This window comes from Tabrizicola sp. YIM 78059 (assembly GCF_004959785.1).
Classification (GTDB): domain Bacteria; phylum Pseudomonadota; class Alphaproteobacteria; order Rhodobacterales; family Rhodobacteraceae; genus Tabrizicola; species Tabrizicola caldifontis.
Map to the genome: position 1 here is coordinate 451502 of NZ_SJZH01000001.1, position 57671 is coordinate 509172.

Below are 57671 nucleotides of genomic sequence, written 5' to 3' on the forward strand. Positions count from 1 at the left end.
CAGATCCTTCCATTGGGTCAGTGCCCGGTTAACCGCCGGGCGCGCCTCACGCGCGACGAACCTGCCGTGGCCTTCCTGCGTGCGCACCTCGCCGTCGTGGATGGCGACATGGCCGCGGGTCAGGGTAAAGCGCGGCAAGCCCTTCACCTTGTGGCCCTCGAACACGTTATAGTCGATCTTCGACTGCTGTGTGGCGGCCGAGATGGTCTTTTCCTTCTCGGGATCCCACACGACCAGGTCGGCATCCGCGCCAACAAGAACCGCGCCCTTCTTCGGATAGCAGTTCAGGATCTTCGCGATATTGGTTGAGGTTACGGCGACAAATTCGTTCGGCGTCAGCCGCCCCGTGTTCACCCCGTGGGTCCAGAGCATCGGCATCCGGTCCTCCAGGCCCCCCGTCCCGTTCGGGATCTTCGAGAAATCGCCCCGGCCGAACCGCTTCTGTTCGGTGGTAAAGCTGCAATGGTCCGTGGCCACGACCGAGAGCGAGCCGCTCATCAGCCCGGCCCAGAGGCTGTCCTGATGCTGCTTGTTGCGGAAGGGCGGGCTCATCACGCGGCGGGCGGCGTGGTCCCAGTCGGGGTGGAAGTATTCGGACTCGTCCAGCGTCAGGTGCTGGATCAGGGGCTCGCCCCAGACCCGCTTGCCCGCCGCCCGCGCCCGACGGATCGCCTCATGCGCGTCCTCGCAGGAGACGTGGACGACGTAGAGCGGCACGCCGGCCATGTCAGCGATCATGATCGCGCGGTTCGTGGCCTCGCCCTCCACCTGCGGCGGGCGGGAATAGGCGTGGCCCTCGGGACCGGTGTTGCCCTCTTTGAGAAGCTTCGCCGTCAGTTCCGCCACCACATCGCCGTTCTCGGCATGGACCATGGCAAGGCCGCCAAGGTCGCCCACGCGGCGGAAGCTGTTGAACAGCTCATCGTCATTGACCATGAGCGCGCCCTTGTAGGCCATGAAATGCTTGAAACTGGTGATCCCGGCCTTGACCGAGTCCTCGATCCCCTGCCAGACCTTCTCGCCCCACCAGGTGACGGCCATGTGGTAGGAATAGTCGCAGGTCGCGCGGGTGGACTTGTTCGACCAGACCTTTGCCGCATCCATCAGGTCCTGACCCTGCCCCGGCAGGATGAAATCGACGACCATCGTGGTCCCTCCACTCAGTGCCGCCCGGGTGCCGCTTTCGAAGTCATCCGCCGAGTAGGTGCCCATGAAGGGCATCTCCAGATGCGTATGCGGGTCGATGCCGCCGGGCATGACGTAGCAGCCGCTGGCATCCAGAACCTTGTCACCCTTCAGGCCCTGCCCGATCTCGACGATCACGCCGCCCTCGATCTTCACGTCGGCCACATAGGTCAGGTCCGCCGTGACGACCGTCCCGCCCTTGATCACCGTCGAAGCCATCGAACCTCTCCCTGCTTTCATCTTTACGATCGTTTGCTCAGCCCCGCGCCCTGATTGCGCAGTCAGGCGACGACCTCCGCCACCTCAAGGCAGGCATGCAGCAGCACGTCCGTCCCCGCCGCGGCCCATTCCGGGCTGATCTCCTCTGCCTCGTTGTGGGAAAGCCCGTCCACGCAGGGGCACATGATCATCACCGTGGGCGCGACGCGGTTGATCCAACATGCGTCGTGGCCGGCGCCGCTGACAATGTCCATGTGGGAATATCCCAGCTTTTCAGCAGCTTGCCTGACGACCTTCACCAAGCCGGGGTCGAAGGTGACGGGGTCGAAATGGCCCACCGGCTCGATCTCGCAGCCAAGGCCCAGCTCGCGTGCCACCGCGTGGGCCGCGCGTTCCACCTCGGCGCGCATCGCGTCGAGCTTGGCCTGCTCTGGGCTGCGGATGTCCACCGTGAACACCGCCTTGCCGGGAATCACGTTGCGCGAGTTCGGCCAGACGTTGCACTGGCCCACGGCCCCCACGGCGTTCGGCTGGTGGCTCATTGCGATCTGGTGGACCCGTTCCGTGATCCGCGCCATGCCGAGGCCGGCATTCACCCGCATGTGCATCGGCGTCGATCCTGTATGCGCCTCTTTTCCCGTCAAGGTGATCTGTAGCCACCACAGACCCTGACCATGGGTCACGACGCCGATGTCCTTGCCCTCGGCCTCGAGAATCGGGCCCTGCTCGATGTGAAGTTCCAGCATCGCATGCATCTTGCGCGCACCGACCTTCTCGTCGCCCTCCCAGCCGATGCGGGCCAGCTCGTCGCCGAACCGCTTGCCTTCCGCATCGCGGCGGTCCTTGGCCCAGGCCTCGTCATGCATGCCGGCAAAGACGCCCGAGGCCAGCATCGCCGGGGCAAAGCGCGTACCTTCCTCGTTCGTCCAGTTCGTTACCACGATCGGGCGGCGGGTCTTCACCCCCATGTCGTTCAGCGTGCGCACGACTTCCAGAGCACCCAGGACTCCGAGCACCCCGTCGTACTTGCCGCCCGTGGGCTGGGTGTCGAGGTGGCTTCCCATGTAGACCGGCAGCGCCTCGGGGTCGGTGCCCGAACGGGTGGCGAACATGTTGCCCATGGTATCGACGCCCATGGTCAGGCCGGCCGCCTTGCACCAGGAGGCAAAGAGGTGCCGCCCCTCGCCATCGGCATCGGTCAGGGTCTGGCGGTTGTTGCCGCCCGCCACGCCCGGGCCGATCTTCGCCATCTCCATCAGGCTGTCCCACAGCCGCACGGAATTGATCCGCAGGTTGTCCCCGGTTGCTGGCATCTTACTCTCCCTGTTCGCGCCGGGACCATCCTGCCCCTTGCCGCGACTCGTTTCCTGACCGTATGGTCAAGATGAAACGCATCACAACCTGACCAGACGGTCAACAAAAATCCGGGGAGCGATGAGCGGCGACGCCCAGATTTCACGCATCAGGCCCGGCCGCCGCACTGATATCCGGCGCGAGAACGAACGCGCGATCCTGGATGCAGCCGAGAAGGTCTTTGCCGAGGCCGGTTTCGGTGGTGCTACCATGCAGCTGATCGCCGACATGGCCGGGTTGCCCAAGGCGAACCTGCACTACTATTTCGCCACCAAGGAGGATCTGTATCGCCGAGTGGTGCAACAGATCTTCGAAATCTGGCTGGATGCGGCGTCAAGCTTCGATGATGCGCCGGGGCCGGTCGAGGGGATCGGTGCCTACATCGATGCCAAGATGGATATCTCGCGTCGCCATCCGCACGGGTCCAAGGTCTGGGCGTCAGAGGTCATGCACGGCGCTCCGGTGATCCAGGACTATCTGGAAACCACGCTGCGTGACTGGACCGAAGGACGGATCGCGGTGATCCAGCGCTGGATCGACGAAGGCAAGATGCGGCCGGTCAACCCGCGGCATCTGCTGTACATGCTTTGGGCTACGACCCAGCACTACGCCGACTTCAGCCACCAGATCCAGACGCTGAATGGCGGCAAGCCACTTACCGACAGGCAATGGGCCGAGGCGAAGGCCAGCGTGAAGGACATGGTCCTGCGCGGGATCGGCGCGATATAGGAGAGCGCGATGGACAGTGACGACCTTGAAGCCGAATACGCCGGGCTGGAACTTGCCCGGTTCGACGAAACCTCGGCGCTGCGGCTGGGCGAAATCCTGATCGACCTTGCCCTGGCCGAGGATCTGGGCGTGGTGATCGACATCCGCACCGCAGACCGGACGCTGTTCCACGCCGCGCTGCCGGGCTCTGCCCCGCTGAACGATCTTTGGGCGCGGCGCAAGTCGAACACGGCGCTGGTCTTCCAGCTGCCCACGCTTCTGGTCGCACAGCGCAACAGGGCCAGGGGCCAGACGCTCGACCGGCACGGGCTGGCACCGGCCGATTTCGCAGACAGCGGCGGGGCGGTGCCCATCCGGGTCAGGGGGGCAGGCGTCGTCGCCGTGGCCACCGTCTCTGGCCTTACTCAGGAAGAGGATCACAGGCTGGTCGTACGCGGCCTTCGGGCCCTTATGGCAGTATAGGGCGAACCGGAAACCATCGTGCCGTGACGGTTGCCAGACATCCGGTCGCGAATGGCCGGGCGATCTGTCCTGAACCTGCGACGGCTGACCGCATCCCCCTTGCAACCAAGAAGCGCGCGCCTATGTCGCCAAGAAACATCAAGGGAGATCAACATGTTCACTGGCCTCAAGCGTTCGCTCCTGGTCATTGTCGCCATGGTAACCATCATTCCCTGGGGGATGATTCAGCTGGTGCAGTAGGCCATCGGTCAGGCCGGGTCAGAAGGGACGGAGCGGGCGAATGGTTTGACCCGGCACGCGCCTGCACGCTATCCAGTGAGGCACAGTGATCAGTTCCGTGACCGCATGTCAGCCACCACCCGCCCCCGTACCCGCATCCAGCAGAAGAATCGCGAAGCCATCCTCGATGCCGCGCTGGAGGTGTTTTCCCAGCACGGGTACCGGGGTGCAACTCTGGACCAGATCGCCGAGGTGGCGGGCCTGTCCAAACCGAACCTGCTTTATTACTTCCCGTCGAAAGAGGCGGTGCACAAGGCGCTGCTGACCGGTCTTCTGGATACCTGGCTTGATCCGCTGCGGGCGATGGATCCGGCCGGAGATCCGTTAGCCGAAGTCATGTCCTATGTCCGCCGCAAGCTAGACCTGGCCCGCGACTACCCGCGGGAAAGCCGCCTTTTTGCCGGGGAAATCCTGCAAGGTGCCCCCAGAATGCGTGAGGTGATCGAGGGCGATCTGCGCGAACTGGTCGCCGAAAAGGCGCGTATCCTTGCCCACTGGATGGACGAAGGCCGCATTGCCCGCGTTGATCCGGTGCATCTGATCTTCTCGATCTGGGCGCTTACGCAGCATTACGCCGATTTCGATGTTCAGATCCGGGCCGTGCTTGGCCCCGGCCACGATCCCTTTGCCGAGGCCGGCACCTTCCTGGAAACCCTGTTCCAGCGGCTGCTGACCCCGGCCGTGCCCCGGACTCCCGGTAATTGAAGCATCTGCAGCGAAGGCATGGGCGGTGATGCTGCGGCAGGGTGTCGGCACGGCCAAGGCAGCCCGGATCAACAAGGACCACCGAGCCGGGATAGCCTTGCCCGCCCGTCTTCCCGGCGTTTCGGGGTGCGCAGCGCCCTCGTCTGGCACAGGGCGGCGCTGCGGCACGGCCCCGCCCGTCGCAGGGCCCCTACAGGTCAGTTGCCCTGACGGGTAAAGCTGGTGCGATTGTCCGGGCCGATCGACAGCCAGCCTGCGACCGTTCTGGCGACGTGGTTGGTGATCATCGACTTTTGCGTTACGCCCTTTCTTCTGGCCTCGCGCATCTGATTGCCAGCCAGGGCGGGCAGCTCCGCCCGAATCTCGGTCGCCGGCAGCAGCTCTTCCCCCGTCCGGGCATCGACAACCCGGGCCGTGAACTTGATGTTGTGAACGCCCCAGTTGGTTCCCCGCTGTTCGGCCTCGAACGTCAGGGCGTGGAACCGCAGAACTGTCACCTCGATCACGACCGGGCGCGAACCCCGCAAACCTTGCGCCCCAAGGGTAACGGCGGCGTCCATGATCGCGGCCACCTGTGCATGGCGGTCGCCAAGCGGATCCTCGCGCCAGACAATGTCGGCGTTCGGCAGAAGGGTCTTTGCCTCGCTGACCGTCAGGGTCTTTGGCACCGAAACCCGCACATCCGCCAGCCGCCAGCCGGCGGAAACACTGGGCGGAACGGGAACATAGTCGGTCTTGAACGTGCCGCCGCCCACACAGGCAGTCAGCAGCAACCCGGACAGGCCAAACAGGACAACGCGGCGCGCAATGGACATCGATACCTCATGAAATCAGATCAGACCCTGCCTTGTTCCCCCACTCCTAGTGGTCGAGCGTGGCCAGAGCAAGTTGAGACCTTGGCAGAAAAGGGATGGCAGCTTGCCGTTTCGCGCCAATCGTGCCCATTTGCGCCCAACAGCGGGAGACAGAGATGGATCACGAAGACCTGCGATCATGGGCGAAGCGGGCGGCGGACTGGGCCGCGGACTATCACGGGACCCTGCGCGACCGGCCGGTGCGCGCGCCCCTTGTGCCGGGGGCCGTGGCGGCACAGTTGCCGTCGTCGCCGCCCGAAGGCGCCGAGCCGATGGAGACGATCTGGGACGACTTCCAGCGGATCGTGCCGGGCGGCATGACCCACTGGCAGCACCCGCGCTTCTTCGCCTATTTTCCGGCGAATGCCGCTCCGGCCAGCATGCTGGCCGAGCAGCTGGTCAATGCCATGGCATGCAATGCGCTGATCTGGCAGACCTCTCCGGCCGCGACCGAGATGGAACAGGTCATGGTCCAGTGGCTGCGTCAGGCTGTAGGCCTGCCCGAGGGCTATTTCGGAACGATCCATGATTCCGCGACCAACGCCACGTTATCGGCCGTGCTGACAATGCGCGAAAGGGCGCTGGACTGGCACGGACTGGACGAGGGCATGGCAGGGGCGCCGATCCTGCGCTTCTACGCCAGCGCCGAGACCCATTCCAGCGTGGACAAGGCGATCCGCATCGCCGGGATCGGGCAACGGAACCTGGTCAAGGTACCGGTGGACGAAACCCGCGCGATGACCGGCGCGGCCTTGCGCGCGGCCATCGTGGCCGATCGGACGGCGGGAATGGTGCCTGCGGGCGTCATCCTGTGTGCCGGGGGCACCAGTGTCGGCGCATTCGACCGGATTGCCGACTGCGTTGCCGTTGCAAGGTCCGAAGGCGTGCCGGTCCACGTCGATGCCGCCTGGGCAGGAAGCGCGATGATCTGCCCCGAATTCCGCAGCCTCTGGGCGGGGGTTGAGGGGGCTGACTCCATCGTTCTGAACCCGCACAAGTGGCTCGGGGCGCAGTTCGACTGTTCGGTTCAGTTCCTGAAGGATCCGGGCGCACAGGTGCGCACGCTGGGCCTGCGGCCTACCTACCTGGAAACCGCGGGACGGGAAGAGATCGTCAACTTCAACGAATGGACCGTGCCACTGGGCCGCCGGTTCCGGGCGCTGAAACTCTGGTTCGTGCTGCGCGCCTACGGCCTCGAGGGGCTGCGGACACGCATCCGCAACCATGTTGCCTGGGCACGCGAACTGCGCGACCGGATTGCCGCCCTGCCGGGGGTCGAAATCGTGACCGAACCACGCCTTTCACTGTTTACCTTCGCGCTGAAGGACGATGCGGCAACCGAGGCGCTTCTGCAGAGGATCAACGACGACGGCCGGATCTACCTGACCCAGACCCGAGTCGACGGGCGATTCGCGATCCGGGTCCAGGTCGGATCGTTTGACTGTAGGCGCGAAGATGTCATGCTGGTGCAAACGACCGTCGAGGATCTGCTTGCCCCATGTTCCAGCGTGCCATCGGCCTGATTCTCGGCCTGTCTTTCCTGTCCCTCGGTCCTTTCGCCCTGGCCGAGCCGCTGCCGCAACCACTGTCCGACACGGTGTCGGACTATGCCGGGGTGCTGGATGACGCCGAAGAAGGGCGCATCGTGCGGCTTCTCCGGCAACTGCGCGACGAGACCGGGGTTCAGATGGTTGTGGCAACGATGGGCGACATTGCCGACCACGGCGGCGCGGGGATGCGGCTTGATGCCTATGCCAAGGCGCTGTTCAACGCCTGGGGCGTCGGAGAGGCAGACCGAAACGACGGTATTCTGCTTCTGGTCGTGACCGGATCGCGCGAGGCCCGGATAGCGCTGGGCACAGGCTATGATGCCGTCTACGACGGGCGCGCCGCACGCGTGTTGTCGACTGCTGTCCTGCCCGAGTTTCGCGAAGGACGCATTGCCGGCGGGATCGAAGGCGGAATCCTTTCCGTGCGGGACCGCCTGATTGCGCCCTTTCTCGAGGGGCAGCCAGTCACGCTGACCGATGGTTTCGGCGAGACTGCGGCCGACCGCGACCTGTCGTGGCTTCTGGGGGTTGGGGGCGTCGGGGGCATTGCAGCCTTCGGGCTCTGGCGTATGCGAAATCGGCGCCGCTGTCCGAAATGCGGCAACGCCACGCTTCAACGCATCAACGAGGTCATCGAACCTGCCGGGAAAGCTTCCTACGGGACAGGAATCGTGCACTTGACCTGTTCGTCCTGCGGTTTCAACGAACGACAGACCTACACGATCCGCCCCGGTCGCAGGGCGTCATCGTCGCGCAGCCTGACAGGGGGCAGCAGCGCATCAGGAAGCAGCCGCGGTGGATTTGGCGGGGGGCGGTCGTCCGGCGGTGGTGCAAGCGGCCGATGGTAGACAGATTGTCGGATAGGCCTGACACCGCAGCGCCACCTGACTTCAGGTTGCGCCATTCGAAACACGCGACGGCATGGCCGGCCTCGCCCCCCGGATGGAAAGCAAGGCCGGCCGGATCACGCCGGCATCAGAAGCGCAGCGAAACCTTGGCCTTCAGGGTGGTGGCATCGAAATCGACGCCCTGACCGTCAAAGTCGCTGAAGCGGTGCTGCAGAAGCTCGCCGCCCACCGTCCACCGGTCGTTGATGGCAGTGTCGAACCCCGCGCCAATGAACCAGCCATTGTCCGACAGATCGTTTCCGCCGACAGTTGCCGTCGCGCGGGCAGCACCTGCGGTGGCATAGATCAGGCTGTTGCCCACCTCGGTCCCGCCCATGAACTTCAGCCGGGCGATGCTGTCGATCTCGTCACCGGGCACCGAGCCAAGGTCGATGCTCGCGGTGTCATAGTCCAGTTCCGCCCCGGCGACATACTGGCCGAAATCCCAGCGATAGCCGGCGTGGATACCGCCAAGCCAGTCGTTGCCGTCAAGCCCCGCCCCGTTCGAACCGATGTCGGCGTAACCCAACTGGGCACCGGCATAGAACCCGCCCCAGTCGGCCGAAGGCGCGACCACGGGCGCGGGAGCCGCAGTCACAACCGGTTCCGGCTGAACCACGGTCGGCCCACCGGCCAGCGCGGGGCTGGCAAGGGCGGCAGTGGCAAGAAGTGCTGCGATAGATCTCATGATTTGTCTCCTTGTTCCGGCAGCCCGGTCCATGAACCGGGTCGCTCGCACTCAAGGCTGGGCTGCGGACGGGGGAAGCACAAGGCGTCCTCACGCCCCCTTGAACCGATGTGACTGGCCCGGGCAGCCGGTCGCCGATGCGTGGGGCAGAACCGGCCAATTCCTGCCGGAAAACCCCGCCTCAGGCCCGATCGGCAAGTTCCAGCCACTCCGTTTCCGCTGCCGAAAGCGCCGCCTGCCGTTCGGTCATCGCCTCGGTCGCCTTGCGGAATTTCACCGGGTCGCGGGTAAACAGATCGGGGTCCGCCAAAAGCGTGGAAAGCCTGGCGATCTCTGCCTCCAGCTTCTCGATCAGCGCAGGCAGATCCTCCAGCCGCTTCCGTTCCGTGAAGGACAGGCCGCTGGTGCGCGGGGTCTCTGCCCTGGTTGCAGGCGCGGCCCGGGCAGCGGCGCGTTCCGGGGCCGGGGCTTCCGCAGCCGGACGTTGCGCCGCATAGTCGGACCAGCCGCCGGGATAGACCGTCGCCCTGCCCTGCCCCTCCAGCGCCACGGTCGTGGTAGCCACGCGGTCGATGAAATCGCGGTCGTGGCTGACCAGAAGCACCGTGCCGTCGTATTCGCCCAGGATGTCCTGCAACAGGTCCAGCGTCTCGACGTCAAGATCATTTGTCGGTTCGTCAAGGATCAGCAGGTTCGACGGCTGCGCCATCAGCTTGGCCAGAAGTAGCCGCGCCTTTTCGCCACCTGACAGGCTGCGCACCGGGGCACGGGCCTGGATGTCGTCGAAAAGGAAGTCCTTCAGATAGCCCACCACATGCCGGGGCTGGCCCCGAACCATCACCTGATCCGCCGCGCCCGAGACGCGCATCAGCGGATCGCCGGTCAGGTTCTCCCACAGGCTCGCTTCGGGGTCTAGCCGGGCGCGAGTCTGGTCGAAGACGGCGATCTGCAGGTTCGTCCCCAAGGTAACCGTGCCGCTGTCCGGTTGAATTTCGCCCGTCAACAGCTTGAGAAGCGTGGTCTTTCCCACCCCGTTCGGCCCGACGAAGGCCACCCGGTCGCCGCGCAGGACGCGCAGGCTGAAGTTGCGGATAATCACCTTGTCGCCATAGGCCTTCGAGATGTTCTCGGCCTCGATGACCCGTCTGCCCGAGGTCGGGCCGGACTCGAAGGCTAGCGCCGCCGTGCCCTGACGCCGGATCTGGGCCGCGCGATCTGCGCGCAACTGTTGCAGCGCCCGCACCCGGCCCATATTGCGCTTGCGCCTGGCCGAGATGCCCTCCACCGCCCACCGCGCCTCGGCCTTGATCTTGCGGTCGAGCTTGTGGCGCGCCTCGTCCTCTTCGGCCCAGACGGTTTCGCGCCAGTCCTCGAACCCCTCGAACCCCGCCTCGCGCCGGCGCAGCACGCCCCGGTCCAGCCAGAGCGTCGCCCGCGTCAGTGCCCGCAGGAAGGCGCGGTCGTGGCTGATCAGCACGAAGGCCGCGCGGGTGTCGCGCAGCTCGGCCTCCAGCCATTCGATGGCCTGGATGTCCAGATGGTTCGTGGGTTCGTCCAGCAGCATCAGCTCTGGCGCTTCGGCCAGAAGCTTGGCCAGCGCCGCCCTTCGGCGTTCGCCGCCGCTGGCGGTTGCAACCGGGGCGGCGGGGTTGAACTTCAGCCCCTCGGCCACGACCGACAGGCGGTAGTCCTGCCCCTCAGGCAGGGCCGAGGCCGCAAAATCACCCAGGGTGGCAAAGCGCGAAAGGTCGGGATCCTGCTCCATGTAGCCCACGGTCACGCCGGGGGGCACGGTGCGGGTGCCGCTGTCGGGTTCGATGAGCCCTGCCATGAGCTTCATCAGTGTCGACTTGCCCGATCCGTTCCGCCCGACCAGCGCCAGCCGGTCGCCGGGCTGGACGGTCAGCGAAACCTGATCCAGCAGGGGATTGCCGCCGAAGGTCAGCGAAACGGAATTCAGTTGCAGAAGTGGTGCGCGTGCCATGGGGGCGAGGTAGAGAGGGATTTGACCCGCGTCAACGTCTGGACGTCGCGCGCCTGTCATGTGCAACTGGCACAAGCAGACAAGGAGACCCCCAATGGCGCCCCTGGACGGCATCACCATCCTAGACCTGACCCATGTGCTGGCCGGACCGTTCTGCACGCAAAGCCTGCAAGACCTGGGTGCAAGGATCATCAAGGTGGAACGCCCCGGCACCGGCGACGACACCCGCGCCTTTCCGCCGTTTGTCCAGGGCGAAAGCGCCTATTTCGCCACGCTGAACGCGGGCAAGCAGTCGATCGCGCTGGATCTGAAGACCGAAGCGGACAGGGCGATCTTCGAACGCCTTCTGGCCCGGGCCGATGTGCTGGTGGAAAATTTCCGCCCCGGCACGATGGACCGGCTGGGCTATGGCTGGGAGGCGCTGAGCGCCTTGCATCCCCGGCTGATCTATGCCGCCGTCTCGGGCTTTGGCCGCACGGGGCCGGATGCGATGAAGCCGGCCTACGACATGGTGGTGCAGGCCCGCGGCGGGGTGATGTCGATCACGGGGGAAACGAACGGCCCGCCGGTTCGGGTCGGGGCCTCGATCGGCGACATCGTGGCGGGGATGTTTCTGGCGCAGGGCATCCTTGCTGCACTTTATGACCGCGAAAGGACGGGGCGGGGCGCCCTGATCGACGTGGCGATGCTGGATTCGCAGCTGGCGATCCAGGAACATTCGGTGGCGATCACCACGGCAACCGGGGTGCCTCCGGGCCGGACCGGCTCGCGCCATCCGACGATAACGCCTTTTGCGACCTTCCGCGCATCGGACGGCTTCTTTGTGATCGCCGCAGGAAACGATGCGATGTTCGCCCGCCTGTGCGACGTGCTGGGGCTGAAACTGGCCGACGATCCCCGCTTTGCCACCAATGCCGCGCGCTGCGAAAACCACGCGCTGCTGAAACGCCTGATCGAGGCGGTGACCCTGGGCCAGACGGTGGCCCACTGGCTTTCGGTGCTGGACGGTGCCGGCCTGCCGACCGCGCGGGTGCAGGACATGGCCGAGGTGCTGCGCGACCCGCAGATCCTTGCGCGCAACATGGTGGTGCCTGTGACCCCGCATCCGGGCGGGCCCAGGTTCATTGCCACCGGCAACCCGATCAAGATGTCGACGCTGGACGATCCGTCTGCCCTGCCCCCCGCACCGCGACTGGACGGGGACAGGGAAGCCATCCTGCGCTGGCTGGATGGTGGCAAGGCCGGCTGACACAGGCAGCATAAGGGTGCGGGGCGCATCATATCTTGCGCGGAATTCCCGCCATGGGCTGCAAGGATCGGGGGCCTGTCGCAGGAAAAGCCGGGCCAGCTGCCGGATTGAGGGCGAAAACCGCCGCATTCCGGCATTGCTGGTCTGCTTGCCCGGTCTAGAACTGCTGGCGAACCGGAGAAACCGCCTTGACGACGCCTGCCCGCGTGGACGCAAGCACCCTGCCCGATGAACGCTGGGACGACCCGGCGCGGGGCACGATCCGATTCCGCACGTTGATTTCGGCGCCCGCCACCGACACACGCGATCTGGTCTGCGGCATCGCGCTGATGGCACCGGGCGAAACCTTCGCGCTGCATTCGCATCCTCAGGCCGAGGTCTACTTCGGGCTGGAAGGCGAAGGCGAGGTGCTGATCGACGGCAGACCCCACCGCCTGGCCCCCGGAGTGGCGCTTTACATCCCAGGGGGCGCGGTGCATGGCGTGCCACTGGCAACGACTTCGCTGAAATGGTTCTACACCTTCGCCGCCGACAGTTTCGGCGACATCGCCTACAGTTTCCTGCACGAGAGCCAGCATGACTGACGACGCACTTGTGATCTTCACCCCATCGGGCAAGCGGGGCCGGTTCCCCCTGGGAACGCCGGTGCTGACTGCCGCGCGGCAGCTGGGGGTGGACCTGGACAGCGTCTGCGGCGGGCGCGGCATCTGCTCCAAATGCCAGATCACGCCAGGCTATGGCGAGTTTCCCAAGCACGGGGTCACCGTGGCCGAGGACGCCCTGTCCGAATGGAACGCGGTCGAAGACCGCTACAAGCGCATCCGTGGCCTGAAGGAAGGGCGTCGTCTGGGCTGCCAAGCCAAGATACTGGGCGATGTCGTCATCGACGTGCCCCCCGAAAGTCAGGTGCACAAGCAGGTCATCCGCAAGTCCGCGACCGAACGTGCCATGGTCATGGACCCCGCTACCCGCGCCGTCTATGTCGAGGTGGCCGAACCCGACATGCACGAACCCACCGGCGATTTCGAACGCCTCGCGCGCGCGCTGAAGGAGCAGTGGCAGGTTGACCGGATCGAGGCTGACCTTTCGGTTCTGCGGCAGCTGCAACCCGTGCTGCGCAAGGGCGAATGGAAGGCGACGGTCGTTCTGCACAAGGGCAACCACGATGCCGCGACGCGGATCCTCGACATCTTCCCCGGCTTCCACGAGGGGCCGCTTCTGGGCCTTGCGGTGGACCTTGGTTCCACCACGATCGCCGCACATCTGTGCGACCTTTCGGACGGTCGGGTTCTGGCCTCCTCCGGTCTGATGAACCCTCAGATCCGCTTCGGCGAAGACCTGATGTCCAGGGTCAGCTACGCGATGATGAACCCCGGCGGCGATGTCGAGATGACCAAGGCCGTGCGCGAGGCGATCAACACGCTTGCCGATGCAATCGCCGGCGAGGCGGGGGTCGATCCGGCGGCGATCTACGAAATGGTCATCGTCTGCAACCCTGTGATGCACCATCTTTTCCTGGGGATTGATCCGGTGGAACTGGGACAGGCGCCCTTTGCGCTGGCCACTAGCGGCAGCCTGTCGCTTGATGCCCGCGACCTGGATCTCACGACCCTCAACCGCAGCGCCCGGGTCTATGTCCTGCCCTGTATCGCGGGACATGTCGGCGCGGATGCCGCGGCGGTGGCTTTGTCCGAAGAACCGGATCAATCGCAGGACATGGTCCTGATTGTTGACGTGGGCACCAATGCGGAAATCCTGCTGGGCAATCGGTCCCGCGTGCTGGCCTGTTCCTCGCCTACCGGGCCGGCGTTCGAGGGCGCGCAGATTTCCAGCGGGCAGCGCGCAGCGCCAGGCGCGATCGAACGGGTGGAAATCGACCCCGTTACCAAGGAACCGCGGTTCAAGGTCATCGGCTGCGATCTCTGGTCCGACGAGCCGGGCTTTGCCGAGGCGACCAGGGCGACCGGAATCACCGGCATCTGTGGCTCGGGCATCATCGAGGCGGTGGCCGAGATGCGCATGGCCGGCCTGCTGGATGCTGGCGGGCTGATCGGCGGACCTGAACAGACCGGCACGCCACGTTGCGAAGCCACCGGGCGCACGCACAGTTACCTGATCCATGACGGCAGCGCCGAGGGCGGACCACGCATCAGCGTGACCCAGGGTGACATTCGGGCCATCCAGCTGGCGAAATCCGCGCTTTATGCCGGTGCGCGCCTGCTGATGGACGAGATGGGCGTCGATACGGTTGACCGCGTGACGCTGGCCGGTGCCTTCGGCGCCCACATCAGCCCCAAACATGCGATGGTGCTGGGCATGATCCCTGACGTTCCCCTTCAGAACGTCACCAGTGCAGGCAACGCCGCCGGGACAGGGGCGCGCATCGCCCTGTGCAACGTGGCCGCACGTGACCGGATCGAGACGACCGTTCGGCACATCCACAAGGTAGAGACCGCCATCGAACCGCGGTTCCAGGAGCATTTCGTGAATGCCAACGCGATCCCGCACGCGGTCGATCCCTTCCCGAACCTCTCTGCCATCGTTCATCTGCCCGACGTAAGCTTCAACACCTCAAGTCACGGGTCCGAGGGCGGGCGACGCCGGCGGCGGGGCTGACAGGACTTCTTTCCGGGGCCAGCCAGCCCGATCCTGCTTGCGCCAGAGGCAGACCTGTCAGCGACGAACGTCTTGCGTCGGCACGGGTTTCCCGTCACGTTCTGTGCATGTCCGACGATCGAGCCGCCGATCTCATCAAGCGTTGCGCCGCACAGGACCGCGCGGCATTCCGCGCCCTGTATCGGGGCAGCGTGGCGAAACTGATGGGAGTCATACTGCGAATCCTGAAGGATCGCGCTGCGGCCGAAGACGCCTTGCAGGAAGCCTACATCCGGATCTGGCAGCGCGCAGGCAGCTACGACCCCGCCAAGGGGCCCGGCATGGCATGGCTGGTGGCGATTGCCCGGAACCTTGCCATCGACCGCCTGCGCGCCCGTGCAGAAACGCTGAATGACCCGGGGCCTGTGGCAACGGGTGATGAGGCCGCCCGGACGCAGGCCCCGATTCCTGCCCCGCAGGAGGTGTGTCGCATCGGCGACTGCCTTGCCACTCTGGAACCCGACGGCGCAGCCGCGGTGCGTCACGCCTATCTGGATGGCTTGTCCTACCTTGACCTTGCGGCACAGCATGGTGTGCCGTTGAACATCATGCGCAACAGGCTGCGGCACGACCTGCTGAAGCTGCGGGAATGTCTGGATCAATGACCGGTAGCCTGCTTTCCCCGCGCGAACATGACGAAGTGCTGGCCGCAGAACATGTGCTTGGCGTGGCCGACCAGTCTGAAAGAAGTGCGACCGAGGCGCGCATGCGGGCCGATCCCGCATTTGCCGCACTGGTCGTCGCCTGGGAACGGCGGCTGGCCGGGCTGAACGACGGTTTCCGGCACGGCCCGTCCACCGATCTCCTGCCCCGGATCGAAGCGCGGCTATTTCCGCTGCCTGCGGTGGCCGCTGCGAAGGCTGGGCGTGGACAGGGTCTCTTGCGCTGGCTGGCCGGGATGGCCGTGGCGCTGGCCCTTTTCCTTCTTGGCATCGCCACGCTCGTCCCGCCGCGCCCGGTGCTGGTGGCCACGCTGGCAACGCCCGACCACCGCCTTGCCTACGAAGTGCGGAGTTTTGGCCCGACGCTTCGCGTGACGCGGACCGCAGGCGTTCCGGCGATGGAGGGGCAGGTGCACGAACTCTGGGTCATCGCCCCGGATGCAGCGCCGGTTTCGCTGGGCCTGCTTGATGCAAGGCCCCTTGAGGTGGACTACCCCGTGCCGCCACCCGGCTGGATCCTTGCGGTTTCGATCGAACCCGAGGGCGGGTCTGCCACGGGCCTGCCGACAGGTCCGCTCATCCTGACCGCAAGGCTTGGCGACAGCACCTGACTGCGGTCGCGCAAAGGTCAACCGCCCCGGAGACATGCAATGGCATGTGGCGTGATCGGATAAGGTTGCGCTCTATCGCCCGTGGCCCTTCCGCCGCGTTGGCCTTGGCCGCCAACCCCATGGTTTGCGCAGGGTCGATATTCAAGGCCAGGACCGCTGACGAAAGCGCGATCAAGCGGGCCAGCGCACCGTTGGTCAGGCAGCACGGCCGCGACACTGCAGAAACGGTCATTGGTCGGCCAGCCAGCCCGACTTGCGGAAACCGGCCTCGCGCTGGCAGGAGCCGATGATCGTGATGCCCAGGCGGGCTTCAGGGGCCGCTTGACCTTGGCACCGGCTTGGCATACCTGAAAGGCGACGCGGGTGTAGCTCAATGGTAGAGCAGAAGCTTCCCAAGCTTACGACGAGGGTTCGATTCCCTTCACCCGCTCCAGTTCTTCGGACCGCCGCCCCGACCGGGCGGCGGCTTGCTTTTGCGGGGCCGGGCTTCCATGTTTGCGGGCAGTCACCCACGGCCACCCACGGGCGATCCCTTGCCCTTGCCATTGCACCCTATCGGAAGGGAAAGTCTGATGCGCGTCGCCCTGACCCTGCTTCTGGCCACACCCTGGCTTGCGGCCTGCGTGTCCCAGACCCATTCGGCTGACCCTTCCCCCTTTGCCGGCAGTTGGGACTGCGGCGTGGCCGTCTTCCGCTTCACCGACACGACCTATGACAACGCTTCGCAGAGCTACCCGATACGCGCGGTCGCCCAAGACGGTCGCAACTTCACGCTTTGGCTTGGTGACGGTTCGACAATCGGCCTGGTCGCCGTGACAGAGACCGGGTTGACCTGGGTTTCGGGTCGCACGGGCCAACAGTTGAACTGCCGCCGCGTGAAGTAGCTTCCGTTCGCCGCGCGAACCGGGTAACCCACGGGTGGATCAATACGGGAGACTTCAATGAACACCGACATCACCCGCTACGGCACCGGCCCGCGCATGTCAGAAGCGGTTGCCTACAACGGCATCCTCTGGGTTGCCGGTCAGGTCGGCCAGCCCGGCGCATCGGTGGCCGACCAGACCCGGCAGTGCCTTGCCGAGGTGGACCGCATCCTCGCCGCCGCCGGCACGGACAAGACGCGCATCCTGTCGGCGCAGATCTGGCTGGCCGACATCAGCACCTTTGCCGAGATGAACGCCGTCTGGGACGCCTGGGTTCCGCAGGGCCACACTCCCGCCCGCGCCACCGGCGAGGCAAAGCTGGCCACGCCTGACTACAAGGTGGAAGTCATCGTTACCGCCGCGCTGAAATAGCGGTCTGCATGGGGAATTCCGGCCCGATACCCTGACTGGGGTATGCGCCGCCTGCCATGCCGGTCTAGCAGGGAAATCCAAAGGGCCAGCGCTATCTGGACCCATATCGGAATTCGAGGTTCCCCATGTCGATTTCGCCGAAACTGCTGACCCGCTCGTTCGCGGTAGGAATACTTGTAGTATCGAACAGCCAGGGCGCTACCGCGCTGACCGTGACACGCTGCAACGCGCTGAGTGATGGGGTCTATCGGCCTGTCCTCGTCGTCGAACATGACGGGGTACGCACGATCCACGCCATGGGCGAGGACGGGCTGACCCGAAGCATCATCTTCAATCCCGAGGCGGCGCTTTCATGGGCGAAGGCACGCTACGGCGCCGATGCGACATTACCTGCCGTGTATGCCGATGGCTGCGGATCGGGCGGTGGTGGCGGGGCTCCGGCTGCCATCGGCGACGACGATGATGATTATGAAGACGACGATGATGACGATGATGATGACGGCGGCACCGGGTTCTGACCTTGCCCGCAGATGCGTGGCCTGCGCGTTCTGCTAGCCAATGAATCCGGCGGGGGGCGCGGTCATGTAACCACGCTTCGCGCGGCGGCCATGGCCCTTGGCGCAGAGGCCACAGTCATTGCTGCGCTGGGGCGCGACGTCTATGCCTCGGAACTGGCGCTATTCTGCACGCGAATGGTGAAGGCACCCCTGCTCAGACGCCCCCTGCATCTTCGTGCGCCGCTAGGCCCTGTGGGAAGCGCGACATGGGGCGATGTCCTCGGGGGGCTGGGGCTGGGCGATCCGCGCAAGCTGCGCCGCGGAATGGCCTTCTGGCGAAAGCTGATCGTGGAAGAAGACATTTCCCTGCTCATCGCAGATCTCGCGCCTCTGGCTCTCTGTGCCGCGCGAGGCCTGCGCGAGGAAGGCTGGGCGATCCGAACCGTCAACCTGGGGGTCGGTTATACCGTGCCCCCGCCCCATCTGCCCGCCTACCCGCCCTATCTGGCCGACTTTACCCGCACCTTCTTCCCCGAGGAAGAGACCCGGGATGCCATCAACCGAACCGGCGCCGCGTTCAGCATGCCCACGTTGCCCGCGCTGCCGGCGCTGCAGGATGCAGACCTGTCGCTGGCATGCAGCTTTCCGTTTCTTGATCCGTTCTGCGACAGCCGCACGCCTTCCGACCGGATCGCTCCCCTTGTTCCGGCGGCAAGGGAAAGCCCGGGTTCCGGCGACGAGGTCTTCGTCTACTTCTCTACCGCGGAACTTTGTGATCCGGCGCTTGTTGACGCACTGGAACGCCTGCCCCTTCCCCGCCGCGGCTTCGTTCCCAGCGCCCCGACCGAGGTGAAGGCGCGATTGCAGGCTTCGGGGATGGTTCTGCTGGACCGTCCCGCCAGCGCCGACGAGATCGCCGCGCGATCACGTCTGATCATCCATGCCGCCCCCCATGGGACCGTCAGCCTTGCCGCGCTGGCGGGGCTGCCGCAATTCGCCGTGCCGCAACATCTGGAACAGATCTACAATGCGCGCCAAACGGCTGCGCAGGGTATTCTGGCCCACGCACAGCCAGGTAGTCCCGATCTGCTGGAACAGATCCTTGCCGCCAGTGAAAACCGGATCATGGCCGAACGCGCCGCGGACCTGTCGGCGACGCTGCGCGGGCAACATCCGCCAGACCCGATTGCCGTTCTAGGCAATCGCCTGCACGATCTGGCTTCCGCAGTGCTTGCCGAACTCTGAGCCTCAGCCGCGCAGGAAGGCGACCAGCGCCGCTGTTGACCCGTCCTTGCCCGCAGTATCCGCCTTGCCCTCCAGCACCGGCTGGAGCGCCAGCGCCAGTTCCTTGCCCAGCTCCACCCCCCACTGGTCGAAGGAATTGATCCCCAGGATCACACCCTCGACGAACACGCGGTGTTCGTACAGCGCGATGATCTGGCCCAGGGTGAAGGGCGTCAGACGGTCATAGGCCAGCACGGTGGAGGGGCGATTGCCCGGAAACACCCGGTGCCGCGCCTGCCGTTCCAGTTCCGCCCCGGTCAGCCCCTTCCGCGCCATGATCGCGCGCGCCTCTTCAAGGCCGCGGCCGCGCAGCAGCGCCTCGGCCTGCGCCAGGCAGTTCGACACCAGAAGCAGGTGCTGATGCGCCAGGTCCGGCTCATGCCCGCGCCGCGCCACCAGGAACTCGCAGGGCACCACGCGGGTTCCCTGATGGATCAGCTGGTAGAAGGCATGCTGCCCGTTCGTGCCTGGCTCGCCCCAGACCACGGGGCCGGAGTGCGTCTCCAGATCCGACCCGTCAATCGCGACGCGCTTGCCGTTGCTCTCCATCTCCAGCTGCTGAAGATAGGCGGGAAGCCGCGCAAGCCTTTGATCGTAAGGCAGAACCGCCCGCGTGGCATGGCCGCAGATCTGGTTGTGCCAGATGCCGACCAAGGCCAGCATCACCGGCATGTTGGCCGCGAAGGGCGCGGTCAGGAAGTGCTGGTCCATCGCCCGGCCGCCGGCGAGGAACTCGTCGAACCGTTCCGGCCCAATGGCGATCATCAGGGCCAAGCCGATCGGCCCCCACATGGAATAGCGGCCGCCCACCCAATCCTCGAATCCGAAAACCCGCGCCGGATCAATGCCGTAGGCAGAGGTCTTGTCGCGCGCGGTCGAAACGGCGGCGAACTGGGCCGCCGGATCGGCCACCTTCGCCGTCATCCAGCGTTTGGCCGTGTCGGCATTGGTCATCGTCTCGATCGTGGTAAAGGTCTTCGAGGCCACGATCACCAGAGTCGTCGTCGGATCAAGGCCTTGCAGAACGTCGTGAATGTGCGCGCCGTCCACGTTCGAGACAAAATGGCAGCGCGGCCCGTCATGGTAGGGCGCCAGCGCCAGCGTCGCCATCGCGGGGCCGAGATCGGACCCGCCGATCCCGATGTTCACCACGTCTGTGATCGGCCCGCCCTGTCCCTTGAAGGCGCCCGAGCGCACGTCGCGCGCGAAGGCCGCGCAGGCGGCACGGATCCGGCGCACCTCGGGCAGCACGTCCTGGCCATCGACGCGGATCACCGCCTTCTCGCCCGCCCGCAGCGCGACATGCAGCACCGCGCGGCCTTCGGTATCGTTGATCTTCTCGCCGGAGAACATCGCCGCGCGCTTTTCCGCCACGCTCGAGCCCTCGGCCAGTCTGACGAGGGCGGCGCGGGTGGCGGCATCGATGTTGGTCTTGGAATAGTCGAACAGCATCCCGTCGGCGGTCACCGAGAAATCGGCTGCACGGCTTTCGTCAAACAATTCCAGAATATGGCGGCCCTTGTTCACCTCATGAAGCCGCTGCAATTCAGCCCATTTCGTCATGGCTACTCCGCCCAGTGCACGGTTGCGTTGTCCAGCACGGCGCGCACCGGCGCCTCTTCGGGGGTCAGGGTCAGCGCGCGCTCCAGCGCGGCGCGCTTTTCCTCTCCCGTGATCAGGATGTGGATGTTGAAGGCCTCGCGCAGGACCGGCGCGGTCAGGGTGACGCGCGGCTCACCCGCAGCCGGGGCACGCATCGGCAGCAGGATCGGCGCGTCCGGCGCCAGCGCCTCGGCCAGCCGGTCGGCGCCGGGGAACAGACTTGCGGTATGCATGTCCGCCCCCATGCCCAGCAGCAGGACCGAGATCGGCAGATGCGGCCGGATGCCGTCGGCCAGCGCATCCAGCACATCCTCGGGTGTCTCGGCCGGTGCATACATCGGCACCAGCCGTGCCCGTGCTGCCCGGCCGCGGATCAGCCGCTGCCGCACAAGGCGGGTGTTCGACCGATCGGAAGATTCCGGCACCCAGCGTTCGTCGTTCAGCAGCACCGCAACATTGGCCCAATCCAGATCCACGCCCGACAACGTGTCGAAGATCGGACCAGGTGTCGTTCCCCCAGGAACACAGAATGTGGCCCGCCCCTCGCGACGCAGGAAGTCGCCCAGCTGGCCAGCGATCAGATCGGCCAACCGCAGCATCATCAGATCGCGATCGGGGTAGGTTTCCAGTTGCATTACCTGATCTCCCGCCAGCGGCGGCCGTCGCGGTGCATCAGCATCAATGCATCCTCCGGGCCCGAGGATCCGGGATCATAGATCTGCGGCCGGTCGCCGCGTGCTTCCCAGCCCTCGATGATCGGGTCGGTCCAGGCCCAGGCGGCCTCGACCTCGTCGCCGCGCATGAACAGCGTCTGGTTGCCGCGGATCACATCCATGATCAGCCGTTCGTAGGCATCTGGCACATCTGCGGCCTCGGCGCCCAGAGCCTCGGCAAAGGACATGTCCAGCGGCACCTGCATCAGGCGCATGCCGCCGGGGCCGGGCTCCTTGATCATCACCATCAGGTTAATGCCCTCGTTCGGTTGCAGCCGGATGACAAGCACGTTCTCGTGCCAGCCGCTTGCATCGTCGAAGATCGCGTGCGGCGGCGGCTTGAAGGTGATCGCAATCTCGCTGGCACGCGCCCGCAGACGCTTGCCGGTGCGCAGGTAGAAGGGCACGCCCTGCCAGCGCCAGTTCGAGATCTGAACCTTCAGCGCGATGTAGCTTTCGGTGCGGCTGTTGGGGTTCTCGGCATGGGCCAGATAGCCTGCCTCGCCATTTCCCGGCCCGTATTGCCCGCGCACGATGTCCTCGGGCGGGACTGGCTTCAGTGCGCGGATCACCTTCAGCTTCTCGTCGCGCACGGCGTCGGGGTCGAAGTGATAGGGCGGTTCCATCGCGATCAGGCACAGCAGCTGCATCAGATGGTTCTGCACCATGTCCCGCATCGCGCCCGACTTGTCGTAATAGGCACCGCGGCCTTCCACGCCCACCGTTTCCGCGACCGTGATCTGCACATGGTCGATGTATTCCGCCTTCCACAGCGGTTCGAACAGGATGTTGGCAAAGCGGACCGCCATCAGGTTCTGGACGGTTTCCTTGCCCAGATAATGGTCGATCCGGTAGATCTGCGTCTCGTTGAAGTGCCTGGCCAGGCAGGCGTTCAGCGCCCTTGCCGAAGCCAGATCGCGACCGAAGGGCTTTTCGACAACGACCCGGCTCCAGGCATCGGCAATGCCGTGGTCGGACAGGCGCTGCGCGATGTCGCCGAACAGGCTGGGCGCGACCGAGAAATAGAAGGCGCGCACCACGTTCTCGCGCATCAGCGCCTTGAGCTGCGCCCATCCGTTCGCGCCCGTCGCGTCGATGGCAACATAGTGCAGCCGCGCAAGGAATCCCTCGATGGCAGCAGGATCCTGCCGGTCGGCCGGCACGAATTCGGCAATGGCCGCGCGCACCTGATCACGATATTCCTGATCAGTCAGCTCTGCCCGCGCTGCGCCGATGATGCGGCTTTCGGCCGGCATCTGTGCAGCAAGGAACCGACGGTAAAGGCCCGGAAGGATCTTGCGGCGTGCCAGATCGCCGGTGCCGCCGAAGATCACCAGGTCGAAGACATCCACCGGAATGACGCGCGAGACCATGGGCTTCTCCTCGAACGGCTGTTAGCGCTAACGGGCGCCTTCTACAGCCTGTCCGGGCCCATGTCTAGCACCCCAAGACGCGCGGTCCAACAGCTGGCGAGATCATGCCTCCAGTTCGGCATCCCAATAGAGGTAGTCGATCCAGCTGTCATGCAGGTGGTTCGGCGGGAAGCGCCGGCCGTGGGCCTGCATTTCCTCGGCCGTAGGGGCGCGGGGTGGACGGCGAAGGGTAAGGCCGGACTGCTTAAGCGTCCTTGATCCTTTGCGCAGGTTGCAGGGCGAACAGGCGGCCACCACGTTCTCCCAACTGGTGATCCCCCCGCGCGACCTTGGCACCACATGGTCGAAGGTCAGATCGCCCTTCGCCCCGCAATACTGGCAACAGAATTCATCCCGCAGAAAAAGATTGAAGCGCGTGAAGGCCACGCGCTTCTGGGGTTTGACGTAATCCTTCAGCACGACGACCGAAGGTATCCTGAATTCCTGCCGCTGGCTTCGCACCACCTGGTCGTATTCGGCGACGATCTGCACCCGGTCCAGCACGGCAGCCTTGATCGCCTCTTGCCAGGGCCAAAGGCTGAGCGGGTAATAACTGAGCGGCCGGTAGTCGGCGTTCAGCACCAGCGCCGGAAAGTGCTTCAGCGCGGCGGGGTCGCGCACGAACTGGGTTCTGAAATCGCCGTCCATTCCGTCAAAGACTCCACGTCCTGCCCGTTGACAACCGGCCTGCAGGGCGGGGGAGCCCACCCCGTGACCTTGAACTATATATGGCGCTTTCGCCGTGGCAACCCCCTAGCGCCAGAGTGTCGCAGAGGTTTTCCACAGGCTTCCTGCCGGATTCGGGTGACAGAAGAATGACAGCTGCGGCACAGGACGCTCATCTCTCCCTTGCGGGGCATCTTCGCTGGGTGACCGCGCGAAGACGTCCCGCAAGGGTCGGATGACCGGCGGTCAGGCGGCCGCCACCGCGCGACCGGTCAGCACCTTGACAAGGTTCGCCCGGTAGGCCGGCGTGCCGTGCAGGTCGCCAATCATGTCCTCCGCGTCCACGCTCAGCCCGGAAATCGCTTGCGGCGAAAAATCCGCCGACAGCGCCGCTTCCGCATCTGCCCAGCGGAAGACCCCGTTCTGCGAGGCCCCTGTGACCGCCACCCGAACGCCATCCCTGAACTTGGCGACGAAGACCCCGGTCAGGGCAAAGCGGCTGGCGGGCTGGTTGAACTTCACATAGGCCGCCCTTTCCGGGATCGGGAAGACGACGCTGGTGATGATCTCGCCATCATGCAGGGCGGTGGTGAAAAGACCCTCGAAGAAATCGTCCGCCGCGATCTTCCGGGTGTTCGTTACCACCGTCGCGCCCGAGGCCAGCACCGCCGAGGGGTAGCAGGCGGCCGGGTCGTTGTTGGCCAGACTGCCGCCGATCGTGCCCCGGTTGCGCACCGCGGGATCGCCGATGCCGCCCGCCAGTGCCGCCAGTGCCGGATAATGCGGGCGCGCCTCGCGTGCCACCACGGCATGCGGCGTGGCCGCACCGATGTGCAAGCCCCCCTCTCCCATGCAGACGCCCTGCATCTCGGCGATGCCGGTCAGGCTGACCAGTACTCCGGGCGCTGCCAAGCGCTGCTTCATCGTCGGGATCAATGTCTGACCGCCGGACAGCGCCTGCGCGCCCTCCTGCCCCAGGGCCGCCACGGCCTCTGCGATGGTCGAGGGTTTGACGAAGTCGAAGTTGTGCATGGTATTCTCCCCTCAGCCGTGGATGGCCTGCCAGACCCGAGCGGGCGAGACCGGCATGTCGATATGGGTCACATGGGTGAATCCCCCGCGGTGCAGGGCGTCTATCACCGCGTTCACCACAGCAGGCGGCGAGCCGATGGCCCCTGCCTCGCCACAGCCCTTGACCCCCAGCGGGTTGTGGGTGCAGGGCGTCGCGCAGGAATGATCGACCCTGTAGAAGGGCAGGTCGTCCGCACGCGGCATGGCATAGTCCATGAACGAACCCGACAGAAGCTGGCCGTTCTCGTCATAGACGCAGTTTTCCAGCATCGCCTGCCCGATCCCCTGGGCAAGCCCGCCATGGACCTGGCCTTCGACGATCATCGGGTTGACCACGTTGCCGAAGTCGTCGGCCGCGGTGAAGGCGACGATCTCGACCTTGCCGGTCTCGGGGTCCACCTCGACCTCGCAGCCATAGGCACCGGCCGGATAGGTGAAGTTCGATGGGTCGTAGAAGGCCGTCTCTTCCAGCCCCGGCTCCATGTCCTCGAGCGGGTAGTTGTGCGGGACATACGCCGCAAGCGTGATGTCCACCCAGGATTTCTCCTTGTCGGTGCCGGCGACGGTGAACTTGCCGTCCTTCAGTTCGATGTCGGCCTCGCGGGCCTCCATCAGGTGGGCCGCGATCTTCTTGGCCTTGTTGATGATCTTGTTCGTCGCCTTGACCATGGCCGAGCCGCCCACCGCAAGACTGCGCGAGCCGTAGGTGCCCATGCCCATCGGCGTGTTGGAGGTGTCGCCGTGGACGATTTCCACCTGGCTTGCATCGATCCCGATCATCTCGGAGATTACCTGGGCAAAGGTAGTCTCATGGCCCTGGCCATGCGAATGCGACCCGGTGAAGACGGTGATCGATCCCGTGGCATTGACCCGCACGGTCGCGGATTCATAAAGCCCGGCCCGCGCCCCCAGCTGACCCACCAGGTTCGATGGCGCAATGCCGCAGGCCTCGATGTAATGCGCAAGACCGAAGCCGCGCAGTTTGCCGCGCTTCTTCGATTCCGCCGCGCGCGCCTCGAACCCCTTATAGTCCGAAAGCTCCAGCAGCTTGTCCAGAGTCGCGTGGTAGTTGCCCGTGTCGTAGACCACCGCGACCGGGGTCTGGTAGGGGAATTGGTCGGGCTTGATGAAATTCTTCCGCCGCAGCTCCACCGGGCTGACGCCCAGTTCGCGCGCGGCCTTGTCGATCACGCGTTCCAGCTGGAACGTCGCCTCGGGCCGCCCGGCGCCCCGATATGCATCGACCGGGACGGTGTTGGTGAAGACGGCCTTCACATTCGTATAGATCAGCGGCGTGCGGTAGTTGCCCGCAAGCAGCGTGCCGTGCAGCCACGTCGGGATGCAGGGGGCGAACGTCGAAAGATAGGCCCCCATGTTGGCATAGGTCTCGCAGCGCAGCGCGGTGAAGTTGTGGTCGGCGTCCAGCGCCAGTTCGATCCTGGTGATGTGGTCACGGCCCTGCGCGTCCGAGATGAAGGCCTCGGACCGGCTGGCTGTCCATTTGACCGGGCGCTTCAGCACTTGCGCGGCTTTGGTGACAAAGGCCTCTTCGGCATAATGGTAGATCTTCGACCCGAAGCCCCCGCCCACGTCCGGCGCCACGACGCGCAGCTTGTGTTCGGGGATCGACAGGACGAATGCCCCCATCAGAAGCCGGATCACATGCGGGTTCTGGCTGGTCGTATACAGCGTGTGCATCCCCGAATGGTCCTCATAGTCGCCCACGGCGACGCGGGGTTCCATCGGGTTGGCGATCAGCCGGTTGTTCACCAGTTCCAGCGTGGTGACATGGGCAGCCCTGGCAAAGGCCTCGTCCACGGCGGCCTTGTTCTCTTCGACGAAACCCCAGTCGTAGCACAGGTTCGATCCGATCTCGTCATGCACCAGAGGCCCGCCCTGAACTGCGGCCTTCATGTCGATGACGGCAGGCAGTTCCTCGATGTCGATCACGACGGCCTCGGCCGCATCGCGCGCCTGATCCAGCGTTTCGGCCACCACGACGGCGATGGGGTCGCCGACATGGCGCACCTTGCCTTCCGCCAGAACCGGATGCTTCGGTTCAAGCATCGGCTTGCCGTCGCGGCTGGTCACCTGCCAACCGCAGGGCAGACCGCCCGCGCCCGCGAAATCGGCGCTGGTGAAGACCTTGACCACGCCGGGCATCGCCTCGGCATCCCGCGTGTCGATCTTGCGGATCCTGCCGTGCGCCACCTGGCTGCGGATAAAATGGGCGTGAAGCTGGCCCCGGATGTTGATGTCGTCGGTGTAGCGGCCCTTTCCGGTCAGGAACCGCACATCCTCGCGCCGCTTGGTGCTGGCGCCGATGCCTCCGTCTTTCGGCATGTCGTCCTCCCTGTTGCTGTGGCGGTTCCCGCCCTATTCGGCTGCGATCTTCGTCACGTCCTGGCCGCTGGCCGCCAGCACCGCCTTGATGATGTTGTGATAGCCCGTGCACCGGCAGAGGTTGCCTTCGAGATAATGCCGCACCTCGGCCTCGGTCGGCCTGGGATTCTCGGCCAGCAGGGCCGCCGCCGACATCACCATGCCCGGCGTGCAGAAGCCGCATTGCAGCCCGTGGTGGTCCTGGAAGGCCTGCTGGATCACCGATAGCGACCCATCGGGATTTGCCATCCCCTCGATGGTGCGGATCTCGGCTCCTGCCACGTCCTGGGCAAAGACGGTGCAGCTTTTCATGGCCTTGCCGTTGACATGCACCACGCATGCGCCGCACTGGCTGGTATCGCAGCCCACATGGGTGCCGGTCAACCCCAGCCCCTCGCGCAGGAAGGACGACAGCAGAGTGCGCCCCTCCACCTCGCCGGAAACGGCCTTGCCGTTCACGGTCATGCTGACTTTTGTCATGCCTCTCCTCCCTTGGATTTCCCTGGCAAAGATGCCGGACGTCGGCACCCGGATCTGCCCACACCCGGACCTTCAGCCTCCGACAAGACGCTTGAACCATCCCTTCTTCGGCGCGTCTTCTGCGGCGGATGCGGCCGCCTCTTCTTCGTCCGGGCCCTCGACCGCCTCCTGGAAGCGGGTGAAGAACTCGTCCGCCATCTTCTTCGCGAACCCGTCGATGATCCGGCTGCCCAGCTGGGCAAGCTTGCCCCCGACGCTCGCTTCGACATCGTAGGACAGACGGGTTCCACCCTCGTCCGGCTCGAGCCGGACATCCGCGCTGCCCTTGGCAAAGCCCGCGACGCCGCCCTTGCCTTCGCCGACGATGCGCAGGGATCGGCCCTCGACGATGTCGGACAGCTGCACAAGCCCAGTAAACGTTGCGCTGACCGGGCCGACCTTCTGCTTGACCACCGCCTCATAACCCTCGGCGACCGATCCGGTCATGCTCTGGCATCCGGGAATGCACGCCTTCAGCACTTCCGGGTTCAGGATCGCCGTCCAGACAATGGCGGGCTCAGCCCGGATCTCCCGGCTGTCACTCAGCTTCATGGGTCGATTCCCTTTCTCCTTTGGGGCAGAGACTAAGCCAAACTCGCCAAAGGCTAAGCAGAATCTGGCCCCCAGGGTTGAATTTTCCGCGATGCTTCGCCGCTTTCCGCCGAACCGGGCAGCCGGGGCTTGCCGTGCCCGATGTCGGACCGCTAGAACCGCGAAAAACGTCGGAGAATGCCATGCCCCTTTCCCGTCGAAGCCTGCTGGTTCTTTCCGCCGCCGCCCTGGTAACTGCCTGCGGTCGCGGAACGCCCACTGTTTCGACCGTGGGCCGCAGCGATCTTGCGGTCGGCGCCACGCCCGAAATGATGGCTTTGGTTCGGAAATACGCGGCGGTCCACGATATTCCCGAAAGCCTGCTGCACAGGGTGATCCAGCGCGAAAGCGGCTATAATCCGGCGGCACGGAACGGTCCCTATTACGGGCTTTTGCAGATCCATCCGCAGACCGCGCGGACCATGGGCTACAACGGTCCCCCTGAAGGTCTGCTGAACGCCGAAACGAACCTGATGTATGCAGGAAAGTATCTGCGCGGGGCCTGGCTGGTGTCCGGTGGCAGCCAGGACCGGGCGGTGATGTGGTATTCGAAGGGCTACTATTACGAGGCCAAGCGGCTGGGCCTGCTGGAGGAAACCGGCCTGCGGGCCTGAGGGTCCGCCTTAACCGGCGGGGCTTTCGGCCTTCTTCTCCCAGCGACCGGAGTCCTCGGACCAGTATTGCGCGGCATGGCCTGCCGCCGTCACGGCCTTCCATTGCCGCCGCGCGGCTTGCAGACGATCAGCATCGCCGCCATCGAACAACACCCAGACCCGTTCCGAGGCCGCGATCTCTGCATCGGTTGCCTGGGCCCCGTCCACCAGGGCCATGACGCGCGCCCCGTTCACCGGCGCCCCCTGCCCCAGAAGCACGGGCTGGTCGGCATCATGCGGCCCCCCCTCCAGCCCGTGGGGCAGGAAGTTGTCCTCGCCGCCCGCAAGCCATAGCGCGGCATCCAGACGCTCCAGCGCCTGCGGATCGGTACCGCGGATCATCACCCGCCAGCCCTGCGCCAACGCCCTCGGCAGAAGCAGGGCCAGCGTGTCCTGCGGGGTCGATCGGGTCAGATGATAGAACAGGACCAAACCCATCAGCGGCGTTCCTGACGGCAGGGACTGCGGATCGCGTCCTTGCGGCCTATCATCGCGGCGCGTGCTGCGTAGATGACCATCCGATGGGAAGGAACAAGCGGCACCCCGGCGCTAGCTCCGTTCGAACCGTTCGCGGATCAGCCGGTCAAGTGCCATGACCCCCCAGCCTGTCGCGCCCTTGGGCGCTAGCGTGGTGTCGGCCTTGGCGAGGGTGGTACCGGCGATGTCCAGATGGCACCATGGCACCTCTGGCTTGACGAAGCGCGCCAGGAACTGCGCCGCCGTGATCGCCCCGCCCTCGCGGCCACCGACGTTCATCATGTCGGCGATGCGCGATTTCAGCCTCTGGTCGTAGGCTTCGCCCATTGGCATGCGCCAGGCCCCCTCGCCCTCTGCCTTCGCTGCGTCCAGGAAGGCGTTGCACAGATCGTCGTTGTTCGAGAACACCCCAGCATTCTCATACCCGAGCGCGATGATGATGGCGCCGGTCAGCGTGGCCAGGTTGATCATGCCGCTGGGCTTGAATCGCTCCTGCGCGTACCAAAGCACATCGGCCAGCACGAGCCGCCCTTCGGCGTCGGTGTTGATGACCTCGATCGTGTCGCCCTTCATCGACTTCACCACGTCACCCGGACGCTGCGCGCGGCCGTCGGGCATGTTCTCGACCAGCCCTACCAGCCCAACCACATTCGCCTTCGCCTTGCGCAGGGCCAGCGTCCGCATCACCCCCGCGACGACGCCCGCACCGCCCATGTCCATGGTCATCTCTTCCATGCCGGCCGCAGGCTTGATCGAAATGCCGCCGGTGTCGAAGACGACACCCTTGCCGATCAGCGCGAAGGGGGCTTCGTCCTTCCCGCCGCCGCGCCATTCCATGACCACCACCTTCGAGGGGCTTTCCGACCCCTGACCCACACCGAGAAGCGCCCTCATTCCCAGCTTGCGCAGCTGGTCCTCTTCCAGGATTTCGACGTGCAGGCCAAGCTCCTGCATCGCAGCCAGACGTGCGGCGAAATCGTTGGTGGTCAGCACGTTCGCCGGTTCGTTCACCAGATCACGGGTAAAGAACACGCCCTCGGCCACAGCGGCCATGGGTGCTGCCGCCCGGGCCACGGCCTCGGGGTTAGTCACGGCCAGGATCGCCGGCCCCGGCGCCTTCTTCTCGCCGGTCTTGTGGCTGTCGAAGTCATAGGCGCGCAGGGCCAGACCGAAGGCGATGTCGGCGGCCCGCGGATGCCCCTCGGCCAGGATCAGGGTGCCCCCTGCCCCATGCGCCTTGCCCGCGGCGGCCCCGGCCTTGCGGGCCTGGGCGACATCGGCCTTCTTCGGCAGACGGATCAGCTGCACCGCCTCGGCCTGAAGGCCGGCGGGCCAGGCCAGGTCAAGCGCTTCGCCAGGTTTCAGCTTGCCGAAGGCTTCGGAGCCCGCGGCCCTGGACAGCGCGCCCCTGGTCAGACGGTCCAGCCTGCGGAAGCCGGGGCTGAACGGCTGGCCCGGCTCTGCCAGAACGGCGATGCGGCCGGTCACCGCTGAAAGGGCGTCAAGATCGGGGGCGAGGAACTGGATCGGAAGCGGCTGGGCCATCGAAAACCTTCATGCGCATTGCGGGGATGTCCGCGCCTTGGCGGACCTCTGCCGGGAGGCTACAATCCGGCACCGGGAATGGCCAGATAGCAGTTTTCGCCGCGCCGGATTTCCGTTAGGGTCGCTTCAAGATGTTGTAGGGGCCTGGTCGGGCGTGTCTAGATTCGACAGATATATCCTGTCGCAACTGCTTCAGCTATTTGGCTTTTTTGCCCTCGTGCTGGTGGCGGTCTACTGGGTGAACCGGGCGGTGGGACTGTTCGATCAGCTGATCGGCGACGGCCAGTCTGCCCTGGTGTTCCTCGAGTTCTCGCTTCTGACCCTTCCGAACGCGATCCGGCTGGTTCTGCCTGTCGCGGCCTTTGCGGCCGTGCTTTACGCTGTGAACCGCCTGACGCAGGAAAGCGAACTTGTGGTGATGCAGGCCACAGGTTTCTCGGCCTTCCGTCTGGCGCGGCCGGTGCTGTATTTCGGGCTTTGCGTCATGATCATGCAGCTTGTCCTGACCAACCTGCTGGTGCCTGCCAGTCAGCGCACGCTCAGCGCGCGCAGTGCCGAGATTTCCCAGAACATCACCGGGCGCTTCCTGAATGCAGGGCAGTTCATGCATCCCGCGAAGGGAATCACGCTTTACATCCGCGAAATCACCCAGACCGGAGAGCTGATCGACCTGTTCCTTGCGGATGAACGCCGCGCCGACGAACGTGTGATCCACACAGCGCGCAAGGCCTTTCTGGTCCGTGGCGAGGTCGCGCCGAAGCTGGTCATGCTGGACGGGGCGACACAGACGCTCGCCCGGGCCGATGATCGGATGGCGATCACGCGGTTTTCCGACTTCACGCTGGATCTTGCCGGCGTGGTCAATGTGGCGGGCGGCGGGGCGCTTTCCCTGAACGCGCTGCCGACGGGTGATCTGCTGTTCCCGAGCGACGAGGTGATGGCCGCGGCCGGCGCCGCCCGGGCGGAGATGCTGGAAGAGGGCCATTCGCGCCTGGCCTCGCCGCTGCTGGCGGTGGCGGCCGCGCTTCTGGGGTTTTCCGCGCTGATGCAGGGCGGCTTCTCGCGGTTCGGCCTGTGGCGTCAGATGGGGCTGGCGGTCGGCCTGCTGATTGCTGTCCAGCTGATCTGGACATGGGCAGGCAGCGTTGCGATCCAGTCGGCCAATGCCTGGCCGATGGTCTATCTGGCACCGCTGACCGGGATCGTTCTGGCGCTGGGACTTCTGGCCTTTTCCCAGCGGCCCCGCCGCCTGAGGGGGGCGGCGGCATGACGCTCAGCCTGTACATCGCACGGCGCTTTCTTGGCACGGTAGGCCGGGTGTTCCTGATCTTCTTCGGCATCCTGATGCTGCTTGACATGATCGAACAGCTGCGCCGCTTTTCCGATGCGGGACTGGGGCTTGCGGGCGCTGCGCAGCTTTCGCTGCTGAACGTGCCCGAAACGCTGTATCGCATCCTGCCGCTGATCATGATCATGGGGGCGATCGCCATGTTCCTGGGCCTTGCCCGGTCATCGGAACTGGTTGTCGTGCGCGCGGCGGGGCGGTCGGGGCTTCGGTTCCTGCTGACACCGGTGCTGGTGTCGGTCGCGCTGGGTGCGCTGACGGTTGCGCTGTTCAACCCGCTGGTCGCGGCAACCTCGAAGGCCTATGACGCCAAGCGCGCGCAACTGTCGCGCGGCGACGGCTCGGTTCTGTCGGTCGCCGATACGGGACTGTGGCTGCGTCAGGGGGCAGAGGACGGGCAGACGGTGATCCAGGCGGCGCGCGCAAATCCCGACGGGACAGAGCTGTTCGGTGTCACCTTCCTTGGCTTCGATGCCCGTGGCCTGCCCACGACGCGGATCGAGGCAGACTCGGCCAGGCTGACACCGGGGGCCTGGGAACTCAGCGGCGTCAAGCGGTGGGATCTGACGGCGGCGAACCCCGAATTGAACGCCATCAGCGAGCCGGGGCCGCTGCGCCTGCCCTCTGACCTTACTGCGGAACGGATACGAGACAGCTTCGGAACACCCAGCGCCATCGGCTTCTGGGATCTGCCCCGCTATATCGACGATCTGGAACGCGCCGGCTTTTCGGCGCGGGCCTACCGGCTGTGGTTCCAGATGGAACTGGCCCAGCCGCTGCTTATGGTGGCGATGGTGCTGGTGGCGGCTGGCTTCACCATGCGGCACGTCCGCTTCGGCGGCACTGGCCGCATGGTGCTGTATGCCCTGCTGTCGGGTTTCGCCATCTATTTCCTGCGAAATTTCGCGCAGGCCCTTGGCGACACCGGCCAGATCCCGATCGCCCTTGCTGCCTGGACCCCGCCTGCCGCCGCCGTCATGCTGGCGCTGAGCCTGCTGCTGCACCTGGAGGATGGCTGATGGCGGTCCGTCTTCTTGCCCTGTTCGCTCTTTGCTTCACCCTCGCGCTGCCGGCGCGCGCGCAGGACCAGGCGACCCTGGTTTCGGACAGTCTGGCCATCACCGGCGACACCCGGCTGATCGCCGAGGGCAACGTCGAGGTGTTCTTCAAGGGCCGCCGCCTGAAGGCACAGCGTATCGTCTATGACCAGGCCACGGACCGGCTGGAGATCACCGGCCCGATCGTCCTGACCGAGGCGACCGGCGATGTGGTGATCCTCGCCTCGCAGGCCGAGTTGCAGGCCGACCTGACCGAAGGCATCCTGACCAGCGCGCGCCTCGTGCTGAACAGGCAGTTGCAGCTTGCCGCGAACCGGATGATGCGTGTCGCCGGCCGTTACAACGCGATGGAAACCGTCGCGGCGTCGTCCTGCAAGGTATGCGAGGGCGACCCGACCCCGCTGTGGGAAATCCGCGCACGCCGCGTGGTGCATGACGAGGTGGAACGCCAGATCTATTTCGACCACGCGCAATTCCGGCTGGCCGGCGTTCCGGTTTTCTACATTCCGCGCCTGCGGATGCCCGACCCCACGCTCGACCGGGCGACGGGCTTCCTGATGCCCACGGTCCGCACCACGTCGGATCTCGGCACAGGGGTGAAGATTCCCTACTTCATCGCCCTCGGCCCCTCGGCCGACCTGACGGTGGCACCCTACCTTACCTTCCGCAACAGCACGACGCTGAACCTGCGCTATCGTCAGGCCTTTGCCACCGGCCGGATCGAGCTGAACGGGGCGGTCACTCAGGACAGACTGATCCCCGGTGATCCGCGGGGATATCTTTTCGTCGATGGCGCCTTCAGCCTGCCGGCGAACTTCGGCCTGTCGATCAAGGGCCAGACCGTGTCCGACCCCGCCTATCTGCTGGACTACGGGATCGCCAACCTGGACCGGCTCGACAGCCGCCTCGAAATCAGCCGCACCCGGCGCAACGAACACATCTCGGCCCGGATCATCAGTTTCCAGACACTGCGCGACGACGAGGACAACACTACCATCCCCTCGATCGTGTCTGACCTGACCTTCCACCGCCGCTTCTCGCTGGGGGCGGTCGGCGGCGAAGGCGGCCTTCGACTGCAGACGCACAACCACTATCGCAGCTCGACCAGCCCCATCGACGGACCCGACAGCGACAACATCGCTGACGGCCGTGACCTTGGCCGGATCTCGGCGCGGATCGATTGGCGCAAGAGCTTCCTGCTGCCCATGGGAATCGAGACGACGATCCTGGGCGAGGCGACGGCCGACGCCTACAGCATCGCCCAGGATGCCAGCTACGAAGGCCGGACGACACGCACCCATGGCAATGCCGGGGTCGAATTGCGCTGGCCCTGGGTTAAGGTCGGCGATGGCGGGGCGACGCATGTGATCGAGCCGGTGGCGCAGTTCATCTGGGCTTCGTCCGATGCCGAAACCCTGCCGAACGAAGACTCGGTTCTGGTGGAATTCGACGAAGCCAGCCTGTTCGCGCTGGATCGCTTTCCGGGATCGGATGCCGTGGAACGCGGTCCGCGGGCCAACCTGGGCGTCAGCTGGACGCGACACGACCCCGATGGCTGGTCGATGGGGGTCATGGTGGGGCGTGTCTACCGCGAGGCGGACCTGAGCCAGTTCGGTCCGGCTTCGGGCCTCGCCGGGCAGCGATCGGACTGGCTAGCAGGGGTGAACTTCACCCTGTCGAATTCCGTGGCCCTGACCGCGCGTGCCGTTCTGTCTGATGACCTGGACCTGACCAAAGGCGAGGCGCGCGTAACCTACAGCGGCGCGCGCACTTCGCTTGCCGGTTCACTGATCTACGCGGTCGAGGATCCTATCGAAAACCGGCTGGAACCCACGCGCGAAGTCACCTTTGACGCACGGCAGAAGCTGGACCCGAACTGGACGGCCAAGCTGTCAGGTCGCTACGACTTTGTTGCCGATCAAGGCACGGTCGCCGGCCTGGGAGTGGAGTTCCTGAACGAGTGCCTGCGCTTCGACGTTTCCCTCTCGCGTCGCTTCACATCCTCGACTAGTGTGAACCCGACGACGGACTTCAGCCTGTCGCTGGATCTGGTGGGCTTCGGCGGCAGCGCCAAGGGCGGGCCGGCGCGAACCTGTCGCAGGTGACGGCACAGAAATGAGCGGGCAGAGACCTGCAGACATTAGACGGATGGCGGGAAGAGCGGCAAAGGCAATGGCATTTTCCTTTCTGAAACGGCGGGTGGCGGCGATTCTGTGCGGGGCGCTTCTCGCGGGGCCCGTGCTGGCGCAGGATCTGTTTGCCCCGCGGCTGTATGTCAACGACCGCGTCATCACCGAATACGAGGTGCAGCAACGGGCCATGTTCCTGCAGGTGCTGCGTGCGCCCGGAAACCCCGAGGAAGAGGCGCTGAAAGCCCTGGTGGATGACCGCCTGCAACAAACCGAAGCCAAACGCCTTGGCCTTACCCTGACCGAGGACGAGGTGCGCCGGGGCATGGAGGAATTCGCCTCGCGGGCCAACCTGACGGCCGAAGGCCTGATTGCCGAATTCGAAAAGGTCGGGATCTCGGCCGAAACCTTCCGCGACTTCGTTTCGGCGGGCCTTCTATGGCGCAAGGCGGTGCGCGCCCGGTTCCTTGGCCAGGTGCCGATCAGCGAAAATGATGTGGATCGCGCGCTGGAAGCCTCGGCCCGGCCGCGCGCCCTGCGGATCCTGGCGTCGGAGCTGGTGATCCCAGTACCCGAGGGCAGCGATGGCCGCGAGCAGATGGCGCTGGCGCAGCGTCTGTCCGACACGATCAGCGGCGAGGCGGCGTTTGCCGCAGCCGCGCGCCAGTATTCGGCGGCCCCCACGGCTGGCAATGGCGGGCGCCTCGACTGGATTCCTCTGGCCAACCTGCCCGGCCCGATCGGCGCCGCGGTGCTGGCGCTCGGCCCAGGCGAGGTATCGGATCCCGTGCAGGTTCCGGGGGCGGTCGTCCTGTTCCAGCTGCGCGACGTGGCGCGCGATGAAAGCGCCGAGCCGATCGCGGTCACGGTGGAATGGGCGGAATTCCTGGTGCCGGACGACGCCGCGGAAATCGCCCGCATCCGCGCGGCCGTGGACACCTGCAATGACCTTTACGGCCAGGCAAAGGGACTGCCCGAAAACCGTCTGACGATCACGACCCAGCCAGTGGCCGAAGTCCCGGGTGATGTGGCTCTGGAACTCGCGCGGCTGGACCCCGGCGAAAGCTCGGTTGCGCTGACCCGTTCGGGTTATCGCCGCTTCCTGATGCTCTGCGGCCGCCAGCAGACGCTCGAGGAACCGCCGACCCGCGATCAGGTGCGTGAACGGGTGATCAACCAGAAGCTCGAGGGCATGGCTGCGGGCTATCTGGAAGAACTCCGCGCGGCTGCGATCATCCGCGAGCCGTGATGGCCCCCGTTGTCCTGAGCTGCGGCGATCCGTCCGGGATCGGGCCGGAGATAGCCGCCAAGGCTTGGGCTGCCGGTGAACGTTTTGTCTGGCTGGGCGACCCGCGGCATCTGCCCGAGGGAACCGCCTGGCGCGAAGTGTCCGAGGGCGAGGGGGTCACGGACGGTCCGCTTTGCGTTCTGCGCCATGACTTCCCGGCCTCGGCCCTGCCGGGCCGCCCCGATCCCGCGAACGCGGGCGGCGTGGTTGCAGTCGTCGAACGTGCGGTTGGACTTGTCCGGTCCGGTGCCGCGGCCGCGCTTTGCACCGCGCCAATCCACAAGAAGGCGCTGAAGGACGGCGCAGGTTTTGCCTTTCCCGGCCATACCGAGTTCCTGGCGCATCTGGCCGGAACCGACCATGTGGTGATGATGCTGGCCTGCCCCGAGCTTCGCGTCGTTCCCGCCACCATTCACATTGCGCTGTCCGAGGTGCCGAAAGTGCTGACGCCGGCCCTGCTGGAAACGACCATCCGTATCACGCGGGACGGGTTGATCCGCGACTTCGGGATTGCCGCGCCGCGCCTTGCCGTCGCGGGCCTGAACCCTCACGCCGGAGAAGGCGGCGCCATGGGTCGCGAAGAACTTGACTGGATGGCCCCGCTGATCGCGCGGCTTGCGTCCGAAGGGATGGCGATCCGCGGGCCACTGCCAGCAGATACCATGTTTCACCCGGCGGCGCGCAAAGGCTATGACGCCGCGATCTGCGCCTATCACGACCAGGCGCTGATCCCGATCAAGACCATCGACTTCGCCGGGGGGGTCAATGTTACGCTGGGCCTGCCCTTCGTGCGAACCTCGCCCGATCACGGCACGGCCTACGACATCGCCGGTCGCGGCATTGCCGATCCGGCAAGCATGATCGCAGCCTTGCGCATGGCGCGCCACATGGCTGATGCCCGGCTGGCAGCAGCAGGGGGCTGTGGTGGGCACGATTGACGGTCTGCCCCCGCTGCGCGAGGTGATCCGGGCGCATGATCTGGTGGCGAAGAAGCAACTTGGCCAGAATTTTCTTCTGGATCTGAACCTTACGGCAAAGATCGCACGTTCGGCCGGCGATCTGACGGCCTGCGACGTGCTGGAGGTCGGCCCCGGTCCCGGTGGCTTGACCCGCGGCCTTCTGGCCGAGGGGGCACGGCATGTGGTGGCTGTGGAAAAGGACGCCCGTGCCCTGCCCGCCCTGGCCGAGATCGCGGCGGCCTATCCGGGGCGGCTTACGGTTCTGCACGGCGACGCGCTGGAGCTCGACCTCACCCAGCACCTGAAGCCTCCGGTCAAGATCGTGGCCAATCTGCCTTACAACGTTGGCACCGAGCTTCTGATCCGCTGGCTGTCACCCCCAGTCTGGCCGCCGATCTGGTCGTCGTTGACGCTCATGTTCCAGAAAGAGGTGGCCGAACGGATCGTGGCCAGGCCACGGACAGAACATTACGGACGGCTGGCGCTGCTGGCCCAATGGCGCTGCGAGGCACGGATCGTGATGACCCTGCCGCCCGAAGCCTTCACCCCCACGCCCAAGGTTCATTCGGCCGTCGTGCAGCTGACCGCCCTGCCAGCGCCGCGTTTTCCCTGCGATTTCGTGGTGCTGCAGCGCGTGACGGCCATGGCCTTCAACCAGCGCCGCAAGATGCTGCGCGCTTCGCTAAAGGCATTGCGGCCGGATATCGAGACCGTGCTCGAAAGCCTGGGCATCCCCCCGACCGCACGGGCCGAGGAGATCGGTCTGGAACAGTTCTGCGCCCTTGCGCGCGCGGTATCCTAGAAGCAAGCATCCCGAAGGGCCGTCGCCTCAGGCCGCCTTCTTCATGCTGAGGACACGGGCCATGGTCTCACCCATGGCGCTGGGGTTCGGGGCCACGGTGATGCCGGCCGCTGTCAGGATTTCCACCTTTTCCTGCGCCGATTCACCGAAGGCGCTGATGATGGCGCCCGCATGGCCCATCTTGCGGCCCTTGGGTGCCGAAAGCCCGGCAATATAGGCCACAACCGGTTTGGACATGTGGTCGCGCGCATAGGCAGCAGCTTCGGCCTCCTGTGGGCCGCCGATTTCGCCGATCATCATCACTGCATCGGTTTCGTGATCATCTTCAAAGAGTTGCAGGATGTCCTTGAAGCTGGAACCGTTGATCGGGTCGCCACCGATGCCGACTGAAGTCGAAACGCCGATCCCCAGGGCCTTCATCTGGGACGCGGCCTCATAGCCCAGCGTCCCCGACCGGCCGACGATTCCAACCCGACCCGGCATATAGATGTGTGGCGGCATGATCCCCATGAAGCCCTTGCCGGGACTGATGATCCCGGCACAGTTGGGGCCGATCAACCGCATCTTGCGGGCCTCGGGATAGCGCTTCAGGAATCGCTTCACCCGCATCATGTCCTGGCTGGGGATGCCGTCAGTGACGCACACTGCCGTGCGGATTCCGGCATCGGCCGCCTCCATGATCGCATCGGCGGCGAATGGGGGCGGGACAAAGACAAGGCTGGCTTCCGCTCCTGTCGCCTCGACCGCCTCGCGCACGGTGTTGAACAGCGGCCGGTCAAGGTGGGTTTCCCCGCCCCGTCCGGGCGTGACGCCGCCCACGACATTGGTTCCATGGCGGATCATGTCGGCCGCGTGGAAGCTGCCGATCCGCCCGGTGATGCCCTGCACGATGACGCGGGTCTTTTCGGTGATGAGAATGGCCATGGGTTCCTCCGTCAGGCGGCTTTGCGGGGGCGGGCGGCGACGGCCGCGGCGGCGGCTTCGGCCAGAGTGTCTGCGGAAATCAGCGGCAGGCCGGACTGGTCGATGATCCGGCGGCCTTCCTCGACATTGGTGCCCGCAAGGCGCACGATGACGGGCAACGACAGACCAAGCTGGCGGTAGGCGGTGACCACGCCCTCGGCCACCCAGTCACACCGGTTGATGCCCGCGAAGATATTGACCAGCACGACCGACACGTTCCGGTCGGCCAGAACGGTCTGGAAGGCCTTGACCACGCGCTCGGGGCTGGCGCCACCGCCGATGTCCAGGAAATTGGCGGGTTCCCCCCCGGCCAGCTTGATCATGTCCATCGTGGCCATCGCCAACCCTGCACCGTTGATGATGCAGCCGATGTCGCCCTCCAGCCCTACATAGGCCAGACCATGGTCGCCTGCGGTGCTTTCCCGCGGGTCTTCCTGGCTGCGGTCGCGCAGTTCGGCCACCTGAGGTTGCCTGAACAAGGCGTTGGTATCAAAAGACATCTTCGCATCCAGTGCCACCAGGTCGCCCGACCCGGTGATAACCAGCGGGTTTATTTCCACCATAACCGCGTCAAGGTCGCGGTAGGCGCGGTAGCAGGCCTTCAGGATCGTCACCATCTGGGCAATCTGGCCGCCTTTCAGGCCCAGCCGGAAGGCCAGTTCACGCGCCTGGAACTCGGTCAGGCCAACGGCGGGGTCAATGGTCATGCGTCGCAACGATTCCGGGTCGGTTTCGGCCAGATCCTCGATCTCCATCCCCCCGTGCGCCGAGGCGACGATCATGATCCGCTCGGATTTCCGGTCGAGGACGAAGCCCAGATACATCTCGCGGGCAATGTCGCTGGCTGCCTCGATCCACAGGCGATAGACGCCCTTGCCGTTCGCGTCGGTCTGCTTGGTGACAAGCTGCTTGCCGAACAGGCTTGCGGCGAAACTGGCGACCTCATGTTCGTCGCGGCACAGCTTCACGCCTCCGGCCGCCCCCCGACCGCCGGAGTGGATCTGCGCCTTCACCACCCAGGCGCTGCCGCCCAGTTCCCGCGCCCGATAACCTGCCTGTTCGGGGCTGTAGGCCAGCCCACCGCGCGGTACCGGCACACCAAAACGGGCAAGGATTTCCTTGGCCTGGTATTCGTGGATGTCCATCGTGTTTCCTCCTCCATGCTGCCGCTTGTCGCTGCCTTGCGGGCGCTCCGCGCTGACCTCAGCGAGACCGCCCGCAAGGAAGGGATGAGCGACCTACTGCGCCGCGATCGCCTCGGCGATCACCAGCACGTTGCGCGCCATCTTCTCGCTGGCGGCGTCGATCATCTTGCCGTCGAGGCTGGCGGCTCCCTTCCCCTGCGCCTCGGCCAGTTTCAGTTCCTCGATGATGCGGCGGGCCTTGGTGACCTCGGCATCCGTCGGACTGAACACCTCGTTCGCAAGGGCTACCTGACTGGGGTGGATGGCCCATTTCCCCTCGCAGCCCAGGGCGGCCGCGCGGCGCGCAGCGTCCCTGTAGCCCTCAGGGTCGGAAAAATCACCGAAGGGGCCGTCGATGGCGCGCAGACCATAGGCGCGGCAGGCAATGACCATGCGGCTGATCGCGGCGTGCCACTGGTCGCCCGGATACATCGGATTCAGACCGCCGATGTTTACCGTACGTGCCCGCATGCTGGCGGCATAGTCCGCCACGCCGAAATGCAGCGCCTCCAGCCGACCGCCAAACTGGGCGATTGTCTCGACATTCGCCATGCCAAGGGCCGTCTCGATCAACGCCTCTAGGCCCACGCGGGTGCGGTAGCCCCTGGCCTGCTCGATCTGATTGACCATCGCCTCGACCATGTAAAGATCGTCGCGCACGCCCACCTTGGGCACCAGCAGGGTATGCACCCGGTCTCCTGCCTGCTCCATCACATCGACCACGTCGCGATACATGTAATGGGTATCAAGACCGTTGATCCGCACGCTGACGGTCTTGCCTTTCGCCGCCCAGTCGATGTCGTTCAGCGCCTGAATGCAGTTCCGGCGCGCCTGCTCCTTCTCGGGCGGGGCGACCGCATCCTCGAGGTCCAGAAAGACGTAATCCGCAGGTCCTTCGGCCGCCTTGTCGATCATCGAGGGGTTCGAGGCCGGAACGGCAAGTTCAGACCGCTGAAGCCGCTGCCGACGCAGCGGGTGAAGAGTGTGGCTCATCGTATTGACTTTCCTGTTTTATTCCGCCGCCAGCAGGGCCTGAGCGGGTGCAGATTGCGCATACCAGTCCTGCGCTGCAGCAACGCCCGACCCCAGCTTGACATGCGCACCGGCCTCGACCAGCGCCATTTCGGCCACCGCAAGCGCCGTGAGGCACATGCCTTCGTTGAGGTCACCCAGATGCCCGATGCGGAACACCTTGCCGGCAAGCCGCGCAAGGCCCGACCCGAACGATGTGTTGTAACGGGCATGGCCGATGCGGATCACCTCGCGCGCGTCCACCCCTTCGGGCACCCTGATCGCCGTCACCGTATTCGACGCAAGCGAAGGATGCTCGGCACAGGTCTGCAGGCCCCACGCCGCCACGCCGCGTCGCACGCCCTCGGCCAGGCGGGCATGACGGGCGATGACATTGTCCAGCCCTTCGGCATGGATGCGGTCCAGTGCGACACGCAACCCGTGCAGGATCTGCGTTGGCGGGGTGTAGGGAAAATAGCCGGTTTCCGCCGTCATGGCAAAGTCACGGAATTCGAAATAGGCACGGCGAAGGGTCGCGTTCTCTGACGCCTTGAGCGCCTTCTGACTGACCGCAAGGATACCCAGACCGGCCGGGCACATCAGGCCCTTCTGACTGCCGGTCACGGCCAGGTCCACACCCCAGTCATCCATGCGGAAGTCGATGGAGCCCACCGAGGAGACGCCATCCACGAACAGCAGCGCATCATGAAAGCAATCATCCAGCGCCTTGCGCACGGCAGCCACGTCACTGGTAACGCCGGTTGCGGTTTCGTTGTGGGTCACGAAGACCGCCTTGATCGCGCCCTTTCGGTCGGCGGCCAGGCGGCGGGCGAACTCTGACACCGGCGCGCCGGCCCCCCACGCGACATCGATCACCTCGACATCAAGGCCCAGCCGCGTGGCCATTTCCGCCCAGAGGGTCGAGAACTGGCCGTGCCGCGCCATCAGCACCCTGTCGCCGGGGTTCAGGGTATTGGTGATCGCCGCCTCCCATGCCCCCGTGCCCGAGCCGGGAAAAAGCATCACCCGCGCAGTCCCCGTCCGGAAGACGCGCTTCAGGTCGGCAAGGATTCCCAGAACGAAGGCGCCGAATTCAGGTCCGCGCTGGTCCTCCATCGCCACGTTCATCGCGCGGCGGACAGGTTCGGGAACATTGGTCGGGCCGGGAATGAAAAGGTGATTGATGCCGGTGCGCATGGGTCTCCTCCGTTTGCACCACCCCTGCCATCGCCCGGAAGATGTGCAAAGGCAAAGCGGGTCTCGCTGTGAATGCGAAGATTTACACGGGTTATTTTCAGTAATATTGTAAATCTGACAGATCATGCATTGTGTGCGACAGTATGCAGAAAACCTTCATCGGCCCGCATCTGCGGCGCCTTCGGCTGGAGCGGGGCGAGACGCAAGGCGCCATGGCGCGCAAGCTCGGAATCAGCGCCTCTTACGTCAACCTTCTGGAAAACAACGAAAGATCCGTTTCGGTCCAGGTTCTTTTGCGGCTGTTCGAAGCCTACGGTGTAGACTGGCGCGAGATCGTGGAGGAAGACGGGGCCAGCCAGCTGGCCGACCTGCGCGCGGCCTTGCAGGATCCGATCTTCGACATCCGCCCCGACCTGCCGCAACTTCGTGCTGCTCTGGTGCATTCTCCCGACCTTGCCAGCGCCTTCCTTCGGCTGCATCGGGCCTTCCAGGCGGCGAATGACCAGCTTCTGGCCCTGAACGAGGGGGAAACCGCCACGATTGCCCCAACACCCGAGGCCGCAGTCCACACGGTCTTCCGCCGCCATCGCAACTACTTTCGCGAACTGGAAGAGGCAGCCGAACGCTTCTGGGAAACCCCGGTCGAACGGGACGAGGTCTATACCGCGATCAAGGCGCGCCTGCGCGACCGGCTGGGCATTGCGGTGCGGCTCGCGCGGGTCGAGGAACTGCCCGACACGCTGCGCCAGTATGACGAGGCGCGCCGCGAGATCCTGTTGTCCGAGGCGATGGACCACACCAACCGCACTTTCCAGCTGGTCCACATGTGCGGGCTTCTGGAACAGCGCGCGCTGCTAGACGGCATCGTGGACCGTTCGGGCATTAGCGACCCGCGCGGGGTAGCGCGGTTGCGGGTGGAACTGGCGAACTATTTCGCTGCCGCGGTGCTGATGCCCTACGCCGCCTTTCTGGCCGAGGCGCGGGCGACGAAATATGACCTCGACCACATCGCCACCCGCTTCGGCGTCAGCTTCGAGCAGGCCTGCCACCGCGCCACCACGCTGCAACGCGAAGGTGCGCAGGGTGTCCCGTTCTTCTTCCTGCGTATCGACAAGGGCGGCAACGTGACCAAGCGCTTCAACGCGACCGACTTCCACTTGGCCGAATATGGCGGTGCCTGCCCCCGGCTGGATGTGCATACCAGCTTCAGAACACCCGGCAAGATCGTTCCGCAATTCGTCGAGATGCCGGACAAATCCCAGTATTTCGTATTTTCCCGCACCGTTGACCGGCCGACCTGGATTCGCCACGCGCAGGATAACCGGCTGGCCGTTGCCATGGGCTGCACGATCGACCACGCTGCAGAGATCGGCTATGCCGAGGGTTTCTCGCTTCCCAGCGCAAGGATGGTGCCGATCGGCATCAACTGCCGCATCTGCCCGCGCGCGAACTGCGACCAGCGCGCGCATCAGGCGGTGGTACTGACCCAGCCGGTCGATGTAAGACGGCGTGGGGCGACCCGGTTCGACGGATAGCGCCGCCTTCACCCCCCCGGACCTGATCCTGAACCTCTGGTGTGAGGCGAGGCCCCGGATCATGGCCGGGGCGGGCTCACCCCTTCACCCTGTGGTTCAGCGGATCGTAAAGTGGCGCCAACGTCACCTGGGCTGGCACCCGTTCCGATGCGACTTCCAGCTCGTAACTGCCCGACAGGACAAAATCTTCCGTTACCCCGTCCGGGTGGCGGACATAGCCCATGCCGATGCTTTTCCCGACCGTGTGGCCATAGCCGCCAGACGACAGCCAGCCCACGCGCTGGCCATTGCGATAGATCGTCTCGCGGCCAAGCAGCACGACCGACGGATCGGCAGTGAAGGTGGCCAGACGCTTCTTCACCCCTTCGGCCAGTTGCGCCGCCACGGCCTGGCGGCCGATGAAATCGATGCCCGTCTTCATCTTCACCGCCCAGGCAAGGCCTGCCTCGACCGGGGTGTGGTCCGGCCCGATATCCGCCCCCCACGCGCGATAGCCCTTTTCCAGCCGCAGCGTCTCGATCGCGCGGTAGCCGGCCAGCACCGGTGCGCCCTCGCCTGACATCAGGGCCTCATACACGGTCACCGCCACCTCGACCGGCATGTGCAGCTCCCAGCCAAGCTCGCCGACGTAGGTCACACGCAGCGCCAGAACCGCGCAGCCGGCGACAGAAATCCAGCGGGCCGTGCCGAAGGGGAAGGCGGCGTTCGACAGGTCATCCGGCGAATGGCGCGACAGGATCTCGCGCGACGTCGGCCCCATCAGCGACAGGACAGCCATCGACGACGTGATGTCGGAAAGGTGAACCTCGCCCTGCAAATTCCTGGAAATCCAATCGAAATCATGCGTGGCAAAGCCGGTTCCGGTGACGATGTAGAACTCGCGCGGCCCCAGCCGGGCGATGGTCAGGTCGCATTCGATCCCGCCTTTCGCGTTCAGCATCTGGGTGTAGGTCAGGCTGCCTTCCGCCCGGTCGACATTGCCCGCCGCGATCCGGTTCAGCGCCCCGGCCGCATCGCGGCCGGTCAGGCGGAACTTGGCGAAGCTGGTCTGGTCGATCAGCACCGCATGCTCTCGCGCCGCGCGGTGTTCGCGGCCAACGGCCTCATGCCAGCCGGGGCGGGCCATCGAATAGCGGTCCACGGCCTCTTCGCCCGGGCCAGCGAACCAGTTCGGACGTTCCCAGCCCAGCTTCTCGCCAAAGCAGGCACCGGCCGCCTTCAGATGGGCGTAAAGCGGAGAGCGGCGTAGCGGCCGGGCCGAGCGCATTTCCTCGGCGGGCCAGGCGATGGTGTAGTGCTTGGCATAGGCTTCCAGCGTGCGGGTTCGGACATAGTCAGTCACCCGGTGCGGAGGGCCGAAGCGGCGAATGTCGACAGGCCACAGGTCGAAGGGCGGTTCACCCTTTGCCACCCATTCCGCCAGCGCCATGCCCGCCCCGCCACCCGAGGCGATGCCGAAGGCATTGAATCCTGCGCCGACATAGAAGTTGCGCAGTTCCGGGGCCTCGCCCAGGATGAAGTTGCCGTCGGGGGTAAAGCTTTCCGGCCCGTTCAGCAGCTGCTTGACCCCTGCATGGGCCAGCGCCGGAACCCGAGCGATGGCATCGTCCATGAATTGTGCGTAATGATCGAAATCCGGCGTCAGTGTTTCGAAATGAAAGCCTTCCGGAATGCCCTTTACCGCCCAGGGCTTAGGGTTCGGCTCATAGCCCCCCCAGACAAGGCCCCCGACCTCTTCCTTCCAGTAGGTGCGCCGGTCGGGGTCGCGCAGCGTGGGCAGGGTCGGGGTGACGCCCTCGATCCGCTCGGTGATCATGTACTGATGTTCGACACTGACCAGCGGCACGTTGACCCCCACGGTCGCGGCCAGATCGCGGGTCCACTGTCCGGCGCAGCAGACGACCTTTTCGCATGCGATGGTGCCGAAGGGTGTCTCGACCCCCTTGATCCGGCCATCTTCGACAAGAATCCGGGTGACAGGGGTGTCCTCGAAGATGCGCACCCCGGCCATGCGGGCACCCTTGGCCAGTGACTGGGTGATGTCCGAAGGGTTCGCCTGGCCGTCGGTCGGCAGGTAGGCCGCGCCAACCACATCGTCGATCGTCATCAGCGGCCACAGATCCTGCGCCTCTTTCGGCGTCAGAAGGTGCATCTCCAGCCCGAAGGAATGAGCCGTCGTGGCCTGGCGTTTCACCTCGGTCCAGCGGTCGGCATTACAGGCCAGGCGCAGGCCGCCGTTCATCTTCCAGCCGGTCTGCAACCCGGTCTCGGCCTCGAGCGTGCGGTAAAGGGCAACGGAATGGCCCAGAAGCTGGGTGATGTTGGCCGAAGTGCGCAACTGCCCGACCAGTCCGGCGGCATGGAAGGTGGTGCCGGAAGTCAGCTTCTTCCGTTCCAGAAGCACGGTGTCGGTCCAACCCAGCTTGCCCAGGTGATAGGCGACGGAACAGCCGACGATGCCGCCGCCGATGACGACGGCGCGGGCGGTGGAAGGAAGATCGGTCATGGCAGAATCCTGAAGGCGGCCAGCGCCGCACGGTAGGTGTCAAGGTAGCCGGCCGTATAGGCGGCATAATCGAAGTCGAGGTCGGAATGGATTTCCTGCACCATCGACCACATTGCCTCACGCAGCGCCGCCGCCGCCTTCATCGCGCGGTAGCGGCGCCACAGGTCGGCATCGGGCGAGGTGCCATAGTAGGCGGCCAGAAGCCATTCTTCCTGCGTCATGTCGAGGCCCGCATTCGCCGCAAGCCCCCCAAGGTCGAACAGGGGCGAACCCCAGCCGGCATAGTCCCAGTCGATCAGCCACATTCGGGTGCCGTCGTGCAGGAAGTTCGCGGGCAGAAGATCATTGTGGCCGAAGACCAGCTCGATCCGCCCGACGGCCCGTTCCAGCTCGGCCGCCTCGTCCAGCAGGCCGGCAAGCGCCGGGCGATGAGGAGAGCGGCCCTCCTTCAGCGTGGCGGCATAGTCGCGCAGGACATGGAAGACCCAGAAGGTCAGCGCCGGGCCGCGCAGGTGGCGCGGAATGTCGCGGTGCGCATGCATGACCAAGGCAAGCGCCTGTTCCAGCATCTCCTGGTCGCGCAGATCCTCGGCGCTCATCGTGCGGCTGGCGACAAAGTCGATCACCAGCGCGCCGGGCTCATGGTGCAGGACGGCGGGCGAGACCCCGGCAGCATGCGCCGCACGGCTGGCGGCCAGTTCGTTGAAGCGCATGATCTGGTGCACGGGAATGTCGTCGCCGATGCGCACCACGGCGCGGCCTCTGGCATCGGTGACGAGAACATTCAGATTCGTGATTCCGCCGCCAAGGGGTTCGGCGCGGGGCGTGCCGGTCCAGATCGGCAGGGAAAGGGCGCGCGCGATCGGGTCGGTCATGCGTCCATCACCGGAAGCGGGGCCGTCCCGTCGCAGGCAAGGGAAAATTGCAGGCAAGGCATTGCGACATCTCCGAAGCAACAGGCCAATGTTTCGCCGCGGCCGATCGTCCTGTCAAAGCCGATTTCGCAATCCGACCGGGGGCGGAGGGCTGGCCCCGCCTTGCCCCGACGGGACAGCCCGCGGCGCTTTCAGGTGGTTCGCAGCGACGGCAGCGCGGCGATCAGCGCGCGGGCAAGGTCTTCGGGTTGCAAGGGCTTGGCCACGACACCGGCAAAACCCTTCGCGCGGTAGTCCTGAACCTGGTGCGTCATGGCGTTCGCCGTCACGGCCAGCGCGACCGGAGGCGCACACCCCGTAGCCTGCGCCGCTGCCTGCATGGCAGAAAGCGTTGCCAGTCCGTCGCAGCCCGGCATGGCAATATCCAGAAGCACGGCGTCGAAGGGCGCCTGCTGCCAGCGCCGGATCGCGGACGCGCCATCCGGCAGGATCTCGGCCTCGATGCCCAAGGCGCGCAACACGCCGTGCAGGATGATGCGGTTGGTTGCATTGTCCTCGGCCGCCAGCACCCGAAGGCCGGCAAGGTCGGGCAGCCGGGCCGCATCGCCCGCTTCGAACGGGCCTTCGTGCCGGGGCAGCCCAACTTCAACCCGCGCCGAAAGGCCCTGGCCGGGCGCGCTGGACAGCACCACCTCGCCCCCCATGAGCTGCGCAAGGCGCCGCACGATCGTCAGGCCCAGCCCGGTGCCGCCGTGTTGCCGGGCCAAGCCGCCCTGGCCCTGGGTGAATTCCTCGAAGACCTGTTCCAGATCGTCCTCTGTCATGCCCGGTCCGGTATCGGCGACCTCCATCACCAGCCGCTCGGCGTCCGTTGCGTCGATCGAAAGCGAAACCTCGCCGCGGTCGGTGAACTTGACGGCATTGCCGACCAGGTTGTGCAGGATCTGCGCCAGCCGCTTCTCGTCGCCCAGACGGATCTGGTCGCGCTTCTCACCCCGGCAAACCAGACGCAGTGCAAGCCCCTTTTCCCCGGCCTGAACGCGATGAACGCCCAGGACACGATCGACCAGGCTGCAAAGATCCAGCGGGCGGCTGTCCAGTACCAGACGCCCCGCCTCGATCTTGGCAAGGTCCAGGATGTCGTTGATCACGGCCAGCAGATGATCGCCCGATTCACGGATGATCCGCAGCATCTCGCGCCGGTCCGGATCCTGTTCCTGCCCTTCCAGGACCCGCGCCATCCCTAGAACGCCGTTCAGCGGCGTGCGCATCTCATGGCTCATCGCGGCCAAGAAGTCAGACTTTGCCCGGTTCGCGGCCTCGGCCGCGATCATCGCCGTGCGCAGCCGCTCTTCGTTTTCTACGGCATCGGTGATGTCCGTCAGGGCGCAGACAACCGATAGCCCGGTGTCAGGGGCCGTCAGGCGGGCCGCGTTGACCAGGATCACCCGGCGGCTGCCGTCGGGCCAGCGGATCGCATGCCGCATGTCCCGCCCGACGCCCTCGCCCGACATGGCGCGCATCAGGGGCAGGTTCGCCTGGCCGGCTGCGCCAGGATCGGCCGCTTCAATCAGCATCCGCGGCAGGTCATCTCCGGCGGCGATCGGCCGGCCAAGCACGGCTTCGGCCGCGGCATTGGCAAAGACGATGCGCCCGGCGCCATCGATCGCAACGATGCCCGAGACCGACGTTTCCATGATCCGCGCCAGCGTGTCGCGTTCGCGCGCCAGCGCCGCCTCCAGGGCCTTGGCAGCCGAGATGTCAAGATTGACGCCGCTGGTGCGGATCGGCCGGCCCGCCGCGTCCCATTCGATGGCCTGCGTCCGGGACAGGATCCAGACCCAGTGCCCGTCGCGATGGCGCAGGCGTATCTCGTGCTCGATCTGCCACTGGCCGGCGGCGAAGGCCCGCGCCTCGTGCTCCAGAAGATCGCGCTTGTCATCAGGATGCAGCAGGTCCAGCCAGACCGACAGCGGCATCGGGTTCAGTTCTGCCGCGCGATACCCCAGGATTTCCGCCCAGCGTTCGCTGACCAGGGTCACGCCGGTGCGCATGTCGTGTTCCCAGGTGCCGACCTGTGCCCCGTCAATCAGCCGCGACAGGCGCTGTTCTGCCTCGATCCGGGCGGATACATCCAGCGTCACCCCCGAGATGCGCCGCGGCGTTCCATCGGACCGGCGCGCCAGCACACGACCGCGCGACAGCAGCCAGACCCAGTGTCCCTGTGCATGCTGCATCCGGCAAAGAAAGTCGAAATCGTCCGCCCCGCCTTCGAACAGCCGGCGCCGCTCTTCCAGAACACTGAACCTGTCCTGATGGTGCAGAAGGCGGAACAGATCGGCGATCGTGGCAGATCGCCCGTCATGGCCGAGCATTGTCCGCCAGCGGTCGTTGATCGTGGAAAGGCCCTGGTCGATGTCCCAATCCCAGACGGCAAGTTCACCGCCGTCCACGACCTGTTGCAACCGCCGGTCCGCCAGACGGCGTGCGGTGATGTCCTCGTAAACCCCCACCGTTTCCCGGCCGGGGGTAGAGCGTTCGCGCACCAGGATCAGCCGGCCGTCGGCCAGTTCGTCCTCGCCATCCCAGGGTTCGGTCAGACCGCGGTTCAGACGCCGCTGCAGGGCTGCGTCATCGCGTTCGCCCGGCGGGCCGAACACGCCGTGATCTATCGCGGCGCGCAGCAGGTCGTCATACAGCGCGCCAGGCCGGATCCGGTCGGCGATCCGGGAAAAGACGCGCGTGTAGGCGCTGTTCCACAGCACCAGGCGGTCCTCGGCATCGAAGATGGCAAAGCCATCGTCCAGTGCCTCGATGGCCGACAGGAAGCGGGAGCGGGTTTCCTCCAATGCCTTCTGTTCGGCCAGCAGGGCCGCCTCCTTGGCGCGGATCTCGGTCACATCCTCGATCAGCGCCCAGACAAGGCGGCGGCCGTTCGGGTCGATGCTCATGAAGCCGCGCAGCACGGCCGGAAAACAGCTGCCGTCCACCCGGCGCAGCCGCGCCTCCAGCGGGCCGTAGACGCGCTGTTCGCGCAGCGCGTCGATCGCCGGCCCGATCACCGCCATCGCATCGGCTGGCAGAAGGTTGCGCAGATGCAGGCCCGACGTTGCCTTGGGGTCAAGGCCGAAGACCTTCTGGAAGGCACGGTTGGCATCCAGAAGCTCGCCCGTGTCATAGTCGTTCAAAAGGATCGGATGCGGGCACATCTCGAAGAAGGCGGTGAACTGGCCTTCGCGATAGGCAGCCATCGCGCTCGGGGTTTCGGCTGCCGCCAGATCGCGGATTACCGCGACCAGGCCGACGCGCGCGCCGGACCTGTCCTGCGGCAGTTGCGCGACCGAGACTTCGTACCAGTGCGGCGCGACCAGCGAGGCAAGCCCCACGCGACGGGTGACGCGGGTATGGGGTGCCGGCGGGTCGGCAACGATCTGCCCCAGGACACGCGCCAGCGCCTCGGGCAGAACCTCGGCCAGCGGACGGCCGATGCCGGCGCGGACCAGCCCGGAAAGCCACGGCAGCTTGTCGCTGTGGCAGGCAAGGATCGTACCTTGTGGACAGATCTCGATCACGAGATCGGACAGCGCCTGCAAGGTTGCCTCAAGATGTTGCCGCATGGCCGCTTCTGCCGCTGCCGCCTCGTGACGCATCAGCACCGCCGAGACCGCATGCCCCACGCTGGAAAGCAGTCCGACCTCATCCTCGGTCCAGATGCGGTCGGGAACCTGACTGTCGTAGCCGAAAACGCCGATCAGACGTTCGCTGTCCATCAGCGGCAGCATCAGCGTGGACCAGACCCCGATCTCTTCCAGGAAACGGCGTTCCGGCATGTCGGGGGGCAGATCATTGCGGTTGGCAATGCGCACCTGCCTTCCGGCAACGAAAGCGGCGTGCCAGCTTGCCCGCACGGTGGGCGACAGCGCCTGCATCCGGGGTTTCAGCGGCGTCACCCCAGGCGCGACCCATTCATGGCTGTTGTAATGCGTCCCGTCAGGGCGGTTGCGGAACAGGAACACCCGGTCCAGACCGAAAGCCATCCCGATCCGCCCAAGCACCTCGTCCAGGGCAAGGTCGATCCCGTCGCGCCCGGGATCGAGCAGGCGGTTCATCAGGTCGATGACCAGAAGCTCGGTCCGCACCGGACGCGCCGCCGCCAGGTCAGGCCTTTTCGTGCGTCCCATGCCGCCCCTGCCCGTCAACCATGCCGCGAGTATTCGTCAGATGCGCCTGTCCCGCAACCCCGGGCGACTGCCTTGGGCCTGAGGGAGAACCAGCAGCAGCGAGCCGGCGCCAACGACCGCCCCGGCATTCGGGCCTTTCGGCCGGTCAGGTCACGGGCATTCGGCTTTCCGCCATGCCGGCATACCAGCTGGCCCCGAAGGGAATGGCGGCGTCGTCGAAATTGTAGGCCGGATGATGCACCATCGCGGTGTCCCCGTTGCCCAGGAAGATATACGCCCCGGGCCGTTCGTTCAGCATGAAGCTGAAGTCCTCGGCCCCCATAAGGGGCGCGGTGTCGGTATCGACATGGCCCGAGACCTCGGCCGCGACCTTCGCCGCGAACTCGGTGTTCTCGGGGGTGTTGATTGTCACCGGATAGCCGCGCTGGTAGTTGATCTCGGCCCGGGCGCCAAGTGCAAGGGCCGTACCCTCGACCACCTGCGCCAGCCGGGTTTCGACGAAATCCTGCACCTTGGGGTCCAGCGTGCGGACGGTGCCCTTCATCTTGACCGTCTGCGGAATGACGTTGTGCGCCGGGCTGTCGGTTTCAACCGTGCAGACTGAAACGACCACCTGCTTCATCGGATCGACATTCCGGCTGGCAATGGTCTGTATTGCCACGATGACATGGGCCGCGACCACCGTCGTGTCGATGCAATCGTGCGGCTTGGCGGCATGGCCACCCTTGCCCGTCACCGTGATCTCGAACTGGTCAGCTGCCGCCATCATCGGGCCGGGGCGGATCGCGAAATGGCCCACCGGGATGCCGGGCATGTTGTGCATCCCGTAAACCTCCTGGATGTTCCATCGCGTTATGAGACCATCCTGCACCATTTCGCGGCCGCCGCCGCCGCCCTCTTCGGCGGGCTGGAAGATGCAGACCACGGTGCCGTCGAAATTCCGCGTTTCGGCCAGATACCTGGCCGCGCCCAGAAGCATGGCCGTATGTCCGTCATGGCCGCAGGCATGCATCCTGCCCGGGGTCTTGGAGGCATAGGGCACGCCGGTCTGTTCGGTGATGGGCAGCGCGTCCATGTCCGCGCGCAGGCCGATCACCCGTCCCCGGGTGTCGGACCTGCCCCTGATCACCGCCACGACACCGGTGCGGCCGATACCTTCTACCACCTCGTCACAGCCGAAACTGCGGCACAGACCGGCCACCTTTGCCGCCGTCCGATGCACGTCGAACTGAAGCTCGGGGTGTTCGTGGAAATCGCGGCGCCAGGCGGTGATTTCCGGCAGAAGTTCGGCAAAGCGGTTCTTGGGCGGCATGTCAGGTCTCCTTTGCGAGCAAGCTGATCCTTTCCCGAGGGATCGGCAAGAGGTCTTGGCGCCTGCCTTGATGCTGCCAAGGATTGCAGGCACTGTCCCCCATGATGAAACAGACTGCCACATACACCTGCACTGCCTGCGGCGCCGCCTATCGCAAGTGGGCCGGTAAATGCGACGCCTGCGGCGGATGGAACACGATTGCCGAAGAGGCGCCGCTGTCCACCGGGCCCAAGGCCCTGGGGGCCAGGGGGCGGGCCATTCCCCTGTCCGACCTTGCCACTGACGAGGCCCCCCCGCCCCGCGCCGCATCGGGAATCGGCGAACTGGACCGTGTGCTAGGCGGCGGACTGGTGCCTGCCTCGGCCATTCTCGTGGGCGGCGATCCGGGGATCGGGAAATCGACCCTGCTGTTGCAGGCGACTGCCAGCTTTGCCCGACAGGGGTTGAAGTGCCTCTACATTTCCGGCGAGGAGGCCGCCGCCCAGGTTCGGATGCGCGCCCAGCGGCTTGGCCTGGGCGATGCTGCGGTCCAGCTTGGGGCGGAAACCGCCCTGCGCGACATCCTGACCACGCTGGACACCGAACGCCCGGCGCTTGCAGTGATCGATTCGATCCAGACAATGTGGCTGGACAGCGTCGAGGCCGCGCCGGGCAGCGTATCCCAGGTCCGCGCCGCTGCGCACGAACTGGTGACCTTCGCCAAGAGACGGGGCGTCGCTGTGGTGCTGGTCGGCCATGTCACCAAAGAGGGCCAGATCGCCGGACCCCGCGTCGTCGAACACATGGTCGATACCGTCCTGTATTTCGAGGGCGAGCGGGGCCACCAGTTCCGCATCCTGCGCGCGGTGAAGAACCGCTTCGGACCGGCAGACGAGATCGGGGTCTTCGAGATGACAGGCACGGGCCTTGCCGAGGTGCCGAACCCATCGGCTCTGTTCCTGGGCAACCGCGACCAGCCGGCGCCCGGGTCGGCCGTCTTTGCAGGTATCGAGGGCACCCGCCCTGTGCTGACCGAGATCCAGGCCCTGGTCGCCCCATCCACCCTTGCAAGCCCGCGCCGCACCGTGGTGGGGCTGGACAGCGGCCGCGTCTCGACCATTCTTGCCGTGCTCGAGGCCCGCTGCGGCATTCCCTTCGCCGGGCTCGACGTGTTTCTGAACGTCGCGGGGGGGCTGCGGGTCTCTGAACCTGCCGCCGATCTCGCGGTGGCCGGCGCGCTTCTGTCGGCGCGCGAGGATGTGGCGATCCCGCCCGACATGGTGCTTTTCGGCGAAATCAGCCTTTCGGGGGCGCTGCGGCCGGTCGGGCAGACGGAAAACAGGTTGAAAGAAGCCTCGAAACTTGGTTTCTCACAGGCGACCTTGCCCTCGCAGTCCAGGATAGCCGAGGGCGAAACCATGACAATCAGGCGGATGCCGGACCTGACGGCCTTCGTGGGTGAAATGTTCGGGGCAGGATAAGCCTTCGCAAGAAACCGGGAATGGGGACTGAAGTATGGAAAACTTGACCGCGGTTGATGGTGGTGCAGCGCTCATCATCATCATCTCGTCGATCCTCGCCTTCTCGCGCGGGCTGGTGCGGGAACTGATGGCGATCCTGGGCTGGATCGGTGCCGCCATCGCCGCCTACTACTTCGCCCCCACGGTCCAGCCGCTGGTCAAGGAGCTTCCCGTTGTGGGAGAGTTCCTGTCCGACAGCTGCGAGCTTTCGGTCGTCGCAGCCTTTTCCGGCGTCTTCGTCATCGGCCTGATCGTTGCCGCACTGTTCACGCCGCTATTTTCCGGTGCGGTGCAGCGGTCGGCGCTGGGCGGCATCGACCAGGCGCTTGGCTTCCTGTTCGGTGCTGCGCGGGGTGTGCTGCTGATCGCCATCGCATTCATCGTCTATGACCGGGTACTCTCGACCAACCCGATCCCGATGATCGACGAATCGCGCACGGCGCTGGTCTTCGCCAACTTCCAGAGCAAGATCGACGAGAGCATCCCCTCGGACGCGCCGGGCTGGATCGTTGACCGCTACAACGAACTGACCAACATCTGCGCCCCCGGGGCGGCCCCGGTCACCCCAGAAGCGGCCCCGGCACAACCTGCGCCCCCGGCGACCGGGAACTGACGAGGCGTATCCCTGATAGCGTTTCAGGGCGTGACACCGGGGCGCGGCTGCCGTAAATGACCGGCAACCGCGCCTAGACAGGAGTCGGACGAATGGCCCCCTTCCGCTCGCATCCCTTTGATGACGACAAGCTGAAGGAGGAGTGCGGGATATTCGGCGTGATCGGCGTTGCCGATGCGTCTAACTTCGTCGCCCTCGGCCTGCATGCCCTGCAACATCGGGGGCAGGAAGCCGGGGGGATCGTCAGCTACCACCCCGACCATGGCTTCAACTCGGCCCGCCGCTTCGGCTATGTCCGCGACAACTTCACCAAGGCCGACGTCATGGACACCTTGCCGGGGTCGCTGGCCATCGGCCATGTGCGCTATTCCACAGCGGGCTCGAAAGGCGCGACAGCCATCCGCGACGTGCAGCCGTTCTTCGGCGAATTCTCGATGGGCGGTTGCGCCATCGCACACAACGGCAACCTGACCAACGCGGCAGCCCTGCGCCGTGAACTGATCGAGCGCGGGTCGATCTTCCAGTCCTCCTCGGACAGTGAATGCATCATCCACCTGATGGCGCGGTCGATTCAGAAGACGCTTGCCGAACGGATCAAGGATGCGCTGCGCCGGGTAGAGGGCGCGTTCAGCGTGGTCGCCATGACGCGCACCAAGTTGATCGGCGTGCGCGACCCGCTTGGCGTGCGCCCCCTGGTGCTGGGCCGGATCGGCGATAGCGGCTGGGCGCTTTCGTCCGAAACCTGCGGGCTCGACATCATCGGCGCAGAATTCGTGCGCGAGATCGAACCGGGCGAAATGGTGGTGATCGAAAACGACACTGTCCATTCCACCCGCCCCTTCGCCCCTGCCTCTCCGCGCTTCTGCATCTTCGAGAACGTCTATTTCAGCCGCCCCGACAGCATCATCGGCGGCCGTTCGGTCTATGAAACCCGCCGGCAGATCGGGGTGGAACTTGCGCGCGAGGCGCCGGTGGATGCCGATCTGGTGTGCCCGGTGCCGGATTCGGGCACGCCGGCCGCGATCGGCTTTGCCCATGAAAGCGGCATTCCCTTCGGCATGGGAATCATCCGCAACCAGTACATGGGCCGCACCTTCATCGAACCCACGGATCACATCCGCAACATGGGCGTGCGGCTGAAGCTGAACGTCAACCGCGCGCTCATCAAGGGCAAGCGGGTGATCCTGGTCGATGACAGCGTGGTGCGCGGCACGACCAGCCGCAAGATCAAGGACATGATCCTTGAGGCCGGCGCCGCCGAGGTCCATTTCCGCATCGCCTCACCCCCCACTGCCTGGCCCTGCTTCTACGGCGTGGACACGCCCGAACGGTCCAAACTCCTGGCCGCCACGATGAGCGAAGACGAGATGCGCGACTGGATCGGTGTCAACTCGCTAAAGTTCATCTCGCTCGACGGGCTTTACCGCGCTGCTGGCGAAACTGCCGGCCGCGATCCGAAAGCCCCGAAGTTCTGCGATGCCTGCTTCTCGGGCGATTACCCGATCATCCCCTCGGACAAGATCGAGGAGGGCTTCCAGATGAAAGCGGCAGAGTGAGCGGGCCTTCCCTTCCGTTCTCCATCACCGTGCCTTCCCTGTGCTGCCAACACATCGCAGCCGCAGCGCCTGAGACATGAATCGCATCCAGGGCGTGCGCAAGCGAATGAAAAGTCCGCCGTGTCCGAACCCCGGCGCCCCTTGCCCTTTCCTCTCTGCGCAAATATCCCACGGGGGTCCGGGGGTGTGAAACCCCCGGACCGACATCAGCCACAGGACCGGACATGACCCAGAAGATCGCCCTCGTCACCGGCGCCTCGCGCGGCCTCGGGTCTGCAATGGCCGAACAGCTGGCCCTGCGTGGCTGGCATGTGGTGGCGGTTGCCCGCACTGTGGGCGGCCTGGAGGATCTGGACGACAGGGTGAAGCGCGCGGGCCTGCCGGGCGCGGGCGGGCTGACCCTTGCGCCGATGGATGTGACAACCGACGATGCGATGCGCCATCTGTGCCGGTCGATCCATGACCGGTGGGGCGGGCTTGGCCTGTGGGTCCATACCGCGATTCATGCCGCGCCTCTTGCCCCGGCGGGTCACATCGACCCGAAGGACTGGGACAAGTCCATCGCAACCAACACCCGTGCCACGGGGATGCTGATCCCTATGGTTGAACCGCTGCTGCGCGCCCATCGGGGCACGGCCCTGTTCCTTGACGATCCCCAGGCAGGAAAACCCTTCTTCGGCGCCTATGGCGCGACGAAAGCTGCCCAGATTGCCCTTGCACGCAGCTGGCAGGCCGAGACGGCGAAACACGGGCCCAGGGTCATGATCCAGACACCGGCGCCCCTGCCCACCGCCACCCGTGCCCGCTTCTTCCCGGGTGAAGACCGCGCAAGGCTCGCCGACGTCCAGGCAGAAGCCGCGCGTCTGCTCGACCTGCTCT

General features: G+C 65.7%; 49 protein-coding genes and 1 tRNA gene (2 of these 50 running past the window's edge). 27 read left to right on the forward strand and 23 right to left on the reverse strand.

The annotated features are described in order from the left end of the window. A protein-coding gene (gene hydA / locus EZM81_RS02100) for a dihydropyrimidinase (protein WP_136644597.1) crosses the window boundary here: on the reverse strand, positions 1 to 1404 show its 5' portion. The gene continues 51 nt to the left of window position 1, outside the view; the window shows 1404 of its 1455 coding nt (coding positions 1–1404); it begins with the start codon at positions 1402 to 1404; its stop codon lies beyond the left edge, outside the window. A 62-nt stretch (positions 1405 to 1466) separates the two neighbouring features. Beyond that, positions 1467 to 2717, reverse strand: coding sequence for a Zn-dependent hydrolase (locus EZM81_RS02105; RefSeq protein ID WP_136644598.1), 1251 nt, complete (start codon positions 2715 to 2717; stop codon positions 1467 to 1469). A gap of 121 nt (positions 2718 to 2838) precedes the next feature. On the opposite strand from EZM81_RS02105, the gene EZM81_RS02110 reads away from it, so the two are divergent. The 3 genes from EZM81_RS02110 to EZM81_RS02120 all read left to right on the forward strand — a co-directional run bounded on the left by EZM81_RS02110 (position 2839) and on the right by EZM81_RS02120 (position 4932). Further along, positions 2839 to 3486: a TetR/AcrR family transcriptional regulator gene (locus EZM81_RS02110; protein WP_135449084.1), complete on the forward strand. Its 648-nt coding sequence runs from the start codon at positions 2839 to 2841 to the stop codon at positions 3484 to 3486. Positions 3487 to 3495: 9 nt separating this feature from the next. Then, positions 3496 to 3948 carry a heme-degrading domain-containing protein gene (locus EZM81_RS02115; protein WP_136644599.1) on the forward strand — a complete coding sequence of 151 codons (453 nt, stop codon included), beginning with the start codon at positions 3496 to 3498 and terminating at the stop codon, positions 3946 to 3948. 345 nt (positions 3949 to 4293) lie between these two features. After that, complete coding sequence (locus tag EZM81_RS02120) at positions 4294 to 4932, forward strand: TetR family transcriptional regulator C-terminal domain-containing protein (RefSeq protein ID WP_136644600.1); 639 nt, start codon at positions 4294 to 4296, stop codon at positions 4930 to 4932. Positions 4933 to 5129: 197 nt separating this feature from the next. Here the strand turns inward: EZM81_RS02120 and EZM81_RS02125 are convergent, their stop codons facing one another. Then, positions 5130 to 5747, reverse strand: coding sequence for a DUF6778 family protein (locus tag EZM81_RS02125; protein WP_136644601.1), 618 nt, complete (start codon positions 5745 to 5747; stop codon positions 5130 to 5132). Between the two features lie 155 nt (positions 5748 to 5902). Here EZM81_RS02125 and EZM81_RS02130 point away from each other — a divergent pair, with 155 nt between their 5' ends. Continuing rightward, a complete protein-coding gene (locus tag EZM81_RS02130) occupies positions 5903 to 7309 on the forward strand; it encodes a pyridoxal-dependent decarboxylase (protein WP_136644602.1) in 1407 nt (468 codons plus the stop codon). Next, complete coding sequence (locus EZM81_RS02135; protein WP_136644603.1) at positions 7285 to 8184, forward strand: TPM domain-containing protein; 900 nt, start codon at positions 7285 to 7287, stop codon at positions 8182 to 8184. Before EZM81_RS02130 ends, EZM81_RS02135 begins: the two co-directional genes overlap by 25 nt. A 127-nt stretch (positions 8185 to 8311) precedes the next feature. Here the strand turns inward: EZM81_RS02135 and EZM81_RS02140 are convergent, their stop codons facing one another. Beyond that, positions 8312 to 8911, reverse strand: a complete 600-nt coding sequence (locus EZM81_RS02140) for an outer membrane protein (RefSeq protein ID WP_135449078.1) — start codon at positions 8909 to 8911, stop codon at positions 8312 to 8314. 181 nt (positions 8912 to 9092) lie between these two features. Continuing rightward, positions 9093 to 10895, reverse strand: a complete 1803-nt coding sequence (locus EZM81_RS02145) for an ABC-F family ATP-binding cassette domain-containing protein (protein ID WP_136644604.1) — start codon at positions 10893 to 10895, stop codon at positions 9093 to 9095. 94 nt (positions 10896 to 10989) lie between these two features. On the opposite strand from EZM81_RS02145, the gene EZM81_RS02150 reads away from it, so the two are divergent. From EZM81_RS02150 to EZM81_RS02195, 10 genes are all read left to right on the forward strand, one after another. After that, positions 10990 to 12144 (forward strand): CaiB/BaiF CoA-transferase family protein, encoded by a 1155-nt coding sequence (locus EZM81_RS02150; RefSeq protein ID WP_136644605.1) that lies wholly within the window; start codon positions 10990 to 10992, stop codon positions 12142 to 12144. A gap of 188 nt (positions 12145 to 12332) precedes the next feature. After that, a complete protein-coding gene (locus tag EZM81_RS02155) occupies positions 12333 to 12728 on the forward strand; it encodes a cupin domain-containing protein (protein ID WP_136644606.1) in 396 nt (131 codons plus the stop codon). Then, positions 12721 to 14760 carry an ASKHA domain-containing protein gene (locus tag EZM81_RS02160; RefSeq protein WP_135449074.1) on the forward strand — a complete coding sequence of 680 codons (2040 nt, stop codon included), beginning with the start codon at positions 12721 to 12723 and terminating at the stop codon, positions 14758 to 14760. Before EZM81_RS02155 ends, EZM81_RS02160 begins: the two co-directional genes overlap by 8 nt. Positions 14761 to 14867: 107 nt before the next feature. Further along, positions 14868 to 15404, forward strand: a complete 537-nt coding sequence (locus tag EZM81_RS02165; RefSeq protein WP_136644607.1) for a sigma-70 family RNA polymerase sigma factor — start codon at positions 14868 to 14870, stop codon at positions 15402 to 15404. Beyond that, entirely contained in the window at positions 15401 to 16072 is a 672-nt protein-coding gene (locus tag EZM81_RS02170) for an anti-sigma factor domain-containing protein (RefSeq protein WP_169052280.1), read from the forward strand. Before EZM81_RS02165 ends, EZM81_RS02170 begins: the two co-directional genes overlap by 4 nt. Before the next feature lie 359 nt (positions 16073 to 16431). Beyond that, positions 16432 to 16505, forward strand: a tRNA-Gly gene (locus tag EZM81_RS02175). Between the two features lie 139 nt (positions 16506 to 16644). Beyond that, positions 16645 to 16956: a hypothetical protein gene (locus EZM81_RS02180; protein ID WP_135449071.1), complete on the forward strand. Its 312-nt coding sequence runs from the start codon at positions 16645 to 16647 to the stop codon at positions 16954 to 16956. Positions 16957 to 17013: 57 nt separating this feature from the next. Continuing rightward, a complete protein-coding gene (locus EZM81_RS02185; RefSeq protein WP_135449070.1) occupies positions 17014 to 17367 on the forward strand; it encodes a RidA family protein in 354 nt (117 codons plus the stop codon). A 125-nt stretch (positions 17368 to 17492) separates the two neighbouring features. Continuing rightward, positions 17493 to 17885: a hypothetical protein gene (locus tag EZM81_RS02190; RefSeq protein ID WP_136644609.1), complete on the forward strand. Its 393-nt coding sequence runs from the start codon at positions 17493 to 17495 to the stop codon at positions 17883 to 17885. Between the two features lie 90 nt (positions 17886 to 17975). Next, complete coding sequence (locus EZM81_RS02195) at positions 17976 to 19109, forward strand: glycosyltransferase (RefSeq protein WP_211195374.1); 1134 nt, start codon at positions 17976 to 17978, stop codon at positions 19107 to 19109. Between the two features lie 3 nt (positions 19110 to 19112). On the opposite strand, the gene pgi is transcribed toward EZM81_RS02195, so the two are convergent. The 8 genes from pgi to EZM81_RS02235 all read right to left on the reverse strand — a co-directional run bounded on the left by pgi (position 19113) and on the right by EZM81_RS02235 (position 28065). After that, the gene (pgi, locus tag EZM81_RS02200) at positions 19113 to 20711 is read right to left on the reverse strand and encodes a glucose-6-phosphate isomerase (RefSeq protein ID WP_136644611.1); all 1599 of its coding nucleotides are present in this window, start codon (positions 20709 to 20711) and stop codon (positions 19113 to 19115) included. 2 nt (positions 20712 to 20713) lie between these two features. After that, on the reverse strand, positions 20714 to 21385 hold the full coding sequence (gene pgl / locus EZM81_RS02205; protein ID WP_136644612.1) for a 6-phosphogluconolactonase: 672 nt from the start codon (positions 21383 to 21385) through the stop codon (positions 20714 to 20716). After that, on the reverse strand, positions 21385 to 22836 hold the full coding sequence (gene zwf, locus EZM81_RS02210) for a glucose-6-phosphate dehydrogenase (RefSeq protein ID WP_136644613.1): 1452 nt from the start codon (positions 22834 to 22836) through the stop codon (positions 21385 to 21387). Before zwf ends, pgl begins: the two co-directional genes overlap by 1 nt. Before the next feature lie 102 nt (positions 22837 to 22938). After that, positions 22939 to 23523, reverse strand: coding sequence for an HNH endonuclease (locus tag EZM81_RS02215; protein ID WP_135449064.1), 585 nt, complete (start codon positions 23521 to 23523; stop codon positions 22939 to 22941). A gap of 264 nt (positions 23524 to 23787) precedes the next feature. After that, complete coding sequence (locus tag EZM81_RS02220) at positions 23788 to 24573, reverse strand: xanthine dehydrogenase family protein subunit M (RefSeq protein WP_136644614.1); 786 nt, start codon at positions 24571 to 24573, stop codon at positions 23788 to 23790. Positions 24574 to 24585: 12 nt separating this feature from the next. Further along, the gene (locus tag EZM81_RS02225) at positions 24586 to 26955 is read right to left on the reverse strand and encodes a xanthine dehydrogenase family protein molybdopterin-binding subunit (RefSeq protein ID WP_136644615.1); all 2370 of its coding nucleotides are present in this window, start codon (positions 26953 to 26955) and stop codon (positions 24586 to 24588) included. A 33-nt stretch (positions 26956 to 26988) separates the two neighbouring features. Next, positions 26989 to 27474: a (2Fe-2S)-binding protein gene (locus EZM81_RS02230; RefSeq protein WP_136644616.1), complete on the reverse strand. Its 486-nt coding sequence runs from the start codon at positions 27472 to 27474 to the stop codon at positions 26989 to 26991. A gap of 72 nt (positions 27475 to 27546) precedes the next feature. After that, entirely contained in the window at positions 27547 to 28065 is a 519-nt protein-coding gene (locus EZM81_RS02235) for a CoxG family protein (RefSeq protein WP_136644617.1), read from the reverse strand. 182 nt (positions 28066 to 28247) lie between these two features. On the opposite strand from EZM81_RS02235, the gene EZM81_RS02240 reads away from it, so the two are divergent. Next, positions 28248 to 28718: a lytic transglycosylase domain-containing protein gene (locus EZM81_RS02240; protein ID WP_136644618.1), complete on the forward strand. Its 471-nt coding sequence runs from the start codon at positions 28248 to 28250 to the stop codon at positions 28716 to 28718. A gap of 9 nt (positions 28719 to 28727) precedes the next feature. On the opposite strand, the gene EZM81_RS02245 is transcribed toward EZM81_RS02240, so the two are convergent. Together EZM81_RS02245 and EZM81_RS02250 are read right to left on the reverse strand one after the other, a co-directional pair. Beyond that, positions 28728 to 29195, reverse strand: a complete 468-nt coding sequence (locus tag EZM81_RS02245) for a DNA polymerase III subunit chi (RefSeq protein ID WP_136644619.1) — start codon at positions 29193 to 29195, stop codon at positions 28728 to 28730. A gap of 111 nt (positions 29196 to 29306) precedes the next feature. Next, the gene (locus tag EZM81_RS02250) at positions 29307 to 30779 is read right to left on the reverse strand and encodes a leucyl aminopeptidase (RefSeq protein WP_136644620.1); all 1473 of its coding nucleotides are present in this window, start codon (positions 30777 to 30779) and stop codon (positions 29307 to 29309) included. Positions 30780 to 30933: 154 nt separating this feature from the next. Here EZM81_RS02250 and lptF point away from each other — a divergent pair, with 154 nt between their 5' ends. From lptF to rsmA, 6 genes are all read left to right on the forward strand, one after another. Further along, positions 30934 to 32049: an LPS export ABC transporter permease LptF gene (gene lptF / locus EZM81_RS02255; protein WP_136644621.1), complete on the forward strand. Its 1116-nt coding sequence runs from the start codon at positions 30934 to 30936 to the stop codon at positions 32047 to 32049. Then, complete coding sequence (gene lptG / locus EZM81_RS02260; protein ID WP_135449055.1) at positions 32046 to 33143, forward strand: LPS export ABC transporter permease LptG; 1098 nt, start codon at positions 32046 to 32048, stop codon at positions 33141 to 33143. The genes lptF and lptG overlap by 4 nt, the downstream gene beginning before the upstream one ends. Continuing rightward, positions 33143 to 35287 (forward strand): LPS-assembly protein LptD, encoded by a 2145-nt coding sequence (locus EZM81_RS02265; RefSeq protein ID WP_136644622.1) that lies wholly within the window; start codon positions 33143 to 33145, stop codon positions 35285 to 35287. Before lptG ends, EZM81_RS02265 begins: the two co-directional genes overlap by 1 nt. Before the next feature lie 67 nt (positions 35288 to 35354). Further along, a complete protein-coding gene (locus tag EZM81_RS02270; protein ID WP_169052281.1) occupies positions 35355 to 36560 on the forward strand; it encodes a peptidylprolyl isomerase in 1206 nt (401 codons plus the stop codon). Next, complete coding sequence (gene pdxA / locus EZM81_RS02275) at positions 36557 to 37537, forward strand: 4-hydroxythreonine-4-phosphate dehydrogenase PdxA (protein ID WP_169052282.1); 981 nt, start codon at positions 36557 to 36559, stop codon at positions 37535 to 37537. The genes EZM81_RS02270 and pdxA overlap by 4 nt, the downstream gene beginning before the upstream one ends. Then, positions 37524 to 38360 carry a 16S rRNA (adenine(1518)-N(6)/adenine(1519)-N(6))-dimethyltransferase RsmA gene (rsmA, locus tag EZM81_RS02280; RefSeq protein ID WP_136644625.1) on the forward strand — a complete coding sequence of 279 codons (837 nt, stop codon included), beginning with the start codon at positions 37524 to 37526 and terminating at the stop codon, positions 38358 to 38360. The genes pdxA and rsmA overlap by 14 nt, the downstream gene beginning before the upstream one ends. Before the next feature lie 27 nt (positions 38361 to 38387). Here rsmA and sucD read toward each other — a convergent pair whose 3' ends face one another. The 4 genes from sucD to EZM81_RS02300 all read right to left on the reverse strand — a co-directional run bounded on the left by sucD (position 38388) and on the right by EZM81_RS02300 (position 42715). After that, positions 38388 to 39284, reverse strand: coding sequence for a succinate--CoA ligase subunit alpha (sucD, locus tag EZM81_RS02285; protein WP_135449050.1), 897 nt, complete (start codon positions 39282 to 39284; stop codon positions 38388 to 38390). Positions 39285 to 39295: 11 nt separating this feature from the next. Further along, positions 39296 to 40468 (reverse strand): malate--CoA ligase subunit beta, encoded by a 1173-nt coding sequence (locus EZM81_RS02290; protein ID WP_136644626.1) that lies wholly within the window; start codon positions 40466 to 40468, stop codon positions 39296 to 39298. Between the two features lie 93 nt (positions 40469 to 40561). Beyond that, positions 40562 to 41500: a CoA ester lyase gene (locus EZM81_RS02295; RefSeq protein ID WP_135449048.1), complete on the reverse strand. Its 939-nt coding sequence runs from the start codon at positions 41498 to 41500 to the stop codon at positions 40562 to 40564. 18 nt (positions 41501 to 41518) lie between these two features. Continuing rightward, complete coding sequence (locus tag EZM81_RS02300; RefSeq protein ID WP_136644627.1) at positions 41519 to 42715, reverse strand: alanine--glyoxylate aminotransferase family protein; 1197 nt, start codon at positions 42713 to 42715, stop codon at positions 41519 to 41521. A 143-nt stretch (positions 42716 to 42858) separates the two neighbouring features. Between EZM81_RS02300 and EZM81_RS02305 the strand changes: the two genes are divergently transcribed. Then, a complete protein-coding gene (locus EZM81_RS02305) occupies positions 42859 to 44250 on the forward strand; it encodes a short-chain fatty acyl-CoA regulator family protein (RefSeq protein WP_136644628.1) in 1392 nt (463 codons plus the stop codon). Positions 44251 to 44326: 76 nt separating this feature from the next. Here the strand turns inward: EZM81_RS02305 and EZM81_RS02310 are convergent, their stop codons facing one another. The 4 genes from EZM81_RS02310 to EZM81_RS02325 form a co-directional block, all read right to left on the reverse strand. Beyond that, positions 44327 to 46756, reverse strand: a complete 2430-nt coding sequence (locus EZM81_RS02310) for an FAD-dependent oxidoreductase (RefSeq protein WP_136644629.1) — start codon at positions 46754 to 46756, stop codon at positions 44327 to 44329. Then, complete coding sequence (locus EZM81_RS02315; protein ID WP_135449044.1) at positions 46753 to 47631, reverse strand: phosphotransferase; 879 nt, start codon at positions 47629 to 47631, stop codon at positions 46753 to 46755. Before EZM81_RS02315 ends, EZM81_RS02310 begins: the two co-directional genes overlap by 4 nt. Before the next feature lie 191 nt (positions 47632 to 47822). Continuing rightward, a complete protein-coding gene (locus EZM81_RS02320) occupies positions 47823 to 51812 on the reverse strand; it encodes a PAS domain S-box protein (RefSeq protein WP_136644630.1) in 3990 nt (1329 codons plus the stop codon). A 145-nt stretch (positions 51813 to 51957) separates the two neighbouring features. Next, positions 51958 to 53124 (reverse strand): M20 aminoacylase family protein, encoded by a 1167-nt coding sequence (locus EZM81_RS02325; RefSeq protein WP_135449042.1) that lies wholly within the window; start codon positions 53122 to 53124, stop codon positions 51958 to 51960. 101 nt (positions 53125 to 53225) lie between these two features. On the opposite strand from EZM81_RS02325, the gene radA reads away from it, so the two are divergent. The 4 genes from radA to EZM81_RS02345 form a co-directional block, all read left to right on the forward strand. Beyond that, a complete protein-coding gene (gene radA, locus EZM81_RS02330) occupies positions 53226 to 54584 on the forward strand; it encodes a DNA repair protein RadA (protein WP_135449041.1) in 1359 nt (452 codons plus the stop codon). A gap of 34 nt (positions 54585 to 54618) precedes the next feature. Further along, the gene (locus tag EZM81_RS02335; protein WP_136644631.1) at positions 54619 to 55236 is read left to right on the forward strand and encodes a CvpA family protein; all 618 of its coding nucleotides are present in this window, start codon (positions 54619 to 54621) and stop codon (positions 55234 to 55236) included. A gap of 92 nt (positions 55237 to 55328) precedes the next feature. Then, a complete protein-coding gene (gene purF / locus EZM81_RS02340; protein ID WP_135449039.1) occupies positions 55329 to 56792 on the forward strand; it encodes an amidophosphoribosyltransferase in 1464 nt (487 codons plus the stop codon). Between the two features lie 224 nt (positions 56793 to 57016). Next, on the forward strand, positions 57017 to 57671 hold the 5' portion of the coding sequence (locus EZM81_RS02345) for an SDR family oxidoreductase (RefSeq protein ID WP_136644632.1). Its footprint extends 2 nt past the window's final position; 655 of the gene's 657 nt are visible here — the first part of the coding sequence; the start codon lies at positions 57017 to 57019; the stop codon is cut by the window's right edge — 1 of its three bases falls inside, at position 57671.

Coding starts and splice junctions, on each gene's coding strand:
- EZM81_RS02105 (WP_136644598.1), bottom strand. CDS start 2,717: ATGCCAGCAACCGGGGACAACCTGCGGATCAATTCCGTGCGGCTGTGG.
- EZM81_RS02110 (WP_135449084.1), top strand. CDS start 2,839: ATGAGCGGCGACGCCCAGATTTCACGCATCAGGCCCGGCCGCCGCACT.
- EZM81_RS02115 (WP_136644599.1), top strand. CDS start 3,496: ATGGACAGTGACGACCTTGAAGCCGAATACGCCGGGCTGGAACTTGCC.
- EZM81_RS02120 (WP_136644600.1), top strand. CDS start 4,294: ATGTCAGCCACCACCCGCCCCCGTACCCGCATCCAGCAGAAGAATCGC.
- EZM81_RS02125 (WP_136644601.1), bottom strand. CDS start 5,747: ATGTCCATTGCGCGCCGCGTTGTCCTGTTTGGCCTGTCCGGGTTGCTG.
- EZM81_RS02130 (WP_136644602.1), top strand. CDS start 5,903: ATGGATCACGAAGACCTGCGATCATGGGCGAAGCGGGCGGCGGACTGG.
- EZM81_RS02135 (WP_136644603.1), top strand. CDS start 7,285: ATGTTCCAGCGTGCCATCGGCCTGATTCTCGGCCTGTCTTTCCTGTCC.
- EZM81_RS02140 (WP_135449078.1), bottom strand. CDS start 8,911: ATGAGATCTATCGCAGCACTTCTTGCCACTGCCGCCCTTGCCAGCCCC.
- EZM81_RS02145 (WP_136644604.1), bottom strand. CDS start 10,895: ATGGCACGCGCACCACTTCTGCAACTGAATTCCGTTTCGCTGACCTTC.
- EZM81_RS02150 (WP_136644605.1), top strand. CDS start 10,990: ATGGCGCCCCTGGACGGCATCACCATCCTAGACCTGACCCATGTGCTG.
- EZM81_RS02160 (WP_135449074.1), top strand. CDS start 12,721: ATGACTGACGACGCACTTGTGATCTTCACCCCATCGGGCAAGCGGGGC.
- EZM81_RS02165 (WP_136644607.1), top strand. CDS start 14,868: ATGTCCGACGATCGAGCCGCCGATCTCATCAAGCGTTGCGCCGCACAG.
- EZM81_RS02170 (WP_169052280.1), top strand. CDS start 15,401: ATGACCGGTAGCCTGCTTTCCCCGCGCGAACATGACGAAGTGCTGGCC.
- EZM81_RS02180 (WP_135449071.1), top strand. CDS start 16,645: ATGCGCGTCGCCCTGACCCTGCTTCTGGCCACACCCTGGCTTGCGGCC.
- EZM81_RS02185 (WP_135449070.1), top strand. CDS start 17,014: ATGAACACCGACATCACCCGCTACGGCACCGGCCCGCGCATGTCAGAA.
- EZM81_RS02190 (WP_136644609.1), top strand. CDS start 17,493: ATGTCGATTTCGCCGAAACTGCTGACCCGCTCGTTCGCGGTAGGAATA.
- EZM81_RS02195 (WP_211195374.1), top strand. CDS start 17,976: ATGGCCCTTGGCGCAGAGGCCACAGTCATTGCTGCGCTGGGGCGCGAC.
- pgi (WP_136644611.1), bottom strand. CDS start 20,711: ATGACGAAATGGGCTGAATTGCAGCGGCTTCATGAGGTGAACAAGGGC.
- pgl (WP_136644612.1), bottom strand. CDS start 21,385: ATGCAACTGGAAACCTACCCCGATCGCGATCTGATGATGCTGCGGTTG.
- zwf (WP_136644613.1), bottom strand. CDS start 22,836: ATGGTCTCGCGCGTCATTCCGGTGGATGTCTTCGACCTGGTGATCTTC.
- EZM81_RS02215 (WP_135449064.1), bottom strand. CDS start 23,523: ATGGACGGCGATTTCAGAACCCAGTTCGTGCGCGACCCCGCCGCGCTG.
- EZM81_RS02220 (WP_136644614.1), bottom strand. CDS start 24,573: ATGCACAACTTCGACTTCGTCAAACCCTCGACCATCGCAGAGGCCGTG.
- EZM81_RS02225 (WP_136644615.1), bottom strand. CDS start 26,955: ATGCCGAAAGACGGAGGCATCGGCGCCAGCACCAAGCGGCGCGAGGAT.
- EZM81_RS02230 (WP_136644616.1), bottom strand. CDS start 27,474: ATGACAAAAGTCAGCATGACCGTGAACGGCAAGGCCGTTTCCGGCGAG.
- EZM81_RS02235 (WP_136644617.1), bottom strand. CDS start 28,065: ATGAAGCTGAGTGACAGCCGGGAGATCCGGGCTGAGCCCGCCATTGTC.
- EZM81_RS02240 (WP_136644618.1), top strand. CDS start 28,248: ATGCCCCTTTCCCGTCGAAGCCTGCTGGTTCTTTCCGCCGCCGCCCTG.
- EZM81_RS02245 (WP_136644619.1), bottom strand. CDS start 29,195: ATGGGTTTGGTCCTGTTCTATCATCTGACCCGATCGACCCCGCAGGAC.
- EZM81_RS02250 (WP_136644620.1), bottom strand. CDS start 30,779: ATGGCCCAGCCGCTTCCGATCCAGTTCCTCGCCCCCGATCTTGACGCC.
- lptG (WP_135449055.1), top strand. CDS start 32,046: ATGACGCTCAGCCTGTACATCGCACGGCGCTTTCTTGGCACGGTAGGC.
- EZM81_RS02265 (WP_136644622.1), top strand. CDS start 33,143: ATGGCGGTCCGTCTTCTTGCCCTGTTCGCTCTTTGCTTCACCCTCGCG.
- EZM81_RS02270 (WP_169052281.1), top strand. CDS start 35,355: ATGGCATTTTCCTTTCTGAAACGGCGGGTGGCGGCGATTCTGTGCGGG.
- sucD (WP_135449050.1), bottom strand. CDS start 39,284: ATGGCCATTCTCATCACCGAAAAGACCCGCGTCATCGTGCAGGGCATC.
- EZM81_RS02290 (WP_136644626.1), bottom strand. CDS start 40,468: ATGGACATCCACGAATACCAGGCCAAGGAAATCCTTGCCCGTTTTGGT.
- EZM81_RS02295 (WP_135449048.1), bottom strand. CDS start 41,500: ATGAGCCACACTCTTCACCCGCTGCGTCGGCAGCGGCTTCAGCGGTCT.
- EZM81_RS02300 (WP_136644627.1), bottom strand. CDS start 42,715: ATGCGCACCGGCATCAATCACCTTTTCATTCCCGGCCCGACCAATGTT.
- EZM81_RS02305 (WP_136644628.1), top strand. CDS start 42,859: ATGCAGAAAACCTTCATCGGCCCGCATCTGCGGCGCCTTCGGCTGGAG.
- EZM81_RS02310 (WP_136644629.1), bottom strand. CDS start 46,756: ATGACCGATCTTCCTTCCACCGCCCGCGCCGTCGTCATCGGCGGCGGC.
- EZM81_RS02315 (WP_135449044.1), bottom strand. CDS start 47,631: ATGACCGACCCGATCGCGCGCGCCCTTTCCCTGCCGATCTGGACCGGC.
- EZM81_RS02320 (WP_136644630.1), bottom strand. CDS start 51,812: ATGGGACGCACGAAAAGGCCTGACCTGGCGGCGGCGCGTCCGGTGCGG.
- EZM81_RS02325 (WP_135449042.1), bottom strand. CDS start 53,124: ATGCCGCCCAAGAACCGCTTTGCCGAACTTCTGCCGGAAATCACCGCC.
- radA (WP_135449041.1), top strand. CDS start 53,226: ATGATGAAACAGACTGCCACATACACCTGCACTGCCTGCGGCGCCGCC.
- EZM81_RS02335 (WP_136644631.1), top strand. CDS start 54,619: ATGGAAAACTTGACCGCGGTTGATGGTGGTGCAGCGCTCATCATCATC.
- purF (WP_135449039.1), top strand. CDS start 55,329: ATGGCCCCCTTCCGCTCGCATCCCTTTGATGACGACAAGCTGAAGGAG.